Source organism: Liquorilactobacillus nagelii DSM 13675 (genome assembly GCF_019444005.1).
GTDB lineage: Bacteria > Bacillota > Bacilli > Lactobacillales > Lactobacillaceae > Liquorilactobacillus > Liquorilactobacillus nagelii.
Map to the genome: position 1 here is coordinate 1672475 of NZ_CP049304.1, position 57006 is coordinate 1729480.

Here is a 57006-nt window from a genome sequence, read left to right on the forward strand (position 1 = left end):
TCTTATGAGCAAAAGAAAGAGATATTCTGTCGAATTCAAGAAAATGATCGTTCAGCTGTATGAAAGCGGGACATCAGTCACTGATCTTACCAGCGAATATGGGATTGCCAGTGCCACCATTTATAAATGGAATGATTTGTACAAGAAAGATAATGACACCGGGGTCTCCAAGGCCGACTTGTTAGAAATGCAGGCAAGAATTGCCAGGCTGGAAAGTGAAAACGATATCCTAAAAAAAGCATTAACCATATTCGCAAAAAAGTAAGTATCAAAGATTGGCAGTCAGCTATTAAAGTAACGGCATCAGCGCATAGCGTTAAAGAAGTCTGTCAGACGTTGCACTTATGTCGATCAACCTACTATCAGTACCAGTACCAGTACCAGTACCAGCACCAGACTAAGCCCGAACAGTTTAAGCGGCGCCAAGTTTTATACCAGCAAATCCGACGCATCTACTTTGATCATCGGCGGGTTTATGGCGCTCCTAAAGTTCACGAGGAACTTTTACGTGAGGGCTATCATGCCAGTTTGAAACTGGTTCAAAAGCTGATGCGACACCTAGGCCTCCGGTCAATTGTCGTCAAAAAGTGGCGCTATGAGCACAACAACTATATTGACCAAATGACCTACCCTAATTTGTTAAAACAAGACTTTAAAGCTGTCAAACCTAATCAAAAATGGGCTGCTGATATTACCTATATTCCGACCAAAACTGATGGGTGGTGCTATCTGGCAACCATCATGGACTTGTATTCTCGCAAAATTATCGCTCATAAATTAAGCCGACACATGACAACCGAGTTGGTTGTCAACGTACTTAATCAAGCTTGTGAAACTAGAACTGTCAAGGCTGGTTTGATTCTGCATACTGATTTGGGCAGCCAGTATCGAAGTACTGCCCTTGAAACAGCATTGAAGCAACACGCTATCCGGCACTCTTACAGTAAACGTGGCTATCCGTATGACAATTCTGTGGTGGAGTCATTTCATGCCAGCTTCAAGAAGGAGGAGGTTTACCAACGGACTTACAAAGACTATCATGAAGCCAATTTGGCTCAGTTTAGTTACATTGAAGGATTTTATAATTCTCGGCGGATCATTAGTGCCGATGGCTATTTAACTCCAGATGAAAAAGAACAATTAGTCAGTTAGAAATTCTACGTAATCGTGTCTAAAAACTTGACTCAGATCCATACTTTTCCCTCAGAGGATGACTTGATCTTTCCAATAAAATTATTGGTTTTATACAATAAGACCAAATACCTTGAACCATCCTCATTAATCCAATCCTTAATCCCACATAACTGCAACTCAGCTACTGTCAAACCAGTTTCCTCAAAAACCTCACGAATAGCCGCAACACTCATTGACTCCCCAGCTTCAACATGACCACCGGGAAATGTAATTCCTGGCCAATTAGGGTTTTTGCGATCTTCAACCAAAACATGACCGGTATCATCATAAATTAAGCACAGATTAGTTAACGTTGTTTTAACACTGCGATCCATTAAATTTCCTCTTATTCATTATTAATTCTGCAACTGCCTTGTGGTTCAAATCATAACTATTTTTTAGCTATCAAGACTTTTGTAAAAAGCCCAGCGTACATGCCATTTATTCCAGTATTAGAAATGTTAATTTCTTTTGCACCTAATTGCTGCAAAAATTGCTGATATTCACCCACATGTTCAATATCAATTATAACCATTCGGCCACCTTTTTTTAAAACCCGAAAAGCTTCCTGAATAGCTGCTTGCCGCTTGTAAGCAGGTTTAAGATTATGGATTGATAAACTAGCGACAACATAATTAAAATTATTTCCTTTAAAAGGCAGTTTGACCATATCGGCTGTCAACAGCTCGCTAACATCAGCCAACTGTTGCTCAACAATGAGTTTTTTTGTGTTTTCAAAGGAATTATTGGCTTGATCTTGCTTATTCCAAATATCGATTCCGATAATTTTCCCGGGATGCTGCAAATGCCGAGCAATTTCAATTAAAAAAGCTCCATGACCAGTTCCTAAATCTAAAATTTGAGCATTTTTTTCGATATTTAATCCCGCAACTACTTTTTTTATTATCCGATACTTGCCAATTAATGAAGTATGCAAATAGACTGCCGCTAAAAGTAAGAATAACATTGGGAAAATAAAGTTTGTCCATTCACCTACTTTTATAGCAGATACTAAGCCTAATAAACCGAAAAGGATAAAGGCCAATGGAACTAATGGAGCATCAACTGATTTTTTCATTTTTCTCCTCAACAATTTGAAATATATACGAAAACATTCCTGTAGCTAAGTATAGCATTTAGTAATTTTTATAAAAATAACATTTTACAAAAAAATTCTTACTGCAATTAATCTGCAGTAAGAACCTTTAATTTAGAATAGCATCTTAAAAAAATTTAAAGACTGTCTTGAATAGTATCAGCTAAATAATCATATAGCATCGCATGCTTTAATTGTTTAGTATCCACTCCCAAGGCCTCAGCAATTGCATAGGCAAAAGCCCAAGCTGTTGCGGGTCCACGGCTAGTTAGAACTTTGTGTTTCGTATCAGTAACAGTAATATTTTCTTTGAAATTACCAGTTGGAGCATCCTTTTTTGTTTCTGAATCTAAACCAGGAAAAACGGTATAGTCGGCATCGGCTAAAACTCCATAACGAGCTAGTGCACGTGGTGCTGCACACATCGCAGCATCCCAATGGTCGTTTTCATGGCGTTTAACCATTAAATCCCGCAACTTCTGATTGTCCCGCAAGTTAGCTGAACCGGTCATCCCGCCTGGAAAAGCTACTAGATCATAATCCAACAAACTATCATCAACAACCTTGTCACAAGTCAACTTTATCTGATGATCACCCATAACTTCTTTGCTGGTTAAGCCTACCATGTCTGTTGAAACATTTAAGCGACGCAATACATCAACAATACTTAATCCCTCAACTTCTTCACAACCATCCGCAAAAACAACTGCCACTTTTGCCATTTAAAAACTTCCTTTCCAAATAAATCGCATTATTCAATCGTTAAACGGGCCGATTTACGCAAAACTGCTTTTCTTCTGTTATTCTAGCACATCTAGAAATTTTGGTTGATGATTACCCATCATAATTAATTCTTTATTTTGATAAAGATTGTTCTACCAAAAGGTTCATAATCCACACTAGTCCAACTGTCTAGAAGCCCAATGGTATCAATTGTTTTGCTGGGGTAATTTAAATTGATCATAAATAAAGCGAATAGCTCTGGTGGCTCTACCTGTAATGATTTCATAATCTACTGAATTTGTAGTTGTTAACCCATCAACTAACAAGTTTGCTAACCCTAAGGAAAATGTTTGAGTAAAGTTTTCTTTTTCTTTTGAATTAGCCATAGTCTGACACAGTTGATTAATTAATACTTTAAAATGATTAGCAATGACAACCGGAACATTGACCTCGTTTTGACTTTTAATGCATTTTAAATAGAATCTTTTATGGTAGTAAATATCAAAAAAAGTCAACTTGATGATATCTTCCCACAACAAATAATTTAAGTTATTATCAATTAATTCGGTTAAACTATCGTTAACAAACCAATTTAGTAAAAAGTATTTATCCTCAAAGTAATCGTAAAAAGTCTGTCTGCGAACATTAGCTACAACCATAATCTCAGTCACTGAAACATTGGATCTGAGTCAAGTTTTTAGACACGATTACGTAGAATTTCTAACTGACTAATTGTTCTTTTTCATCTGGAGTTAAATAGCCATCGGCACTAATGATCCGCCGAGAATTATAAAATCCTTCAATGTAACTAAACTGAGCCAAATTGGCTTCATGATAGTCTTTGTAAGTCCGTTGGTAAACCTCCTCCTTCTTGAAGCTGGCATGAAATGACTCCACCACAGAATTGTCATACGGATAGCCACGTTTACTGTAAGAGTGCCGGATAGCGTGTTGCTTCAATGCTGTTTCAAGGGCAGTACTTCGATACTGGCTGCCCAAATCAGTATGCAGAATCAAACCAGCCTTGACAGTTCTAGTTTCACAAGCTTGATTAAGTACGTTGACAACCAACTCGGTTGTCATGTGTCGGCTTAATTTATGAGCGATAATTTTGCGAGAATACAAGTCCATGATGGTTGCCAGATAGCACCACCCATCAGTTTTGGTCGGAATATAGGTAATATCAGCAGCCCATTTTTGATTAGGTTTGACAGCTTTAAAGTCTTGTTTTAACAAATTAGGGTAGGTCATTTGGTCAATATAGTTGTTGTGCTCATAGCGCCACTTTTTGACGACAATTGACCGGAGGCCTAGGTGTCGCATCAGCTTTTGAACCAGTTTCAAACTGGCATGATAGCCCTCACGTAAAAGTTCCTCGTGAACTTTAGGAGCGCCATAAACCCGCCGATGATCAAAGTAGATGCGTCGGATTTGCTGGTATAAAACTTGGCGCCGCTTAAACTGTTCGGGCTTAGTCTGGTGCTGGTACTGGTACTGGTACTGGTACTGGTACTGATAGTAGGTTGATCGACATAAGTGCAACGTCTGACAGACTTCTTTAACGCTATGCGCTGATGCCGTTACTTTAATAGCTGACTGCCAATCTTTGATACTTACTTTTTTGCGAATATGGTTAATGCTTTTTTTAGGATATCGTTTTCACTTTCCAGCCTGGCAATTCTTGCCTGCATTTCTAACAAGTCGGCCTTGGAGACCCCGGTGTCATTATCTTTCTTGTACAAATCATTCCATTTATAAATGGTGGCACTGGCAATCCCATATTCGCTGGTAAGATCAGTGACTGATGTCCCGCTTTCATACAGCTGAACGATCATTTTCTTGAATTCGACAGAATATCTCTTTCTTTTGCTCATAAGACACGATCCTCTCTAGTAGAAATTCTACCAAATCGTGTCTATACTTTCATCCTAAGTCCACATGCTGAAAATCTTTTTTTTCAACTAAAGACTGAAAAGCTTTGGCAATTTTTTTCTTTACAGTGTAGGATATTATAATCACCTCAAATAAACAATCTCACTGCAATTATAGCATTTGTTAATGTTTAAAATTTCATTTTCAAAAACAAAAATCGAACTAAACAAGTAATTTAATAACTTGTTTAATTCGGCTTTTAATCTTATTCTATAATTTTTAACTCTTTAAAGCCTTATTAACAAAAATTGGCTTAATCTCATGACTATCAGCATAACTATGTGCAAGATATGATGCGCTCTTCATAGCATTGATAACCATTTCTGGTGTTACTTTAAATGGCATATTAGACATTGTTTCAGAAGGATCCGTAGCTTTTTTGCCAATTTTATATAGTTCCTCTGCTGTTAATTCATCTAGATTTGTATCTTCAAGTGTAATTGGAAGGCCCAAAGTTAAATAGAACTTAATGTATTTATTCAGCTTTTCATGTGATGCGCCCTCTAAAACCAATTCAACCATTGTTCCGAAGGCTACCTTTTCACCATGAGTTAATTTGTGAATGTCTCCTTTAACAGCTGTAAAACCATCTTGAACTGCATGAGCTGCTGCAAGGCCGCCGTTTTCAAAACCTAATCCAGATAACAACGTATTAGCTTCAACTACATTCTCCAGAGCAGGAGTAACTAAATTCTGTTTGCTTGCTTCAACAGCTTCATAAGCATGTTTCCATAAAGTATCTTCACAAGCCGCTGCAATTGCTCTGCCTGCCAATGTAGGAACACCACCACGCCCGTTATAAGTAACACCATAACTTTGAGCCGTGACTTTTGCTTCAATATTGGTAGCCATTGCATCTGCAATACCAGAAACAAGTGTTCTAACAGGCGCATTAGCAACGATTTTAGTATCCATTAAAACTAAGTTGCTATGATGTGTGTAAAATGCATAATGAGAAAAAGTTCCATCGTCATCATAAATTACTGAAAGCCCTGCTGTCGGAGCATCAGCAGATGCGGCTGTGGGAATAATTACTAATTTGGCTTGAGCTTTATCCGCAACACCTTTACTGGTATCAATTGTTTTTCCTCCACCAAGACCAATTACAACTTCTGCATCTTTATCTTTAGCAATTTGAGTAATTCGTTCAACTTCATCAGCAGAAGATTCTCCTTGAAAAACAACTTTAGTTACTTGGAAACTTTGTTTTTCTAAATAATTTGAAAATTCATCACCGGCAATTCCCCAAATGATTTTATCTGCTATTAAAACAATCTTTCGTCCAAAAGGTTGGATATATTTTGCAGATCTTTCTAATAAACCAGCACCTTGAATATATTTATCAGGACTAACAAAAATCTTATCACCGTCACGCATGTTAGGTACCACCTTTCTTTTAGTAAGTATTTTCATCAACAATTTCATTGTAAGCGGTTACTAAGGAGCTGTTAAGTGGACAATTTCAAGAATGTGTCCGTATACACTGAAAGCGGATTCAAATAAAATAGAAGTGAAAACATTTAGAGAAAGGCAAGTGGCTAATAATGAAAAAGATCATCAACGATCCACAAGATGTTGTTGCAGAAATGATTGATGGAATGGTGCGAGCTTACCCACAATTTGTTAAAAAAATACCTGAAACTTTTGCTATGATTCGCAGCGATCAAGCTTCAATGAAAGATAAGGTTGGTATTGTTAGTGGTGGTGGCAGTGGTCACGAACCAACTCACGCTGGTTTTGTTGGCAAGGGAATGCTCAGTGCGGCCGTTGCTGGTCAAGTTTTCACTTCACCAACACCTGATCAGATTTATGCGGCAATCAAGGCTGTTAACACTGGCAAAGGTGTTTTTTTAGTTGTTAAGAATTACTCTGGCGATGTGATGAACTTTGATATGGCTAAAGATATGGCCGAAATGGATGATATCCCAGTCAAATCAATTGTGGTTGATGATGATATTGCTGTTGAAAACAGTCTTTATACGCAAGGAAAGCGCGGAGTTGCTGGAACTATCTTAATGCATAAAGTCTTGGGTGCAGCAGCTGATCAAGGTGCATCTTTGGATGATTTGGAACAATTAGCCCAACAGGTTCTGCCACACATTAATACGATTGCGGTTGCTTTAAGTGCCGCTACCGTACCAGAAGTGGGCAAACCAGGATTTGAGTTAGCTGAAGATGAGATTGAATATGGAGTCGGAATTCACAGTGAACCCGGTTATCGTCGTGAAAAAATCAAGCCATCAAAGGAATTAGTGGCCGAATTGGTTGCTAAGCTAGATAATAGTTTACAACTTGCAAAAGATAAAAAGTACGCTATTTTAGTTAACGGTATGGGAGCAACCCCATTAATGGAACAATACATCTTTGCCCATGATGTTTTGAACAAATTGGCTGAGAAATCAATTGAGCCGGCTTTTGTCAAAGTTGGCAACTATATGACGTCATTAGACATGGCAGGAATTTCATTAACTGTTTTTGAATTAGCTGATAACAAATGGTTAAATTATTTGAATTATCCCGTTGAAACAATGGCTTGGTAACAAAAAGTTGAGGAGGAGAAACTCGTGGAATTAACTTTAGAAAAATATTTAGTGTGGATGAAAGAATTTGCGCAAAAAATTAGTGAGCAAAAGGACTATTTAAGTGATTTAGATTCAAAAATTGGTGATGGTGATCACGGGAACAATATGGCTCGTGGTTTAACAGCGGTAAATGAAGGATTAAAAGCTAAACAACCAGCTGATTTAACAACAGCTTTGAAAGTTACTGCTATGGCTTTAATCAGTAAAGTTGGTGGAACGGCTGGCCCGCTATACGGAACCGCATTTTTGGAAATGGCCAAACTCAGTCCTAAAACAACCAATTTAGGACAGTTGTTGAAAGCAGCGACGGCAGGTTTAAAAAAACGCGGTGGAGCTCAAATGGGAGATAAAACAATGGTTGATGTTTGGTTACCAATCACAGCTGCTGTAAAAGACAAACAATTAAGCGCTGAAAAAATTAAACAAGCTGTTGAAAGTACTAAACCTATGGAAGCTAAAAAAGGACGGGCTTCTTATTTAGGTGAACGTTCAATTGGTCATTTGGATCCTGGGGCCGTTTCAAGCGGTTATTTATTTGAGGCACTATTACAGGCAGGAGTGATCAAATGAGTTATGGAATTTTGATAGTTTCACATGTTCCAGAAATTGCGGCTGGAGTGCCCAAACTGTTAAAGCAAGTAGCAAAAGATGTTTCGATAACTGCAGCTGGTGGAACTGATGAAAACGAAATCGGAACTAGTTTAGAAAAAATCACTCAAGCAATGGAAGAAAATCAAGCTGATGAAGTTTTAGCATTTTATGATTTAGGCAGTGCTAAAATGAATTTAGAGATGGCAGCTGAAATGACAACAAAGAAAGTTCATCTATACGATACTGCTTTAGTTGAAAGCTCATACGTAGCTGCATCGTTGTTACAAGCAGGTGTTGACTTGGCAGCAGTTGAAAAGCAATTAGCTCCCTTGAAAATTAAAGGAGATAATTAAAAGTCTGAAGCACCATTGTCAATTTGAAGCTTTTTAAATCCGACTGTTATCTCAACTTTTGAGATTCAGTCGGATTTTAATTTTAAAGCTTGGCATAATAAAAAAACCTTTCAATTGGCGCAGGTATTAATAATTTTGAACTTGAATGCCAATACTATTGAGCTCATCCCTGACCTATAGTTTTTGAATTCAAGATTATGTATTAAACAGCCAAAAGGAATACAATTAATTTTGACTGTAAGTTAGACAAAACAGGAAATTTCGTCATCTAGAGGTTGATGCAACCCCAATAAAAATTGCTAAGATTCAAAAAAGCTCAGACAAGTTCTAACTAATTACCAAAAGCAACAATCTCCAATGGATACTTCAATTACAACTACAACCCTGAAAAAAAATTTAAAATATGTTTCAAACAGCTGTGAATTATCGTTTTCTAATGGTCCAGGATTATGTCCGCCCCCTTCTATGTATAAAGTTCTTGCAAAATACATTAAATTAGTTATTACAGAATTATTTAGCATCCACTATATGGAGTTCACGTTCAAAGATGGTGAAGTGATTAAAGTTAATACGTAAATATTCAGGATGTGCGGCACTCAGCTATTTTTGGCTGAGTGCTATTTTTTATCAAAGTTATCTTTGCTATAGACCCTGAAACCGCAGGCCGAGCACTCAAATGTATACTCGTTAATACTATCAAATTCCTTCACACCATGGTTTGGCATTACAGATAACCTTCTATCTTTATTCCAACATTTTGGACAATACTTTGTTTCATCGTTTTTTCTTCTAAGAAAACCGTTGTCATCCATATACACATTCTTATTACTAAGAACGTCTGATCTTATTTCAGCTATTTCTTCCCTTAGCTTAATATTTTCATTGCTAAGCAAACTTAGCTTTTGTTGAAGCAATATTATCTCATCATTCAATTCCTTATCCTTATATTTTTTAGCAATTGACTGCACTTTTTCAGCAACGGTTATGGAATCCGAGATTAAAGACATTTAATCATTCCCTTCTAAATTAATCCTCGTCCAAATAAAAGCTCTTCAATCGATAAGTAGTTACTGGCTCCACATAATAGTTATACTTGGCTACTAGATCACAAATCTGATCACCATTAATCAATGTGATAATTCGGGTTCCTTGCCGCGCTGTCTTAACAGCATCTCTTGTGAAGTCCGAATTGGTAATGAAAATCCCAAACTCAGCATTAAATTTGTCCATCGCACCACGAAACTTGTCGATCTCTGGTGATGAAACCCTTCCCTGCCAACGTTTTGCTTGCAACGCTACTCTTGTAGTCCGATAGTCATCAGAACGAACATAACCAAAGCCATCTAATCCACCATCAGCGACATATTGAACCCCAATCTCATCATCGATGTCAATCCCCATTTTTGTCAGCAAACCGCGACAAAAGAGCTCAAATTTTTTAGGACTCATCTTGATTAACGCATCTAGCAGTTGTTGACGCCAAGGTTCTTCTAGGTCTTCCGAATCGCCTTGATTAGAGTTGGTGCTATCGGAAACTGAATTAACCTTAACTCGAGTTGTCTTCCGGTGGGGCATTTTATTTTCAGAAATTGACCTAACGTCCCTATCAGCGTCAAAACCATCAATATCAACAGTGCGTCCCTTTTTGGAAAGCTCTAAGTCGTGTCCATTGTCAGTATCAATAAACCCAGCAAGAATTAGATGCTTTACTGCAAAATTAAACTTCCAATGGAAAGGGTGATATTCTTTACCACTCTTTTTGGATGTTCGAACCTCATCAATTTCTTTCTCGCTGAATACTTTTGAATTATCATGAAGTTCCTGCAGCACTTGTTTTCTAGTAACCTGTCCACCAAGGTTATGCATAGCAATTAAGATTTCTTTCATTGCTTTATTTTCAATCTCAATTTGACGATTTGCCATTTTATGATTTTCCACCCTTATAACTATCTTTTCTTAAATTATAGTTGAGTGTACTATTCTGTTCAATCATGGTGACTAAATTAAACAAAATCTGACACCGTGACAGTGTCCTAATCCACTCGGCTTGAGCACCCCAAAATCGGAATTTTGGCACCTCGCATTATCCCTGTCATACCAACCATTACAGCTTCTTCCATAATCTTAATCAACTCAACTCTCTAAAACGGGCACTTGCATACTCAACCCCAAATGCCAGCATGCTGTCCACTCAACACTCTAGTTCAATAAGCAAAAAGTGTACTAATTCCAATCACCAAAATAGGAATTAGTACACTTTTCATCTATCAAGAATGCCTGCACACCGGCGTCTTTCGCTTATTTTTCTGTCCGTTCTAGCACCGTAACGCTCTCAGCGGTTCGCTATTAGCCAATCAAACTTCGCTCCGCTCGTTTTCTTGGATAGCTATCGCATGGAGTATCACTAGCATCCTCTTCGTCGCTTTCAGCTCCTCGACAATACTGTGATACTCTCAACATGATTCGTCTGCGGAAATTGATCAAACGGTTGGATTGGTCCAGTTACTTGATAGCCATTTTCAGTTAAAAACTTTAAATCACGGACTAAAGTTGCTGGATTACAACTAACATACACAATCTTTTGTGGCATTAATTGCAAGGTACTCTCCAAAACTTTAGTTTCCAGTCCTTTACGTGGTGGATCAAAAACTACTATATCTGGCTTCAAGCCAGCTTTAGCCCATTTGGCAAATTGTTCTTCAGCCGCCGCGACTTTAAATTCGGCATTGGTAATTCCATTTAAAGCTGCATTTCGCTTGGCATCTTCAATTGCGTCAGCAACAATTTCGACACCGTAGACTTGCTTGGCTTGCTTAGCTAAACTCAAAGAAATTGTGCCAATTCCACAATAAGCATCAATTAACGTTTCTTCACCACTTAACTTAGCAGTTTGAGCTACATATTGATAAATTTTTTCAGTTTGCAAAGAGTTAACCTGGAAAAATGATCGTGGTGAGATAGCGAATTTAATTCCATTTAATTGATCTTCGATTTGGGCTTTGCCAGCTAATAACTTTTCATCACGGCCCATAATAACATTAGTTTTTGCGGAATTAATATTTTGATAAACACTGACAACATCTGAACAGTGCTCCATGATTTGTTGGGCAATTTGTTTACCAGCAGGTAATTTGCGCGAACGGGTTACCAAAGTTACCATTACTTGACCACTGTAATGTCCACGGCGAATTACAATATGACGAATAACTCCATTGTGCTGACGCTCATTGTAAGCCGGAACTTCAAATTCACGCAAAACAGTTTGGATAACTTCTAATACCTGATCAATTCGAGGGTCTTGAATCAAGAAATCATGCATTGGTACAAATTGATGACTTCGTTGACGGAAAAATCCAGTTTCTAATTGATCATTTACCATACGAACAGGAATTTGTGCTTTATTGCGATAATGCAATGGTTCTGCCATGCCTTGTGTTGGAGCAACCGTAATCTGGTCTAAATGCGCTTTATGCAATAATTCCTTAATTTGTCCTTGTTTAAAACGCAATTGTGCGTCATATTTTAAATGCTGCAACGGAGCAATTCCCGTCTGCAAATAGGCTGATTCAGTATTTAGTTGCCGATCTGGGCTATCATTATATCGTTTAACAACTTTTGCAAAACCATAGTTGCGACTAGCTTTCATCACATGTGCTAAAATTTTTTCACCCGGCAAAGCATCATCAATAAATAATGGATAATGATCCACCTTGGCAACTCCTCGACCCTGATAACTGAGATCTTCAACCGTGACCTCAAATTCCTGATTTTTTTCTACTGGTATCTCTTTCATTTTTTTCCTACTTTCTGTTTCTTGCTAAGAAAGGCTGTGACAAAGGTTTTATTTGTCACAGCCCTTCAGACTTTATTTTCTACTTTTGCGGAATTAAATTTATACTAGTCGCAATCAGTCTTGCGACTTATTATTACCTAATTTTCCATCTTGATTAAGATCTTGACCAGTCAAGTCTTCAACTTCTTCAACAAAGTGCTGACTAGCCGTCTGCTCAGCTGGAGTTTGTTCCGAGCTAATCGCCCCATCCGGTAGCTGATCAGTATTGGCAAACATTTCAATATGTTGTTTCAAATCATGAAAGACCATTGGCGCATCCCCACCATATTCACCATCAATATTAATCATCATTTTTTCATCAACTGGTCTGGCAATTAATTTAGAAGTTTTAACATATAGGATTCGGGAATCCTTAATATGTTTCCCACCATTAAGCACCATCGTAATCAATTGTAAAATTTCCATCAAGTTACTCGTCTTAACCACGATTAACGTAAATTTACCATCATCCAAGGCAGCATCAGGAACCAACTGTTCAAAACCACCAACCGAATTAGTCAATGCTAAAAAGAACATCGATGCCCGACCATTAAACGCTCCACCGTCATACTCCAAATGCATCTTGATTGGTTTAATCTGCGGTAACAATTCGGCTCCCTTGAAAAGGTAAGCTAAATAACCAAATAATGATTTAAATTCCGACGGCACACCATAAGTTAGTTGGGTTAATAGTCCACCACCTGCAATGTTAACAAAATAATTATCGTTGGCTTGACCGATATCCATCTTAATTGTTTTGCCCTTAGCAATAACTTTGGCAGCCGCAATTGGATCTTCGCGTGGAATTTTCAACGCGCGGGCATAATCATTTGTTGTCCCAGCAGGGATAATCCCCATCTTTGGTCGGTGTTTTAATGGTGCAATCCCATTAACAACTTCATTAATTGTCCCGTCACCGCCAGCCGCAATAACCAGACTGAATCCAGCTCGTCCAACTCGTAACGCTTCATTTTTAGCTGAGTTTGGCTCAGGCGTTGTTTGAAAGGCGCTCGTTTCATAGCCCGCTCGTTCAAGAATATTCAAAATATCAACTAAATCATTTTTCATCGCTTCCCGACCAGAAGTTGGATTGTAAATAATTCGGCAACGCTTTTGCATCTGTTTTCTCCTTCAACCGCTTGAACTTAAAATGTTATCTTGCCTTTAAACTAGCAATCAATAACTTATTAACCACTTTAGGATTTGCTTTGCCATGAGTTTGTTTCATGATTTGACCAACTAAGAACCCAATTGCTCTGTCTTTACCATTTTTAAAGTCATCAACTGATTTTTGATTATCATCCAAGACTTGGTCAATAATTGGTTGCAAAACTTTTGAATCTGACAACTGAACCAAGCCTTTGCTTTCAACCCAAGCTTTCGGTTCACTACCCTTGGTAATAATTTCTTTAAAGACTTTCTTCGCAATTTTTGAAGAAATGGTTTCATCTTCAATCAATTTAATCATTGTCGCCAAATTGGTTGGTGTTAATGCCGTTTCAGGTAAATCAATCTGTTTGGCATTCAAATAGGCATTAACTTCACCCATTAACCAATTAGCTGCTAATTTAGGATCAGCCCCCTGTGCCACCGTTGCTTCAAAGAAGTCAGACATTTCCTTCGTCTGAGTTAAGACACCTGCATCATATTCTGGCAAGCCCCAATCATTGACATAACGTGCACGACGATTTTCCGGCATTTCTGGAATTGACTTTTGAACTTCTTCTAACCAGGCATCAGAAATATGCACTGGTGGTAAATCTGGTTCAGGGAAGTAACGGTAATCACTAGCGCCTTCCTTAACTCGCATCAAAATTGTTTCACCACTTGCTTCATCAAATCGACGAGTTTCTTGTTGAACCTTGCCACCAGCCATTAAAATTCGCTGCTGCCGTTTAGACTCATAATGTGAACCTTTACGAACATGCTCAAATGAGTTCAAATTCTTCATTTCTGTCTTAGTTCCTAATTTGTCAGAACCAATTGGTCGAACGGAGACGTTAACATCAGCCCGCATCGAGCCTTCTTCCATCTTAACATCTGAAATACCCGTAAACTGAATTGTCTGCCGTAATTTAACCAAATAGGCATAAGCTTCTTCAGCTGAAGCAATTTCTGGTTTAGAAACAATTTCAATCAGCGGTGTCCCCTGACGATTCAAGTCAACGTAAGAATAACCATCTGGATTATGCGTGTTTTTACCCGCATCTTCTTCGACGTGCATTTCCTCAATTCCAATTTTCTTCTTTTTGCCATCAACTTCGATCTCTAACCAACCATGACGACCAATAGGAGTGTCTGATTGCGTAATCTGATAGGCTTTTGGATTATCTGGATAAAAATAATTTTTTCGGTTAAAAATCATGTCACGAGTTACCGTACAATGCAATGCCAAAGCAGCTCGCATCCCGAATTCAATAATTCCCTTATTAACCGTTGGCAAAGCTCCTGGATAACCCCAATCAACAACATTGGTATTGGTATTTGGTGCAGAACCGTATTTTACTGGGGCTGGTGAAAATGCCTTCGAATTTGTCTTCATTTCAACATGAACTTCAAGTCCAATCGTTGTTTCAAAATTCATTATTTCTGACCTCCAATCGCTGGAATTTCTTTATGAAAATCAGTTGCCTGTTCAAAAGCATAACCGGCACGATACATTGTATTTTCAGCAAATTGATTAGCAATCAACTGCAATCCAATTGGTAACCCATCAGCAAAACCAGCTGGCAACGACATTCCTGGCAAACCAGCTAGGTTAACTGGGATTGTCAAAATGTCATTCATATACATCGTAATCGGATCATCAATATCTTCACCAATTCCAAAAGCAGTTGTTGGAGCAGTTGGTCCAAGAATTAAATCATAGTCACCAAATACTTTAGCAAAATCTTGGCAAATCAGTGTCCGTACCTGCGCAGCTTTCTTAAAGAAAGCATCATATGTTCCTGCTGATAATGAGAAGGTTCCCAGCATAATCCGCCGCTTAACTTCATCACCAAATCCTTCTGAGCGTGATTTGACATATACATCTTCCAAATTTTTAACATCTTGTGCGCGATAGCCGTAACGAATGCCATCAAAACGCTGCAAGTTTGAACTAGCTTCAGAAGAAGCAATAATATAATAAACCGGTACACCGTATTTACTATGCGGTAAACTAACTTCATCAACCGTAGCCCCTAATTTTTCAAAAGTGCTAATCGCTTGTTTGATGGCTGTCTTGACTGATTCAGCAATTCCCTTACCTAAATATTCTTTTGGAACAGCAATCTTCATACCTTTGATATCGCCATTTAATCCAGCAGCAAAATCTGGCACCGGTTGACTTGAACTAGTTGAATCATGAGGATCAAGTCCACTAATTGCATTCAATAGCAAAGCGTTGTCTTTAACATTGCGGGTAAACGTTCCAATTTGATCTAAACTGGAAGCAAAAGCAATCAGACCATAGCGTGAAACTCGACCGTATGTCGGTTTAACACCAACAATCCCATTAAACGCTGCCGGTTGCCGAATTGATCCACCTGTATCTGAACCTAATGCTGCCATAACTTCACCACTAGCAACCGCTGCTGCTGAGCCACCGGATGATCCACCAGGAACTTTAGTCTGATCCCAAGCATTTTTAGTCGTCTTAAAAGCTGAGTTTTCAGTTGATCCACCCATTGCAAACTCATCTAAGTTGGTTTTTCCAATCGTAATCGCCTGTTGAGCGGCTAATTTCTCCATTACGGTTGCGTCATAAATTGGTTGAAAATTTTCTAAAATTTTGCTAGCAGCTGTTGTTCGCAAGTCTTTCGTAACAATGTTGTCTTTAATTGCTAATGGAATACCAGCCAAAATATTAGCTGGGTCGATTCCCTGTTGATCAAGTTGAGCAGCCTGATCTAAAGCAGCTTTTTCATTCAATGTTAAAAAAGCCGCTAATTTTTGATCACGTTCTTTGATTGTCGTCAAAGTTTCTTTGACCAAATCAGTTACGCTGACTTCTTTTTTGACCAGCAAATCATGCAAACTTGCTAAATCATGCTTAAAGTAATCCATTGCTTATGCTTCCCCGCTTTCATCAATAATCGCTGGAACTTTAATGTAACCATCTTGACTGTCAGGCACATTTTTCATTAATAAATCACGGTCAACACCCGATTGCGCTTTATCAGGTCGTAAAACATTTTCCGCATCGGTAACATGAGTTGTAACCGGAACATCGGTTGTGTCAACTTCACTTAACTGTTGCACCATCTTAATGATCTCATCCATTTGTCCAGTGAATTTCTGGAGCTCGGTTTCAGAAAAAGCGAGTTTTGCTAATCCCGCAACGTGTTTGACTTCATCTGCATTAATTGCCATTTCTACTCCTTCTTTCCCTACAATAATTTCATTCTAGCATAAGTCTTTCACTTACTGACTATTAACTCGAAAAGTCTTTGTTTTTTTTATTAGTAGCTGCTGAAAACATGAGTATAGTAAGTACTTTGTTTAGCCGTTTTGGCTAAAAAGCTTTGAATATCACCATCGCTACCCTTTACTGTAATATCAATTGGAATTCCACTTGGTAAATAATTGCGAGCAGCTGTCGCTAAGTACTGTGTGAAAGCTGTAATTTCTGTCTCACTGTAAAATTGAGTCGTGATATTGACATGCATTCCTTGGAGCTCTTTATTATTATATTCTGCTTGTGCTGTTACTCCGGCTAAATTCGGAAAGAAATTCTGCACTTGTTTTTTAAAGCTTTCAAATGAAGTTTCATCATTATCATTTGGCAATGATGTGTTAGCTGTCGTTGGTAAAATATAACTCTTAGTATTCAGACTCTGCCAAGAATTGATTGTACTACCGCTCTTTACATACGTATATGAGTAAAATGAACCGCCAACCAAACTATCATTGCTAGCCTGCTGGAACATGGCAATCATAATTGGGACATTATTGGCAACTTTGCCGCTAGAACGTAATCTTTGTAAAACTTTAACTGCTGCCTGACGTCCCTCAGCAATCATTTTTGCTTCCGAAATATCAGTAGTGTAAGTAGCACCATACTGCTCTTTTTGGTAATAATCTTTTCGATTCATCCCGATTCCAATTGTAATTCCTGACAAGACCAATTTTCCATTTTCTTGTTTCATATAGTCCTGTTCTTCTAACTGCTGAACATAGATTGGGTTCCGTTTGTTTGGATCAGTTTGACCGTTGCTTTCTGGATTAAGTCCTAAACTATTTGATTTAGACTGACGACTCAACCATTTTTCGACTGTTGTTGATGATAACAGTTGTCCTTCACGAAATATATAATTATTAGGTGAATATTTTGTCTTGGACAATTGCGTTAACCCATTTTCAAAACTCTTTAAATTCAGTAAATTATCTGAGTTTTGTGAAATTCCAACACCACGAGCTTTACTAGTCAAATAGCTACCATTAGTAATTACATTTTGATACTGGTCACTGCTAGAATTACCTGTAATCTGATAACCATTTGAACTACTTTTACTGCTATTATTGCTATTTGACGACTTATTGCTGCAACCAGCCAATAAAATCGCTAATATCGCTCCGATAAGAATTCCGGTTTTTTTCACTTTCTATGCCTCCATTAATTCAATAAATCTGGCTTCATTAATTACCTGCACTGCTAAAGATTCAGCTTTAGCAAGTTTACTACCTGCATCTTCACCCGCAATTAACAAATCGGTTTTGCCTGAGACACTACCAGTAACTTGCGCCCCATGGTCTTCAAGCCATTTTTTAGCATCTGAACGAGTTAATCGTTGTAATTTGCCGGTTAAAACTACTCGTTTACCAGTAAAAAAGCTAGTTTGAATGACTGTTCGTTGGCTGGACAGATAATTCAGATTAACACCAACATTTTGCAATTCTTCAATTAGCTGATGAACTTCTTGATTAGCAAAATAAGTTACTACACTTTGAGCAATTACTGGGCCAATTGAATCAATTGCAGCAATTTCTGTTTCGTTAGCCACCATCAACTGGCTAATGCTGCCAAAATGCGCTAATAATAATTTAGCCGCCTTACTACCAACATGACGAATTCCTAAACCAAATAATAACCTCTCGGCTGAGTTTTGGCGACTAGTTTCAATCGCTGCTAATAGATTTTGTGTTGATTTTTCCTTAAACTTATCCAACTTTAACAATTCTTCAGCTGTTAACCGATATAAATCTGCTACATCAGCTACTAAGTGATTTTGGTATAACTGTTCAACTATTCTTGGCCCCAAGCCAGCGATCTCCATAGCATTGCGCGAAGCAAAATGAACAATGCTCTCTTTAATCAAGGCCGGACACTTAGGATTAATACAACGCAATGCAACTTCTTCGTCTAAATGAACTAACTTTGCCCGACAAATCGGACAATGCTGTAAAATGACAGTGGGTTGTGAATCAGCGACACGTTTACCAAGCACAACTTCGGAAATTTCAGGAATAATGTCGCCAGCTTTATGCAATTTAACTGTATCACCAACCCGGATATCCTTTTCCAATAAGTAATCAGGATTATGCAATGACGCTCGACTGACCGTAGTCCCCGCTAAGCGAACCGGATCCATCACTGCAGTGGGAGTTACAACCCCTGTCCTTCCAACCGTCCATTCAATTTTTCGAACAATCGTTTCTTGTTCATCTGGTGGAAATTTATAGGCAATTGCCCAGCGTGGAACTTTAACCGTGTTACCAACTTGTTGATGAACTGCCAAAGAATTAGCTTTTAAAACAATTCCATCGATATCATAAGGCAAGTTTGGCCGTTTCGCTTGATATTCTTGTAAGTATTCACTGATTTGTTCATGGGTTTTGGCAACCCTTGATTCTGGATTAACCTTGAACCCCCAATCAGCTAACTGTTTAATTACCGCATCTTGTGTTTTTAAACCATAATTTTCCGGTTGCATTAGATAATAGATAAATGTGCTCAAATGGCGACTGGCCGTTATTCGCGAATCTAACTGTCGCAAACTACCCGCAGCTGCATTGCGCGGATTAGCAAAAACTGGCTGGCCCGCCGCTTCTCGCTGTTGGTTCAAACTAACAAAAGCTTTTTTGGGCATATAACATTCACCGCGTACCTCAAGCGATACTGGCTCACTTAGCTTTAGTGGAATTGCCTTAATCGTCTTAAGATTATTCGTGATATCTTCACCAATAATTCCATTGCCTCGAGTTGAACCTTCAACAAAATTACCTTCCTGATAAATCAGCGAAATTGCCAAGCCGTCAATTTTTAATTCGCAATTGTATTCCAAATCCTGCTCTGTTTGCTGTCGCAAACGCTGATCAAACTCAAACAACTCTGATTTAGAAAAAACATCACCTAAAGATAACATCGGAATTTCATGGGTTTTCTTTTGGAAATTAGTCAAAATCTGACCACCAACTCGCTGGGTCGGTGAGTCAGGAGTTATCAGCTCTGGAAAACTTTTTTCTAGCTGCTGCAGTTGGCGATAACTTTGATCATAAACTTGATCAGCAACACTAGGATCGTCTTCAACATAATATTGTTGACTCCAAAGATTCAACTGCTCTGTTAATTGAGCAATTTTTTTTGCTGCTATCGCTTCGTCCATCTGTTTTCCTCCTAACTTTTCAGTCTTGTTTTTTAGTGATTGGCGCAAAGGCTGCTAACAATCGCTTAATTCCTTTACCAGCAAAAGCAATATCCAACTCCAAATCTTCTCCAGTACCATTAACTTTAACAATTGTTCCGGTACCCCAAGCCTTATGCCAAACCTTTTCCCCGATTTTCCAGCTACTTTTTTCCGCACCAGTTCCTTGAGTTACTGGTTGAGCAGCTACACGAGGAGTACCAGCTTTCTGACGGTTGGCAAAGGCTGTTTTTTCAGCCGGTCGCCGTTGCGTCCACGAAGTAATTGTCGTTGCTGTTGCCTGTTGATTTTCACTAACCAGCAGCTCAGGTTCAATTTCTTTAATAAAACGTGAAACTGGATTTGTCTGTTGTCGACCATATAGCATTCTTGAAAGAGCATTTGTCAAAAATAATTCTTTTTTGGCCCTTGTAATCCCCACATAGGCTAAACGCCGCTCTTCTTCCAATTCATTTTCATTGAATGAAGCTCTCCCTAATGGGAAAACGCCCTCCTCTAGACCTACTAAAAAGACTACTGGAAATTCCAACCCCTTAGCAGCATGTAATGTTAATAAAGCCACTTCATCACTTGCTTCAGCTAACGAATCTTGATCGGACATTAATGCCAAATCTGCTAAGAAATCGACAAAACGCTCACTGGTTTCAGTTTCTGGCTGCCAATGCTGATCAAATTGCTGGGTAACTGATAAAAACTCATCTATGTTTTCTAAACGGCTCTGATTTTCTAAACTACGAGTATTTTTTAATGCAGCTTTATATCCGCTACGATCTAAAATTGCTTCAGTTAACTGGGTAACATCTACTGTTTGTTGTAATTGGTGCAATTGATCAATCATTGTCGCAAATTTTACTAATTCTCGCGCAGCTTTACCGGAAATGTTAGCCAATGTTGGGTTCTGAGCTGCTTCTAGCAATGAAATCTGCTGTTGGGCAGCTAAATCTGCTAATTTATCTAAACTAGCATTTCCAATTCCTCGCTTGGGTTCATTGACAACGCGATTAAAACTCAGTGAATCTGCTGGATTGGTTACTAGTTGCAAATAAGCTAAAACATCAAGAATTTCCTTGCGATCATAGAATTTATGCGCGCCAACAATCCGATAAGGAATATTTGATTTAATGAAAGCTTCTTCAATCGTTCTAGATTGAGCATTAGTGCGATATAAAACCGCAAAATCCTGGTAATGACAGTTTTTTTGTTGCTTAAGCTGCTGAATCTGCCGAATAACAAAATAAGCTTCATCATTTGCTGTTTGTGCTCGATAATAATGAATTCGGTCTCCTTCAGTATTTTCCGTCCACAATTTTTTTGCTTTGCGGTTAACATTATTCTTAATAACATCATTAGCTGCCTGTAAAATCACCTTGGTTGAACGATAATTCTGTTCAAGCTTAACTACCTTGGCATCCGGATAATCTTGCTCAAAATCCAATATATTGCGCATGTCAGCTCCACGCCAACCATAAATACTTTGGTCTGCATCACCAACTACACATAAATTACGCGAACCTGCAGCAAGCTTTGTAACTAATTCATACTGTGCTTGATTAGTATCTTGATACTCATCAACATGCAAATATAAAAACTTTCGTTGATAATATTGTAAAATTTCTGGCTCCTGAGCAAATAATCGCAAAGTCAGCATAATTAAATCATCAAAATCAACTGCCTGATTTTGTTCTAACCCTTGTTGATATAGTTGATACGCCTGAGCAGCTGTTTTGTCAAAAACAGATGTTGCCTGTTTTGCAAATTCTTTAGGTGTTAGCAATTGATTTTTGGCTTGTGAGACAACACCCAGCAATGCTCGTGGATCAAATTTTTTTGAATCAAGATTCAAATCTGCCAGCACTTGTTTCATTAAGGTTCGCTGTTCGCTAGTTCCAACAATTGTAAATGTCCGCTGATAACCTAATTTTTCAATATCGCGCCGTAAAATTCGAACACATAAAGCGTGAAAAGTGGATACCCAAACATCTTGAGCAGCTTCACCTAACAATTGACCAACTCGCTCACGCATCTCACGGGCAGCTTTATTGGTAAAGGTAATTGCTAAAACATTCCAAGGATTAACACCGATAGCTTCAATCAAGTAGGCTACCCGATGAGTCAAAACACGGGTTTTCCCACTACCAGCACCTGCAATCACTAACAAAGGCCCTTGCGTTTGGCGCACTGCTTCTTGTTGTTTATCATTTAATCCGGTCAATAGTTCTGTGGCTTCCAAAATCTTCAATCCTCTCTTGAATCCAATCAATCTTCATTATAACAAAATTAAAAGCAAGCTTCTTTAAAAAAACATGAAGCTTGCTGATAAATATTAGTTGTTTTTATCTGATTCTTCCGCTTGCCAAATTCCAGTCGCGTCTATCTGCTGCTGTAAATCCGATAAGTTACTACCGGAAACCAATAAATAACCAACCGTTTGTGATTGAACCATTTTAGGGTAGCGATAAAAATGATAGTGCCAGTTAGTCTTCAACACCCACTGTGTTCTTAAAGCTTCTAGATCTGCTGACTGAAGCTTAACCATAATTGTTGGCTGTAAAAGCTCAACTGGCCCTAATGGCATTTTGACCAAAGACTTGATATGCTGTTCGAACATCGAAACGTTTGCTCCTCGATCAAACACATACCCAGTAGCATGGAGAGCAGGAACAATTTTCTTAACATAAACTGCCCCACTTTCAGTAATAAAGAATGCAATTTCTAGCACCCCAACATAATGAAGATTCTGCGCAATTTCGCCAGCTAATTTATTTATTTCAGCTTCAACTGCCGCATCAAGCTCACCTCCGACTGTTGTTTCAAATAAACGTCGCTGCCGGTAATGATTTTCAACCAATGGGAATGGCTGTACATTGCCTGCTCCGTCCTTAACAACCAACGCCGAAATCTCATGTTTAAATGGAATCCAAGCTTCCAAAACAAAAGTTCCCCGATCAATAAAATCGGCACACCGAGCTACATCGCTTTGTTTCGTAATTAATTGCTGATATCTATGGCCAAATTCTTTTTGGATTGGTTTGATAATACAAGGATAACCAATTGAACTAACCGCTTGATAAACATCATCTAAGCTAACAATCGTGGCATAAGGAGCAATATTGATATTCAATTGCTCCAAAAAAGCTCGTTCTAATAACCGATCTTGCGCGATTTCCAAAGCTTCCTTACCCTGAGGAAGGTTAGTGAAACGTTGTAAAAAGCCAACAACATCAGCTGGAATTCGATCCGAGACGTAAGTTACAACCGCACACCTTTCTGCAAAATCTTGCAGCTTAACACGATCTTGGTAGGATCCAATAATTCCTAAGTCAGCTTCTTGAACAGTTGGCGATGCTTCATTTGAGCTATAGGCTATGACCTTAAAGCCCATTTTTTTTGCTGTTTCAGCTAACATAATTCCATTCGGACTTTCACCAATTATTCCAAGTGTATCTCCTGGAAATAATATTTCATCAGCCATAATTTCACTACTTTCTATTATCTAAAATCTATCATATCAATCAGTGCTCTTTTCAAAATCATTTTAACATAAGATTCCAAATTGATAATTTAATATTTCTCAAAAATTAGAAAATTTCTTTTCTGATTCAGAAAAAAAGAGCTTTGTCTTCACCCAAGCTCTTTTAAAAATTCTTTAAATTCAAATTAATTTAATTGTCACTTTTCAGCTAAGCCAGCTTTTCCTTTTAAAATAATATTCAGCAAGACTGAAGACAAACTAGCAACAACGATTCCATTTCCTAAAAAGAGCTGAATAGTCCGTGGCAAAGCTTCAAATAAAGTTGGATAAACAGAAACACCTAGTCCTAATCCTAAAGAAACCGCTACAATCAGCATATTTCGTTGATCATTAAAATCAACTTGAAAAAGCATTCGAATTCCTTGGACACTAATCATTGAAAACATTACGAGCATCGCTCCACCCAAAACTGGTGTTGGAATAATCGTGGCAAATGCTCCAATTTTGGGGATCAATCCCATTAACATTAGTAATCCAGCTGACCAATAAATTGGACGTTTAGTTTTAATTCCCGACAACTGTAGTAAACCGACATTTTGTGAAAAAGTTGTGTATGGAAAAGTGTTAAAAATCCCGCCTAAAATTTGAGCCAACCCCTCGGCACGGTAACCACGTTTCAAATCTTGAGCAGTAATATTCTGATTTAAAATACCACCTAGCGCAAAGAAAACACCCGTTGATTCGACCATCGAAACTAACGCGATAATAATCATTGTAATTGAAGAAGACCATTCAAACTGGGGCATTCCAAAATAAAATGGTTGTGGGAAATGAAACCAACGAGCCTCAGTGATTGGGGCTAAGGAAACTATTCCCATTGCTAAAGCAATTAATGTTCCAGCAGCTAATCCAATCAAGACAGCAATTGAACTTAAAAAGCCTCGTCCCCAACGTTGAACCACCAAAATTATAACTACCGTCAAAAAGCTGAGAACTAAGCTGCCTAAACTGCCAAAGCTCTTGGCAGTTGCATCACCGCCACCCATGTTTTGGACTGCAATTGGAATTAGTGTTAACCCAATTACCGTAATTAGAGTGCCTGTAACAACTGGTGGAAAAAGTTTCTTAATCCGTGAAAATTGTCCCGCTATCAAGAAAACAAAGCAACCCGCAATAATAATTGCTCCATACATCGTTCCAATTGTAAATTGCTTGCCAATCATCTTTAAAGGTTCAACCGCTTGAATCGCACAGCCTAGAACCACTGGCAGGCCAATTCCAAAATAACGATTACGTAATAATTGCACTAATGTAGCCAAACCACACATAAAAATATCAATTGAAACTAAATATGTCATTTGTTCGCTGTTAAATTGAAGTGCTGTTCCAATCAATAGTGGAACAGCCACCGCTCCAGAATACATTGCTAGTAAATGTTGCAAACCTAATACTGCAGATTTACTTTGCGAAACTTGTCGTTTTATTTCTTCTGCCACTAGACTTCTTCCCCCACAAAGTGAACCTGGTCATCAGCAAATGAAGCAATTTTAGCTAGTGATTCTAAATGAACTCCTTGGTCTGTGATTCGTTTAGCTCCAGCTTGAAAAGATTTTTCAATTGCTATTCCCACTCCAACTACTTCAGCTTCCGCTTGCCGGCAAATTTCTAACAAGCCATTAACCGCTTCACCATTTGCCAAAAAATCATCAACAATCAAAACATGGTCATCAACTAGTAAAAACTTACTTTCAACTGCAATCGTATTTTCGGTTTTTTTAGTATATGAGTAGACCTGAGCGCTATATAGTTGGCCTGGCATCGTACTACTTTTCTGTTTGCGGGCAAATAGCACTGGAACATGTAGTAACAGCCCTGTCATAATTGCTGGAGCAATTCCAGAAGACTCAACCGTTAAAATCTTGGTAATTTTCTGACTACCAAAAAGCGTTACAAATTCCTTACCGATGTCCAACATTAAATCTGGATCAATTTGATGATTGAGAAACTGATTAACTTTTAATACATTTCCAGGTAATACAAGTCCTTCTTGCCTAATCCTGTCTTCCAATACTTTCACAATGATTCCGCTCCTTTAAAAAAATAGTGGCTCCTTTTACTATAAGTAATAGAAGCCACTGCTCTAAAGCCCGTGCCCTTTACTTATAGTCCAAAATTTACGGTTTTGGGTAGGAAACTTGCCATCCATATCATGACGATTATATAAGCAACAACACTGAGATTAACATACATTCATTAGAAACTCAATATCTAATATTCGGTTTTTATTATTGATCATACTTATTTAACTGATACTCTTGAATAAGTTCAATTAACTTTTGGGCGTAGCTCGGATCAGTAGCATAGCCATGCTGTTGCAGTGCTTGAGCAGCTTGCTGATAATTTTTTGCCGCTAACACTGCTTGATAGTGTTGCCGATCCCAATCCGTACCATTTGTAAATAATTTGCTATGGGCAGCGATTGATTCATTCCAGTTTTGATAAACGGCAAAGCGAGCTGTAACTGTGATCCACTGACCGTTTACATATTCACCGGTGGTTAACAATTTAGCACTTGATTGAGCGTTTTTTATTCCAAAAAGATTATGATATTTGCTTGCTAATTCACTTTGACCCCAATCTGATTCTAAGGCTGCTTGAGCCAAGGTAATACTCGTTAAAATATGGTTTTCTCGCTGTTGCTGCTGAGCTGCTGGTAAAATTTTTTCAATAAATTGCCGTTTTTGTTGATCACTAATTTGCGAAACAGTTGGTGTATTAACTGCCCATCTGCCAATTAAGCCTAAGCTCAATAAAAAAATTAATCCACCTAATAACAAAAAAAACAATAGACTGCTAAAACGCAGGTGTCCATGTTCAAACCAAAAATTTGTTTTAGTTGAACGACGCTTTATTTTACGTTTTGGTTGGCGTTTTTTTCTCACAGTCATTTTTTCATCTCGCAATCAAGATTTTCGGTGAAAACGTAATAATAATGGGGCACTAATCATCGGTGCAATAATTGCAGCTGCTATTGCTTCAGGAATTCCGTTTGTTCCAATAACCGCTAGTAAATACGGTAGCAAAGCTTTAGTGTTAATTTGATATAACATTTGTGATTTCGATTGGTAGAACAAGAAAATTTGGCCTAACACTAGCAGCGTATTGGTCAAAGAGCCTAAAATTGCTGCCGGAATCATAGCTGCCATCGTATGGCGAACTTTAGGTTGCAGCAGCTTAAAAATACTTCCAGCAACTAAGCCGATCATTACTCGTGGTAAAATTGCGATTAACGGGTTAACAAAAACAATCGTTGCTAACGGACTTGTTGGCCAGACAAAAGCCCGAATAAAAGTTATCGTTCCCCAAACACCACCGACGAGAGCACCATCAACGGGGCCTAACACAAAGGCCGCCACAATCACTGTAATATGAATTAAAGTCAAATTAAGTGGGCCTAATGGTATATAGCCTACTAAGGGTACAAAATTCTGAACTAAGATAATTGCGGTAAAAAAAGCTAGGATCACTAACCGTTTAGTCTGCTTAGAACGCACGAATTGTCCACTCCTATCTGTGAAAACTTGCTGGCGTTATTATAACATATCCCCCAGTCTAAGCAACGGCTTTTACTAACAACAAAAAAACCGACGACGGATAATAAACCCGCAAATCGGTTTTAGTCAAATCTTGATTAGAATTCAGTTTAAAGTTCGTCTAAACCTTCTTCAGAAACAATGTCAGTTGTCTGACGCAGTACTCGTTTGAAAATTGCCAAATCCTTTGGCGCAATTTCATCTTCCAAACGATTTTCCAAACGCTGCCAAAATTCTTCGTTTGTTTCTAACATTTGACGATATTTGTCAGTTACTAATAAATGTGTAACACGACGGTCAACATCATCAAGCCGTTTTTCAATCAAGCCCATTTTCATCAACTTTTTAATGTGATAGTTGGTATTAGGGGTTGACTGATCTAACAATCTGGAAATCATCCCGATTGTTGGTTCCTTAAGCTGATAGATTGCTTCCAAATAATAAACATCAATTGCACCAAGGCGCTCAAAATCAGGATCATTTTGTCGATGTTCATATAGGCGTAAAATTTGGGTTAGGTTGGTTAAAGATTTTTGAAGTGTGATCATTTTCTGCCTCCGAACATTTAAAATAATTTATATATAGCATAGACTACCATAATATACTAAAATAAATTGTAGTTGTCAAGCTTTAAAGCCATAATATAGTTTTTTATTATAGCTTTTATACGTATATTTTACACTAATTAATCAAAAATATCTAAAAAAAGTCTTTAAGAATTAAAAAGATGATTATTTTACGCTAAATAACTGATTTGGTTTTTTTTTATAAAATTCGATTATCGTCAAATCAAATTACTTATTCAAACTAATTTAAACCCTTCTAGTCAAAAACTAAACAAAATCTTCATCGGTTTATTAATTAAATTTTAGTTCAAGATAAACCAAGCCTTATTCATAATAAGAGCTGATTGGCAATCTTTTCCAAATGAGCAACAAATATTATTCTTTTTTTTATTCTGTATATCTAGTATATATAAAAAATTAGGTTGAAGCAAAAAAAATGTCTCACTTCAACCTAATTTTTTATATATCTTATCATTTGCAAGTATTCTTTATTTTCTTATTTCAACTTTCTAGTCAACCAAGGTCTCTTAAATTCTCCACTAAAAAGCTAATCAATAATTTTTTCTACTTGATAATGTGTCTCAGCTAAAGTTGCATTCAATTCTGCCAAACTAGCTTTTCCAACAAATGATGCTTGCTTATCGGCTAAACTAACCTGCACATCGCTAACTCCAGCCAGTTGTTCAAATGCGTTCTTGACCTTATCAGCACAGCCGCTACACTTCATCCCTGAAATTGCTACCTTTTCCTGTTCCATTATAATTTCCTCCTTGATTATTAGTCTAACTTGACATGCCGTAAACGCAATGCGTTCAAAACAACAGAAACTGAACTAAAGCTCATTGCTGCTCCCGCTAAAGCTGGATTAAGCAATGGACCACCTAACAGATACCAACCACCCAAAGCAATTGGAATCCCTAAGATGTTATATGCAAAAGCCCAAAATAAATTTTCTTTAACATTCTTAAGTGTTTTTCGGCTTAACAATACTGCTTGTAATAATTCCTGCAAATTAGAGTGCATTAAAACGACATCTGCTGAATCAACTGCTACATTCGTGCCATTACCGATTGCTATTCCAACATCAGCGATCGCTAAAGCTGGAGCATCATTAATCCCATCACCAACCATTGCAACTCTTTGTTTTTCTTGTTGTAATTGCTGAATAGCGGTTGCTTTTTGGGCCGGTAAAACTTCACTGATTACTTGATTAATTTGCAATTGATTGGCAATCTTTATCGCGGTTGATTGCTTATCACCGGTTAGTAAAACTGTTTGCAACCCTAATTGATGCAACTTTTTAATTACCATTTTAGCTTCTGGACGCAACTGATCTGCAATCTCTATGCAACCGATTGGTTCTCGCTGATTGGCGACAAAAACAACCGTCTGCTCTTTTGCTGGATAGTCTTTTAAAATTCCATTAAAAACTCCTTGTTGCTCCATCAACTTTTGGTTTCCTAAATAATACTTTTCACCGTCGATTTCACCACTAACACCTAATCCCGGCCACGTCTTAAAATTACTAACTGTAAGAAGTTCTTGGCCGATTGCTTTTTTTAAAATTGCTGCTGCCAATGGATGATTGGTATTTTGTTCTAAACTAGCTGCTAATTTCAGCAATTGATTTGGCTCAAATCTTGTACTTGTTTTCAAATTAACTACTTCTGGGTTACCCTGTGTTAAAGTCCCCGTCTTATCAAATACAATCGTATTTAATCGAGCCATTTGTTCTAATGCTGGACTATTTTTAAAAAGGATTCCCTTTTCAGCGCCCTTTCCGCTACCAACCATTAATGCTGTTGGTGTTGCTAAACCTAAAGCACACGGACAGGCAATCACCAAGACCGCCACAAAAACTTGTAAAGCAAATTCCAAAGTCTGTCCTGCCAGCAACCAGCCAAGTAAGCCAAACATAGCAATTCCTAAAATTGCGGGAACAAAATAACCAGCAATTTGATCAGCTAATCGAGCAATTGGAGCTTTAGTTGCTTGCGCATCACTAACTAATTTGACAATTTGCGCTAGAACAGTTTTTTCTCCAATCTCTGTTGCCTGCATCGTAATTTTACCCAACTGATTTTGAGTTCCACCGATAACTTTTGAACCGGCTGTTTTGGTTACTGGCAAGCTTTCACCTGTCAGCATTGACTCGTCAATCGTTGTTCTCCCAGTAATCACAGTGCCATCGGTGGGAATTCGTTGTCCAGATCTAACCAGTAATTGAGTACCGGTTTTTACTTCAGCTACAGGAACCGTTCGAGTGCTTCCATCTGCTTGAATCACTTCTGCTTGCGGCGGTACTAAGCGTAAGAGTGAACTAAGTGAAGCAGTTGCTCGTCGCTTTGCCATGAATTCTAAATACTTGCCTAACATAATCAATGTTAAAATTAAGGCCGCTGTCTCATAATACAAATATTGTGTTTGCCCAGTCAACGCTAATTGAATCGTATTTGCGAAACTAGCTAACAAAGAAGTCCAAGTTCCTAGAGCAACTAAAGAATCCATATTCGGATGTTTACGCCATAATGAACGGAAACCACCTAGCCAGTGATCACGACCAAACCAAAAAACCGGCAACGTTAATAATAATTCCATTAAGGCCAATGTCAAAGGAAAATCACTTAAGTTAAAAGGCAAGGGTAACTTAATCATTGGTGCCATCGCTAAATATAACACGCTTAAAGCAAATAAAAATGCACCAATTAAGTTCTTTTTCATTACCGCTTGCTGTTGTTCTTTTTGCTGTTGATTTTTCTTAACAGTATCCGATAGTTGAAGTTGCGCTTGATAACCGGCTTGTTCAACGGCCGCAACAATTTGTCGTGGCTTAATTTGAGCTTGGTCATATGCTACTTGCATTTTCTCAGTTGCCAAATTAACACTAGCTTCCGTAATTCCTGGCAAACAATTAACCGCCTTTTCAACTGTTTGGGCACAGCTAGCACACACCATCCCGCCAATCTGGTATTGTTCTTGTTTCATCTAGTCACCTCTTCTCGCCTTTAATTATAGTCTCTGCGTTTACTAATGTAAACATAAATTAGCAGTTTTCCATCGATTCATTTTCCGAACAACACGCTTGGTGCATTCCCGTCAAACAATCACACGGCAATTCTTCAGGAGCATTAGGATATTTTTGCTTTAGCGCCTGCTGTAACTTTTCAATATCACCTTTAGCCAGTGGAAGCTCTTGAACAACATTTAACAAGGTTGTTCCAACATGATGTTGACAAATTTTTTGAAAAACTCCTCTTACCATCAAGTTAATTGCTTCTTGTTCATTAATAACTGGATGATAGATAAAACTGCGACCTTGAGTAGTTGTTCGTAAGACTTCTTTTTGAACTAATCGTCGTAGCAAAGTTTTTACAGTTGCTTCCTTCCAACTCTTTTTTTGTTTTAAATTATCAATAATTTTACGACTAGTGGCAGTTTGCAATGTCCAGACCATTCGCATAATCTCCCATTCAGCATCGCTGATTTCAACAGTTTTTTTATTCTTCATATTCTTTCCTTTCTTAAAACATTTATTCTCCTTGATCAAATAAATGTAAGCCTGCAATTCGGCTAACTGCCTCAACTAATTTAGCCGGTGATACTAATAAACCAATTCGAACATACCGATCACCCAGAGCCCCAAAGCCTTTACCAGGTGCTACTGCTACATTGGCTTTCTCTAATAACAAATCTGCAAAAGTTTCACTAGTATATCCTTCGGGGATCGGCATCCAAACGTAAAAAGTTCCCCGAGGTACAAAGGCACGCCAGCCAATTTTTAAAGCTGCTTCAATAAAAGCATCCCGCCGTTTTTGGTATAAACCTACTAATTGCTGAATTTCTTCTGTACCTTGTGATGAAGTTAACGCAGTAATTCCTGCTTCTTGAATAGCTGGAAAAACACTCACAAATAAATGATCTTGGATTAAATTCAGAGCTGAAATTATCGTTGGGTTACCAATTGCAAATGCTAACCGCCAACCAGCCATATTGAAAGTTTTTGAAAAAGTATAAATTTCAATTCCGACATCTTTTGCACCTGCTGCTTGTAAAAAGCTCGGATTCTGATAACCATCAAAGCCTAAAGCACCATAAGCAAAATCACTAACGATCCCTAATTGATGTTTTCTAGCAAAATCAACTGTTTTTTGATAGAAATCTGGTGTAGCCGCTGCACCGGTTGGATTGTTAGGATAATTCAGATACATAAATTTTGCTTGATCAGCTTTCTGAATATCAAAGGAGTCATAATCTGGTAAAAAATTATTTTCTTCTAATAATGGAAAAGTTTCATAATTAACCTTACCTAAAGCTGCACCTGAAAGATAATCTGGATAACCCGGATCAGGCAACAGCATTGTTTCGCCTGGATTCATCAGCGCCCATGGTAGCTCTACTAACCCTGTTTTTGAGCCACCTAAAATAGCCACTTCAGTTTCTGGGTTAACCTCAACATTATAATGCTCCTGATAAAAATCAGCTGCCGCTTGCTTTAAAGAGGCTAATCCGGAAAAAGGCGAGTATTTATGATTAATTGGTTTAGCTGTAGCTTGTTGCATTGCTTTAACAATATATTCAAAAGTTGGTTGATCTGGGTTTCCTTGTCCTAAATTGATAACGTCATTACCTGCCGCTATTTTTTGGTTAACTTTTTTTACTAGATTAGCAAAAAATTGATTAGGCAAAGTATTTAATAACTGGGATTGTTCAAAAATCATTACTGATCGCTTCCTTATCATTTTAGACATTATTATAACCCATTGATTCACTAATTTAATGATTAAATACTGACTTCTCAAAATTTAGGCAAACAAAAACCACCTGTTGCTAAAACAACAGATGGTCTGCTTTCCAAAATTAACGTTTTGAAAATTGTGGTGCTTTACGGGCTTTCTTAAGACCTGGTTTCTTACGTTCTTTCATCCGTGAATCACGTGTTAATAATCCAGCACGTTTCAAAACGCCACGGAAATCAGGATCTACTTCAAGCAAGGCACGAGCAATTCCATGACGAATTGCGCCTGCTTGCCCTGAGAAGCCGCCGCCAAAAACATTTACTAATACATCATAAGAGTCTTTGGTTTCAGTCACTTCAAATGGCTGTACCATAACTTCACGTAAATTTGCAAAGGGAATATATTCTTCTGCAGGATGGTCATTAATCGTAATCTTGCCATTCCCCGGTACCAAACGAACGCGGGCAACAGAATTCTTACGACGGCCAGTTCCTCTGTATTGTACTTGAGCCAAATTCAGTCTCCTCCTAAATCAATTTTGTAATATCGAGTACTTCAGGCTGCTGAGCAGTATGCTGATGGTTTTCGCCACGATAAACACGTAACTTCTTCATCTGTGCACGACCCAAACTGCCTTTAGGCATCATACCTTTGATTGACAAAGTCAATAATTTTTCAGGATCTTTCTGACGATAATCTCCTGCTGTTCTGCTCTTCAAACCACCTGGATGATCTGTATGATGGTAATATATTTTCCGTTCTGCTTTGCGACCGGTTAAAGCCACTTTATCTGCATTGATAATAATTACAAAATCACCAGTATCAACATTTGGTGTAAAAGTCGGTTTATTCTTGCCACGCAAAACTGACGCAACGACTGCTGACAAACGTCCCAAAGGAACATCTGTTGCATCAACTAGATACCATTTACGTTCTACTTCGCCTGGCTTCGCAATATAAGTTGTACGCACGATTTCTTCCTCCATTTTTATATGCTTGTTTGACGCATAATAAGTTTCCGGGGCCTACTGTGGGGCAAACAATACCAAACTTAATAATACGGTTTTTCCCCACCAAAGTCAATGATTATTCATTTATTTATCTGGCTGATAAACAACTTCTTTGAGATACAGACCACTAGCGGGAGCTGTTCCGCGACATTCATTACGATCCTTAACTTGATAAAGTCGCAAAAAATCGTGGACCGGCCGCCGTTTACTACCGATTTCCAATAGTGCAGCAACCATAATCCGTACCTGATTATATAAAAATCCGTTACCATAAAATTCAAAAACTAATTCTTTTTCTTGCGGTAACTCTTTAACAGTTGCAGTATAGATAGTCCTGATATGTGATTTAGTTTGGCTTCCCGAAGCAACAAAACTGGAAAAATCGTGCGTCCCAACTACATCCTTTAAAGCTGTCTTAATCAGATTTACCTCCAACGGGTATTTATAGTGCCCGGTGTAAAATCTTTTAAAGGGATTAACGGCCTTAGTTTGACTAACCCGATAAACATAACGTTTTCCATGAGCTGTAAATTGAGCATGAAAATCTGCTGTTACGTGCTCAGCCATTTTTATTTCAATATCCAAAGGCAGCAAGCTATTTAAACCGTTAATAATTCCTTGATCAGGAATATCATTAACTAAATCAAAGTGAATTACCTGGCCAACTGCGTGTACTCCTGCATCAGTACGACCTGATCCAAAAACATGAACATAGTCGGATGATTTATTTAAACGATTAACAGCTCTCTCCAAAACTCCTTGGACGGTTCGTTGGTGCGGTTGAACTTGAAATCCTGCAAAAGCCGTTCCATCGTAAGCCAAGGTTACTTTATATCTAATTGCCAAAGATTTTTCTCACTTTCCTTTATGATCTTTACCAAGTACGCAACAAAATCATTACAATCGTTACCAGTAAAAAGAATACTACACTTACCGTATCACGTAAGTGCCATTGATTGATCCGATATTTAGTACGACCCTCACCGCCATGATACCCTCGTGCTTCCATTGCTGTCGCTAAATCTTCAGCTCGATTAAAAGCACTCACAAATAACGGTATCAGCAACGGTACTACCGCATTTAATCGCTGACGCAAACTGCCAGAATCAAAATTCACTCCGCGAGAGCGTTGCGCATTCATAATTTTAGCAGCTTCATCAATTAAAGTTGGCACAAACCTTAAAGCAATTGAGAGCATCAACGACACTTCATAAACTGGAAAATGAATTTTCTTTAGCGGTTTTAATAATGATTCCAAGGCTCCAGCAATTTCTAATGGTGGTGTTGTTAAGGTCAACAGGGTTGACATAAAGATAATCAAGACAAAACGAAAGAAAACATAAATCCCACTGACTATCCCTGTTTGAGTTAAAGAAAACGGTCCCCACTGCCAAAAAATTGTACCACCACGACTGAATAGGATTTGCAGTAATACTGTAAATAGAATCAACCAAATTAAAGGTTGTACACCCTTCCAGAAAAAACCTAGTTTTATTTGTGCCAATAAAATACAACCCGCTACCACAAACAGCATAAATAAATAAGTCGACCAATTATTAGCCAAAAAAATCACAATAATAAAATAGAAACTTAAAACCAATTTTGACCGTGGATCTAGACGATGAATAAATGAAGATCCCGGCAAGTATCTTCCTAAAAGAACTTTATTCAATTATTTTTCCCCCTCCTTTGGCAAATATTTAGCTAGCTCGTCAGCTAATTCATCCTCTGTCAAAGGCAATTGTTCAAATTTCAAATTGGCCTGTTTTTCAAGGTCAAACGCAAATTTTGCTGCATGCGGCAAATCTAAATGATGCTGTCTTAGCCATTTAGGGCGATTAAATAATTCTCGGGGAGTTTGTTGGGCTATGACTTTACCTTCTTCTAAAACAATAACTTGATCAGCATAAAGTGCTACATCATCCATTTGATGACTTACCAAAATTACCGTTAAGTTTTGTTCTCGTTTCAATTGAGCAAATAAATCCATAATTTCCTGATGCCCCCGTGGATCTAGTCCCGCAGTCGGTTCATCTAACACTAAAATTTGTGGTTGCATTGCCAAGATTCCAGCGATTGCAACTCGTCTCATCTGCCCACCAGACAATTCAAACGGCGACTTTTTCAACACCGTTTGGGGTAATTGAACCATTGCGGCCGCCTTGCGAGCAATTTTTTCAGCTTGATCTGCTGCCATTCCAAAATTTCTAGGTGCAAATGCGATATCTTTTAAAACTGTTTCTTCGAACAACTGTGCTTCAGGAAATTGAAAGACTACTCCGACTTTTCTTCTCAAGTTTATTAAAGCCTTATTACTAGTATTAGCAGTAATTGTTTGCTGATTAACCACTACTTCTCCACTAGTTGGTCGTAATAAACCATTTAAATGTTGAATCAAAGTTGACTTACCACTACCTGTATGTCCAATTATTGCAGTGTAACTATGTTCTTGAATTGTAAAAGAAACACCTTGCAGTGCCTGATGAGCAAAAGGACTTTCTGGTTGATAGGTATGAGTTACTTGTTTGAAATTGATTGACAAATCCAATCGACCATCCTTTGTTCAGTATAGTATTGCACAGGAACTGTAATTCGACGTTTTACTAAAGCAGCCTTGACTTTCTCTGAGAAAGGAACAGCTAAACCTAAATGACTCAGTTCTTTTCCATGTAAAAAAACTTGTGCAGGAGGAGCAGATTCAATTATTTTACCATCATCTAAAACTATCACTCGGTCTGCTAAAGCTGCTTCGTCAATGTCATGCGTGATCGAAATAATAGTAAAATTATGCTGAACTTTCAAGTCATGAATTAATTGGATGACATCACGTCTGCCTTCAGGATCCAGCATACTAGTCGCTTCATCTAAAATAATAATTTCAGGTTGCAACGCAATTACTCCAGCTAATGCAACTCTTTGCTTTTGTCCTCCGGATAGATTAACTGGCTCTTGTTCAGCAAAACGCCACATGTTAACTCGCTGCAGCGCAGTTTTCACCCGCTGATGCATTAACTTATAAGGGACCGCTTGATTTTCCAATCCAAATGCTACGTCCTCTGCTACATTAGCTCCAACAAACTGATTTTCTGGGTTTTGAAAAACCATTCCAATTTTTTTTCTGATTTTCCAAACATTTTCTGCCGACATCGTTTGCTGATCAACCATAATTGAACCACTTTGCGGCTGCAAAAGTCCATCAATTAAACGTGCTAAAGTACTTTTTCCGCTGCCATTATGTCCAATTACAGCTACCCATTCATGACGTTCAATTTTAAAATTGAAATCTTTAAATAACCAATCTCCCTGTTGCGAGTATTTAAAGTTTAGATTATTAACATTAATTATATCATTTGACATCTACTCACCTCCATCAAGTTTTCTCCTATAGCACATATCATAACATACTGTTTTCACTCAAAACGTTTTAAAATTGCAAAACCTGTTTTTATGTACAACAAATGGCAAAGACAATTACATGATTATCTTTGCCATTTGTTATTATCAAATTAGTACGTAATAAAACATTTTTTCAAATAATTAAATACAAAAAAATCACTTTTTATAACAAAGGTTTCACCATTCGGCTACTTAGGACTAGACTTGGTATGATCCATCATCATAGCGCCCAGTTATTGTTATAAAAGTGACAAAAAAATTATTAATCGACTAACTCAAGTACAACCATTTTAGCAGCATCTCCACGACGTTCACTCATTTTTAAGATTCGAGTGTAGCCACCATTGCGTTCTTTAAAACGTGGTGCCACTTCAGCAAACAATTTTTGCAATGCTGTTTGAACAACCACCTTATCGTCTTCTTCTTTAACATCAGCTACAACATCCATCATAAATGCAGCTGCACGACGACGGGAAGCAAGATCGCCTTTTTTGCCCAGAGTAATCATTTTCTCAGTCGTTTTGCGAACCTCTTTAGCACGTGCTTCAGTCGTCACAATCTTACCTTCAACAATTAAATCTGTTGTTAAATTACGGAGCATAGCACGACGATGTCCACTCGTACGACCTAATTTACGGTAACTCATTAAATTTCCCTCCCTTGTAAATTAATCTTCATGGCGTAATGAAAGACCCAAATCTACTAATTTATTCTTAACTTCTTCAAGCGACTTACGACCAAGGTTACGAACCTTCATCATATCAGCTTCCGACTTATTAGTCAGTTCCTGAACAGTATTAATCCCTGCTCGCTTCAAGCAATTATAAGAACGAACAGATAAATCTAATTCTTCAATTGTCATTTCAAGCATTTTTTCTTTATGTGTTTCTTCTTTTTCAACCATGATTTCAGCATTCTTAGCTTCATCAGTTAAATCAACAAATAAGGTCAAATGCTCGGTTAAAATTTTTGCCGATAAACTGATAGCTTCGCTCGGACTAATTGAACCATTCGTCCAAACATCTAATGTCAATTTATCATAATCATTTTTTTGACCAACACGTGTTTTCTCGACTTGATAATTGACACGTTCGATCGGGGTATAAATTGAGTCGATTGGTAAAACACCAATCGGCATATCATCAGCTTTTGTTTTATTCTCATCAGCTGAAACATAACCGCGGCCCTTATTAGCATTCATTCTAACATGGAGTGAAGCACCTTCGGCTACAGAACAAAGATATAAGTCTTTATTCAAAACTTCAACCTCACTACTTCCTTGAATATCACTAGCAGTGACATCAAGCGGCCCTGTTACATCTATCTCTAATGCTTGATCTTCTTCAGAATCAATTTTCAACGCAACTTTTTTTAAATTCAAAATAATCTGCGTAACATCTTCACGAACACCCTTGATTGTAGAGAATTCATGTAAAACACCATCAATCTGAATATTAGTAATCGCAGCACCAGGCAATGAGGAAAGCAAAATCCGACGAAGCGAATTACCCAAAGTTGTGCCATAGCCACGTTCTAATGGCTCGACAATAAATTTACCAAAATTAGGACTTTCTTCTATTTTGTGAATTTTTGGTTTTTCAAATTCGATCATTCTTATCTTTACCCCTTTCAAAACGCAACGTGCAATTTGGCGAAAACATTATGAAGATTTACCTCAAAATGAATGCTAACCATTATTAAACACGACGGCGCTTTGGAGGACGACATCCATTATGGGGAACTGGTGTGACATCGCGAATTGAAGTAACTTCCAATCCTGTAGTCTGTAAAGCACGGATTGCTGCTTCACGGCCAGAACCAGGTCCTTTAACAGCAACTTCAACAGATTTCATGCCATGTTCCATTGAACCTTTAGCAGCAGCTTCAGCAGCCATTTGGGCAGCAAATGGAGTTGATTTTCGGCTTCCTTTGAATCCGAGTGAACCAGCTGAAGACCAAGCAACCGCATTCCCATGAACATCCGTAATCATAACCAATGTATTATTGAATGTTGAATGAATGTGTGCTACTCCGCTTTCAATATTCTTCTTTACACGACGCTTACGCGAAGTTTTTCTAACAGCCATTAACTATAACCCTCCTTTATTAATTATTTCTTTTTACCGGCAATTGTTGTAACTGGGCCTTTGCGAGTCCGCGCATTGTTCTTGGTATTTTGACCACGAACTGGTAAATGACGACGGTGACGCAAGCCTCGGTATGAGCCAATTTCTGAAAGGCGTTTGATATTCAAACTAACCTCACGACGCAAATCACCTTCAACTTTAAAATGATCAACGGCTGCACGAATCTTGTCTTCTTGTTCTGGAGCTAAGTCGCGAACTCGAACGTCTTCAGAAACTGCTGCTTCTGCTAAAATCTTTTTAGCTGTTGAATTACCGATTCCATAAATGTAAGTCAATCCAATCACGATTCGTTTGTCGCGTGGTAGATCGACACCTGCAATACGAGCCATAACAATTACACCTCCTAATTTTTTTATCCCTGACGCTGTTTATGCTTCGGGTTTGAACAAATAATCATAACACGGCCTTTACGTTTGATCACTTTGCAGTGCTCACACATTGGCTTTACTGATGGTCTTACCTTCATGAATTATACCTCCCGATAAAATTTGAAGTACAATCTATTTAAAGCGATAGGTAATGCGTCCCTTAGTTAAATCGTACGGAGACATTTCGACCGTTACTCGGTCCCCCGGCAAAATCCTGATATAATGCATCCGAATTTTACCAGAAACATGAGCCAAAATCTCGTGTCCATTTTCGAGTTCAACTTTGAACATTGCATTGGGTAAGGTTTCAATAACCTTCCCCTCAATTTCAATCACATCATCTTTCGCCACGTAAAAGTACCTCCTTAAATGGTCCTTTGGCTTCTCGTATACAATCAGCTAACTACTTTTTATAATTGAGTTAACTGAAGCCCTAAAAAAGACAGACTAACCCTGCTGAAAAGATAAACCTGAAACAGTATACCACTGTATCAGGTTAGTTGCAACTCAGTTAATTCGTTTTTACAATTTATTCAACACTTGCTGAACATCTGCAAAAACTTTTTCAATTGGTTGGTTCCCATTAATTTCATGCAGTAAATTTTGTTGCTGATAAAAATCAATCAGAGGTGTATTCATTTTAAGATTAACATCTAATCGATTTTTTACTGTTGCTGGTTTGTCATCTTCACGTTGATAGAATTCGTGTCCCCCACATCGATCACAAGTTCCAGCTTCTTTTGTTGGATTAAACAATTTGTGATAGGTTGCACCACAACTACGACATATATAGCGTCCAGTTAATCGTTCAAGCAATGAATCTGGATCAACATGAATGTTAATCACAGCTGTTAAAGAACGATCTAACTCTTTTCCCATTAGCTCAAGTGCTTTGGCTTGAGCTAAGTTTCTTGGAAAACCATCTAATAGAAAACCAACTGCGGTATCAGCTTCAGTCAAACGATCACGAACAATCCCATTAGTAACTTCATCTGGGACTAATTCTCCTCGATCAATAAAACTTTTAGCCTTAACACCCATCTCAGTTTGATTTTTAATTGCTGCTCGAAAAATATCGCCAGTCGAAATATGGGGAACATGATATTGATCAACAATTCTTTCAGCTTGTGTTCCTTTACCTGCACCTGGTAAACCCATCAACATTAAATTTAATGCTGTCATCTACTTCAACCCCCAAAAAATATAAGCTTATAAAGCCCAGTTTTTAATAGTTGTTTATTTACGAATAAATCCAATATATTCACGCTTCATCATCATACCCTTTAATTGACGGATCGATTCAAGAGAAACACCTACTACAATTAATAGGCTTGTTCCTCCCAAACCAATTGATTCATCGAGCCCCCAAATGCTAGAAGCGATTAAGGGAATTAAAGAAACTAATCCTAAAAACAATGAACCAACTGAACTTAAACGCATCAGTAAACGTGAAACGTATTTTTCAGTTTCTTTTCCTGGCCAAACACTTGGAATATAACTTCCTTGTTTTTGTAAATTCTCCGCCAACTTTTCTGGGTTCACCTGTACAAAGGCATAGAAAAAGGTAAACAAAATTATCAAAATCGTATACAAAATCATTCCACCAGTTGCTTGCATGTTAAACAAATTACTTAAAATTTGATACCATGTATCTTCAGAGTGATTTTGTGTAAACAACATTAAAATAGTTTGCGGAGTAGCAATAAATGAACTAGCGAAAATAACTGGAATAACCCCTGCGACATTAATTTTCAACGGCAAATAAGAACTATCAGTTGCTCCTGCTAAACGACGAGTGTACTGAATCGGAATTTTGTAATTGGCTTGCTGAACATACGTTACAAAAGCTACAATTAGCAAAACTGCAATTAACAGAATCAATGCATACAAGATTCCACTCCATAGATGACTAGATCCTGCATCAACAAATTGTTCAACATAAATCTGATGAACGCCTGTTGGAATACGCGCTAAAATTCCAGCCATAATAATCATTGAAATTCCATTGCCAAAACCACGCTCAGTAATCATATCACCTAACCAAGTAGTAAATAAGGAACCACCTGTCAAGATAATCCCAATGCTCAGATATGTTTTTAGACTCGGATCAGTAACCAAATTCAAACTACTTAAAGCGTTGAATCCGGCTGTGATTCCGATTGATTGTACAAACGCTAGCACAATTGTTAAATACCTCGAAGTTTGATTTAACTTGCGCCGTCCAACTTCACCTTGTTTACTCCACTCAACAAATCGAGGAACAATATCCATCTGCAACAATTGAACAACAATTTGTGCAGTAATGTATGGTGAAACCCCCATTGCTAGAATTGAGTAGTTAGTTAAGCCGCCACCGCTGAAGGTATTTAGAATACTAACTAACCCTGAAGACGCAACGTTAGTTAGAGCTTTAGCGTTGATCCCAGGGACTGTAATATATGTGCCTAAACGAAATACAATCAAGACGCCTAATGTAAACATAATTCTTTTACGAATATCTTTAACAGCAAAGGCATTCTTCATTGTTTTCAGCATTAAATCACCTCAGCTTGACCACCAGCAGTTTCAATTGCTTCTTTTGCTGCTGTTGAGAATTTATTAGCTTTAACTGTCAATTTTTTAGTCAGTTTACCATTACCAAGAACTTTAATTCCATCTTTTTCGTCCTTAATAACCTTTTTCTCAACTAGCAAAGTTGGGGTAACTTCTGTACCATTGTCAAATTTCTCAAGTGTTTCCAAGTTAACAATCGCATATTCTTTGCGATTAATATTTTGAAAACCACGTTTTGGCATCCGACGGAACAATGGCATTTGGCCACCTTCAAAACCTAAGCGGACTTTGCTACGAGCCTTTTGGCCTTTTTGTCCACGGCCAGCTGTCTTGCCATTACCGGACGAAGTTCCACGACCAACACGATTACGTAATTTACGTGAACCTTCGCTTGCTTTTAATTCATGCAATTTCACCAGAAAGGCACCTCCTTTAATTTAATCTTATCCTAAAAATTATTCAGCAGCCTCAACAGCAACTAAATGATTAACTTTTGTAACTGCACCACGAGTTGCGGCATTATCAGGTAGAACAACAGAACTATTTACTCGACCTAAGCCTAAAGCCTTCACAATATCGCGTTGGTTTTGAGGCCGGCCAATGACACTGCGGATTAATGTAACTTTAAGATTTGCCATTTTATAATCGGCCTCCTTACTCTGCTAAATGCTGAGTCGAAACACCACGTAAAGTAGCTACTTCGGCAGCATTTTTTAATTTGAGCAAACCACTAATAGTTGCACGAACAACATTAATTGGTGTATTCGATCCCAATGATTTACTTGTAACATCAGCGACACCTGCTAATTCCATAACGGCACGAACAGCACCACCAGCAGCGACACCTGAACCAGCAATAGCCGGTTTAAGTAAAATGCGGCTACCACTATGTTCGCCGATTACTTCATGAGGTAAAGTTTCACCAACCATTGGAACCTTAATCAGATTCTTGCGAGCTGCATCAACTGCTTTACGAATAGCTTCTGGCACTTCTTGAGCTTTACCTGTACCAAAGCCAACATGTCCATTATGATCGCCAACAATCACCAAGGCAGCGAAACGCAGACGACGACCACCTTTAACAACTTTTGTAATACGGTTAATCGCAACTACGCGATCTTCTAAATCGAGTTGTGCTGGATCAATAAAAGTCATAAACTACTTTCCCTCCCTTGATTAAAAGTCTAAACCATTTTGACGAGCAGCTTCAGCTAAAGCTTGAATCCGACCATGATACAAATAGCCACCACGATCAAAAACAACTTCTTTAATATTCTTAGCAACTGCACGTTTAGCAACAACTTCACCGACTGAAGTTGCTTGTTCAATTTTACTGTTTCCACTGACTTCTTCGTCCAGTGTAGAGGCACTAACAAGCGTCACACCCGCTACGTCATCAATTACTTGAGCGTAGATGTTTTTGTTTGAACGATAAACATTTAAGCGTGGGCACTTAGCTGTACCAGAGATTTTACCACGAACACGAGTATGACGCTTTTGCCGTGTCTTATTTTTATCTGGTTTGGTAATCAAAATTTTCACCTCTTGAATTTATTATGCAACTTGTAAGCTATTACTTACCAGTCTTACCTTCCTTACGACGAACATATTCTCCGACATAACGGATACCTTTACCTTTATAAGGTTCTGGTGCACGAGTCAAACGAATTTGAGCAGCAAAATCGCCAACTTCTTGTTTAGAAACGCCGGAAACAATAATTGATGTTGCCGAAGGTGTTTCTAACTTCAAATCAGCTGGGGTTTCAAATTCAACTGGGTTAGAGTAACCAACATTCAAAACTAATGTCTTACCCTTCATCTGAGCACGATACCCAACACCTCGTAGTTCTAATTCTTTTTTAAAACCATCGCTAACACCTACAACCATATTATGGAAGTTGGCACGTGTAGTACCATGCAATGCCTTTGTTTTGCTGTCATCAGCAGAACGATCGAATTTAACAATATTACCTTCGATATTCATTGAAATCTTATCAGAAAATTCACGTGTTAATTCACCCTTTGGCCCTTTAACAGTGACTTCATATCCGTTGCGCTTAACTTCAACACCTGCCGGTAAAACTACTTCTTTATAACCAATACGACTCAACGGTTACACCTCCTTGCTGTTAAAATTTTTACCAAACGTAAGCAATAACTTCGCCGCCGATTTTCTCAGCGCGAGCATCCTTGTCTGTCATAACTCCTTCAGAAGTTGAAAGAATTGCGATTCCAAGTCCGTTCAAAACCTTAGGAACGGAATCAGCTTTTACATAAGATCTTAATCCTGGCTTCGAAATTCTTTTAATACCGGAAATAACCCGGGTACTATTTTGTCCATATTTCAAAAAGACGCGAATAACGCCTTGCTTGTCATCATCAATGTATTCAACATCGCGAATGAATCCTTCATTTTTGAGGATTTCCGCAATATCGTGCTTGATTTTTGATGCTGGAGCTTCAACTGATTCGTGTTTTGCTAAATTAGCATTACGAATCCGAGTTAAAAAGTCAGCAATCGGATCTGTCATGGCCATGATTTGCCCTCCTTTTATGTGTTTATATTACCAGCTAGCCTTTTTCATACCAGGAATCTGACCTTTATGTGCCAGGTCACGCAGGCAAACACGGCATAACTTAAATTTGCGATAAACTGAATGAGGACGTCCACAACGCGCACAACGTGTATATTCCTGTGTTGTATACTTAGCTGGACGTTTGTTCTTAGCAATTTGTGACTTCTTAGCCAATGTAAAACCTCCCTTTACTTAGCAAATGGCATTCCTAGCTGTTTTAATAATTCTTTTGATTCTTCATCAGTTTGGGCAGTAGTTACTAAAACAATATCCATGCCACGAACTTTGTTAACATTATCAAAATCAATTTCTGGGAAAATCAATTGTTCCTTGATACCCAAAGTATAATTTCCGCGTCCATCAAAAGCGCGTTTACTTACGCCATGAAAATCACGAACACGTGGCAGCGAAACAGAAACTAATTTATCAAGGAAGTCATACATTCTTGTTCCTCGTAAAGTAACTTTTGTTCCGATTGCCATTCCTTCACGCAAACGGAAACCAGCGATTGATTTCTTTGCTTTTGTAATTACTGGTTTTTGACCAGCAATCAATGTCAACTCTTCAACTGCTTCATCAAGATTTTTAGAATTATTAACTGCATCACCAACACCCATGTTAATAACAATTTTTTCAACCTTTGGCACTTGCATAATTGAAGTATAATTAAATTTTTCCATTAAAGATGGTACGATTTCTTTATCATACTTAGCTTTTAAACGGTTTACCATGGAGACCTGGTCCTCCCTTCTTTAATTACTTATCTAGCACTTCGCCAGATTTTTTTGCAACACGAACCTTTTTCCCATCAACAACTTTGTATCCAACACGAGTTGGTTGATTGTTTGAAGGGTCAAGTAACATTACATTTGAAGCATCAATTGCAGCCTCAACTTCAACGATTCCACCATTTGGATTCGCATTACTTGGTTTTTGATGTTTTTTGATTAAGTTAACGCCTTTAACAATTACTCGATGCTGTTTTGGCAAAACTTTTTCAATTGTTCCTTCTTTGCCTTTATCTTTACCAGCAATTACTTTAACTTTATCATTTTTTTTAACAAACATTTTTCGCACCTCCTTGACCTAGTAGTTTGATTACAATACTTCAGGTGCTAAGGAAACAATCTTCATAAAGTTCCCTTCACGCAACTCACGCGCCACCGGTCCGAAGATACGAGTTCCCTTTGGCGACTTATCATCAGCAATAATTACAGCTGCATTTTCATCAAACTTAATGTAAGAACCATCTGCACGATGAGTACCATATTTAGTCCGAACAACTACTGCTTTAACAACATCACCTTTTTTGACAACGCCACCTGGTGTTGCTTGTTTAACCGTAGCAACTATAATGTCACCGACACTAGCAGTCTTGACCCTAGAACCACCAAGAATTTTAATAACTAAAATCTCACGTGCTCCTGAATTATCTGCAACTTTTAAACGACTTTCCTGTTGGATCACTGGATGTGACCTCCTTTCGCGAACAAATCAGAATACGAATTAAAGTGTAATCGTTAATTATTAATAAGCACTAAATAATAACTGCTTTCTCAACGACGTCAACTAAACGAAAACGTTTGGTTGCGGATAATGGACGTGTCTCCATAATTTTGACGATATCGCCAATCTTAGCTTCATTTTTTCCATCATGTGCTTTGAATTTTTTAGAGTACTTAACACGTTTGCCGTATACCTTATGATTTTTGTAAGTTTCTACGACAACTGTAATCGTCTTATCCATTTTGTCAGAAACAACCCGACCTTGATAAACTTTACGTTGATTGCGAGTTTCAGCCATGCTTTATTTACCTCCTTTTCGTATTCTATTTTTTAAGCTCATGCTGCCGCAAAACTGTTTTAATGCGAGCAATCGATTTACGAACTTCCTTTAAACGCGCAGTGTTTTCCAACTGACCTGTTGCTAACTGGAAGCGTAAGTTAAAAAGTTCTTCTTTGAACTCTTTTTCTTTTTTGAGCATTTCATCAGTGGTTAATTCATTAATTTCTTTAATTTTCATTTGATTCGCCACCTACTTCCTCACGTTTTACAAACTTGGTTCTAATCGGAAGTTTATAAGAAGCAAGTCTTAATGCTTCACGTGCTACTTCTTCAGAAACGCCGCCGATTTCAAATAAAATCTTACCGCGTTTAACAGGTGCTACCCAACCTTCTGGTGCACCTTTACCAGAACCCATACGAACACCAATTGCTTTAGCTGTATAAGACTTGTGAGGGAAAATCTTAATCCAAACTCTCCCACCACGTTTCATGTAACGTGTCATTGCGACACGAGATGCTTCAATTTGGCGGTTTGTGATCCAATGTGAATCAACTGCTTGCAAACCATATTCACCAAAAGCAACCGTTTTGCCGCCCTTAGCTTCGCCACGCATCTTACCACGAAATTCGCGACGATGCTTTGTCCGCTTTGGTACTAACATGATTATTTCCCTCCTTCGCGGTTAACCTTTTTAGCAGGTAAAACTTCTCCACGATAAATCCAGACTTTAACGCCTAATTTACCGTAAGTTGTTGCTGCTTCTGTCCAAGCATAATCAACATCTGCTCGCAAAGTATGCAAAGGTACTGTTCCTTCAGAAAAATGCTCAACACGTGACATATCCGCCCCGTTAAGACGTCCAGCAACCTGAACTTTAATACCTTTAGCACCAGCACGCATTGTCCGTTGAATACCTTGCTTCATTGCCCGGCGAAATGCAACACGATTTTCTAATTGTGCAGCAATTGCTTCACCGACTAATTCAGCATCTAAATCAGGTTTTTTAATTTCAATAATGTTAATATGAACTCGTTTGCCTGTTAATTGGTTCAATTCTTTACGTAATTTTTCAACTTCGAAACCACCTTTACCAATGACCATTCCAGGTTTAGCAGTGTGAATTGAAACATTAACTCGTTTGGCTGCACGCTCTATTTCAACCGTTGAAATAGATGCATCAGCTAACTTTGTTTGAATGTATTTTCGAATATGCAAGTCTTCATGCAAATTATCTGCATAATCCTTTTCAGCGTACCACTTTGCTTCCCAGTCGCGGATAATTCCGACACGCAATCCTGTTGGATTTACTTTTTGACCCACGCATTATCCCTCCTTATTTAGTAGCTACAACTACTGTAATATGACTTGTTCTTTTATTAATTGGTGAAGCAGAACCTTTTGCACGAGGACGGAAACGTTTTAAAGTTGGTCCCTCATTTACAAATGCTTCACTTACAACTAAATCTTCAGCATCCAAATCAAAATTATTTTCTGCATTGGCAATTGCCGATTTTAAAACTTTTTCAATGATAACTGCTCCAGCTCTCGGGGTAAATTTCAGAATACCCAAAGCTTCAGCCACACTCTTGCCACGAATAAGATCGATCACTAAACGTGCTTTACGAGCAGGGATTCGAACTGTTTTGGCAGTTGCTCTTGCTGATGTAACTTGTTCAGCCATTTGTTAAACCCTCCCTTACTTAACAGCTGTTTTTTTGTCAGTTGTACCATGGCCATGGAAAGTTCTCGTTGGTACGAACTCACCTAACTTATGTCCAACCATATCTTCTTGGATATAAACCGGCACATGTTTGCGTCCATCATAGACGGCAATTGTATATCCAATAAAACTTGGAAAAATTGTTGAACGGCGTGACCATGTTTTAATAACGGTCTTTTTTTCTTTGTCTGCTTGCGCTTCAATTTTCTTCATCAAATGAGCGTCAGCAAATGGTCCTTTTTTTAAACTACGACTCAAGGTAAATCCTCCCTTCGAACTGTAAATGTTCAAGCAATTTTATTATTACTTGCTGTTACGTTTACGTACGATAAATTTATCCGACTTAGCTCTCTTAGAACGTGTCTTGTAACCAGTTGTCTTCTTGCCCCATGGTGACATTGGACTTGGACGACCAACAGGTGCTTTACCTTCACCACCACCATGTGGATGATCGTTAGGGTTCATTACAGAACCACGAACCTTTGGACGACGACCTGCCCAACGAGTTCTACCGGCTTTACCAACTTTAATTAATTCATGTTGTTCATTACCAACTTCACCGATAGTTGCACGACAAGTTGCTAAAATCATGCGTACTTCACCAGAAGCTAAACGAACTAAAACATATTTACCTTCTTTACCTAAAACCTGTGCAGAAGTTCCAGCTGAACGAACTAATTGTCCACCTTTTCCAGGTTTCAATTCAATGTTATGAATAACGGTTCCAACTGGAATATCAGCCAATGTTTTAGTGTTTCCAGGCTTAATATCTGCTTCTTTTCCAGATTGAACTATTTGACCAACCTGTAAGTTTTTAGGTGCCAAAATATAAGATTTTGTACCATCCGCATAAACCAGCAATGCAATGTTAGCTGAGCGGTTTGGATCATATTCGATTGCTTTAACAGTTGCAGGTACATCATCCTTTAAACGTTTGAAATCGATTAAACGATACTGACGTTTATGACCACCACCGCGATGACGAACCGTAATACGGCCGTAACTGTTACGTCCGGCTGTTTTACTTGTTGATTCAAGTAAAGATTTTTCTGGTGTTGTTTTAGTGATTTCAGAAAAATCCGAGCCCGTCATGTTACGACGTCCGTTTGAGGTCGGTTTAAATTTCTTGATCCCCACGTGAATTCCCTCCTATTACAAATTATTCTTCAAAAATCTTAATTGCTTTAGAATCGGCACTTAAAGTAACAATTGCTTTTCGACGTTTTTTAGTATAGCCGTTGTAACGACCCATACGTTTTGGCTTTCCTTTAACGTTGATAACATTCAATTTAACAACTTTAACATCAAAAACTTCTTCAATTGCTTTTTTAATTTGCGGTTTGGTTGCACGAGTATCAACATCAAAAGTATAGCGTTTATTATCTAACTCTGCTGTCGATGCCTCTGTAATGACCGGCTTTAAAATAATTTTATGTGATTCCATTATGCAAGAACCTCCTCTACTTGAGAAAGAGCTCCTTGAGTCATGACTAACTTATCATTGTTAATAACGTCTAAGACGTTAACACTTTTAGCATTAATTACCGTAACATTCTTCAAATTACGAGCTGATAATGCAGCTAAGTCGTTGCCATCTTCAAGAACTACTAATACCTTTGTAGTAACATTTAATTTGTCTAGAATTTCTACAAAAGTTTTTGTTTTAGGTGCATCAAAACTCAATTGATCAACAACTACCAAGCTATCATCAAGAACTTTTTGTGACAATACTGACTTAATTGCTAATCGACGAACTTTTCTTGGAAGTTTGTAGCTATATGAACGAGGCGTTGGGCCAAAAACTGTTCCACCGCCAACCCACTGTGGTGAACGGATTGAACCTTGGCGAGCACGACCTGTTCCTTTTTGGCGCCATGGCTTTTTACCACCACCGGATACAGCACTACGGTTTTTAACAGCATGTGTTCCTTGACGAAGTGAAGCACGCTGCATAAGAACTGCATCAAAAATAACATTATCATTTGGTTCGATTCCAAAAATACTATCGTTTAAGGAAACATCACCATTTTTGCTACCATCTTGTTTATATAATGCAACTGTTGGCATCTAAAAATCCTCCCTTCTCGTTTTATTTTTCTTTAACGTTGCCCATAATTGTCACAAGTGATTTGTTAGCACCTGGGACATTACCTCTAATCAGTAGGACTCCATTTTCAACGTCAGCTTTAACAATCTGTAGGTTCTTAATGGTTACCCGTTTACCGCCCATGCGTCCAGGTAATAATTTACCTTTGAAAACACGGTTAATAATAACACCCATTGAACCAGGACGACGATGATAGCGAGAGCCATGAGCCATTGGACCACGAGATTGTCCCCAACGTTTAATGTTTCCTTGGAAGCCATGGCCTTTCGATGTGCCAGTCACATTTACAATATCGCCTGGCTCAAAAATATCTGCTTTAACTTCGTCTCCTACGTTGTATTCCCCTAAAGCAGCATCTTTGATTTCTCGAACGAAGCGCTTAGGAGCAGTTTTTGCTTTTGCTGCATGACCTTTAGCAGGTTTGTTGGCCAAAACTTCACGTAAATCATCAAAACCTAATTGAACAGCTTCATAGCCGTCGTTTTCAACAGTCTTGACTTGCAAGACAACATTAGCTCCAACTTCAACAACTGTAACTGGAACTAATTCACCATTGTCTGTAAAGACTTGGGTCATTCCTACTTTTTTTCCTAAGATTCCTTTTGTGGTCATGTCTACACCTCCAAATATTTATTTTTTAAAAATTAAAATTTCTAGCTTATAGTTTGATTTCTATATCTACGCCACTTGGCAAGTCGAGTTTCATTAATGAATCAACTGTTTTTGGTGTTGGATTAACGATATCAATCAAGCGTTTGTGTGTCCGCATCTCGAACTGTTCGCGTGAATCTTTATACTTATGTGGTGAACGAATCACCGTATATAAAGTCCGCTCTGTTGGCAATGGAATTGGGCCTGAAATTGCAGCACCCGTTCTCTTTGCTGTTTCAACGATCTTGTCTGCAGACTGATCAAGGATTCGATGTTCATATGCCTTTAAACGAATCCGTATCTTTTGTTTTGCCATTTTATTCCCTCCTTCGTCTATTTTAAAAATAAGACTCGCTCCGCGAAAATTACCGTCGCACCCCATGGCAAAGCTTCCGGGTGTGTCGCAACCTTCCGCATCACAGCTCATACAGTGCATAATACGCGCACTCATCCCTTTGACAAGTACCTATCTATCATATCTTTTTTTTAATAACAAATCAAGTACTTTTTTTGTTTTTCTAATTGCTTTAAAGATTATTTTTGTCTAGACTTAAAACAAAAGGAGCTGTTCACAAATGAAGCAAGCTTTACTAATTATTGATTATACAAATGACTTTGTCGCTGAAGATGGAGCACTTACTTGTGGTATCGAAGGTCAAAAAATTGCTGGAGAAATTTTAAAACTTGCTAATAATTTTCTTCAACGAGAACAATGGGTCATTTTGCCTACCGATTTGCATAAGAAAAACGATCCGTACCATCCTGAAACAAAATTGTTTCCACCACATAATCTTAAAAATAGTTGGGGCCGAAATTTATACGGACCGCTAGAAGAATGGTATCAAAAAAATCAAGATAATGACCAAGTTTATTTTTTTGATAAGAACCGTTACTCAGCTTTTGCTAATTCTGATTTAGAAAATTACTTGCGCTCCAGAAAAATTGAGGAACTATGGCTGACAGGCGTCTGTACGGATATTTGTGTTCTACATACAGCCATCGATGCTTTCAACAAGAACTTTAATCTTGTCATTCCTAAATCAGCTGTTGCAAGTTTTGATTCTCAGGGACATTATTGGGCTTTACAACATTTCAAAAATTGTTTAGGGGCTAAAATCATCTAAAAAAAAGAAGTTTGCTTAAATTCGCAAACTTCTTTTTTAATTTACCAATTACCCAGCGTTGCCACCGTTTTTCTTGATAATTTCTTCTTGAATTGATTTTGGCACTGGTTCGTAATGATCCATTGTCATCGTGAATGTACCACGTCCTTGAGTTGCTGAACGCAAAGTTGTTGCATAACCAAACATTTCAGCTAAAGGAACGAAAGCTTTCACCATTTGAGCATTACCACGGTTTTCCATGCCTTCAACTCGACCACGACGTGCAGTAACATGTCCCATAACATCACCTAAGTAATCTTCTGGAGCAACAATTTCAACCCGCATGATCGGTTCTAGAATAACTGCACCAGCAACTTTAGCACCATTCTTTAAAGCAAGCGATGCTGCAATCTTGAAAGCTGCCTCACTAGAATCGACATCATGGTAACTACCATCATAGAGCTTAGCTTTAACATCAATCAAAGGATAGCCAGCTAAAACACCATTTGCCATTGATTCCTTCAAGCCCTGTTCAACAGCTGGAATATACTCACGTGGAACAACCCCACCAACAATTGCATTTTCAAATTCAAAGCCTTTGCCTTCATCATTTGGTGTAAATTCAATCCAAACATCACCATACTGACCTTTACCACCAGACTGATGAACAAATTTTCCTTGGACAGAAACTTGTTTCGTAAAGGTTTCACGATAAGCAACTTGAGGTTCCCCAACTTTAGCATCTACTTTGAATTCACGTCTCATTCGATCGACGATGATATCCAAATGTAATTCACCCATACCAGCAATTAAAGTCTCACCAGTTTCAGGGTTAGTTTCAGCTTTAAAGGTTGGATCCTCTTCTGCAAGTTTTTGCAAAGCAACATCCATCTTATCTTGATCTGCTTTTGTCTTAGGCTCAATCGAAACTTGAATAACTGGATCAGGGAATTCCATTGATTCAAGAATCAGCGGATGGTTAACATCCGTTAATGAATCACCCGTTGTTGTAGCTTTCAAACCAATAGCTGCAGCTATGTCTCCTGCGAATACTTCAGGGATTTCTTTACGGTGATTCGAATGCATCTGCAATAAACGTCCAACACGTTCACGTTTATCCTTAGTTGCATTTAAGACATAGGATCCAGCTTCAAGTGTACCAGAGTATACCCGGAAGAAAGTTAAACGTCCAACGAAGGGATCAGTTGCAATTTTGAAAGCCAAACCAGCAAATGGTTTGTCATCGCCTGCTACCAGCTCAACTTCTTCGCCATCTGGATCAGTTGCTTTATATGGTTTAACATCTAAAGGTGACGGCAAGTAGTCATTAACAGCATCCAACATCATCTGAACACCTTTATTTTTGAAGGCCGAACCAGCTAAAACAGGATAAAGCTCTAAGTTCAGAGTTGCTTTACGAATAGCTGATTTGATCTCAGCGATACTGATTTCTTCACCACCAAGATATTTTTCCATCAAATTATCGTCAACATCAGCCAATTTTTCAATCATTTCTTCACGGCGTTTTTGAGCATCTGCTTTATATTCTTCTGGAATATCAACAGTGTCCCATTTTGAACCTAATTCATCTTCATCGTAAATATCAGCTTTCATCTCAACTAAATCGATAACACCCTCAAATTCATCTTCCGCCCCAATTGGCATTTGAATTGCAACTGCATTTGCTTGTAGGCGATCATGAATTGTGCTAACAGAGTAATCAAAGTTAGCACCAATTTTATCCATTTTGTTGACAAAAACAATTCTAGGAACTGAGTAAGTTGTTGCCTGACGCCAAACATTTTCTGTTTGTGGTTCTACACCCGACTGGGCATCTAAAACAACTACAGCTCCATCAAGTACACGTAATGAGCGTTCTACTTCAACAGTAAAATCAACGTGTCCTGGGGTATCAATAATATTGATTCGATGATCTTTCCATTGAGCTGTCGTAGCAGCAGATGTGATAGTAATCCCACGTTCTTTTTCTTGATCCATCCAATCCATTTGTGAATCACCATCATGTGTTTCACCAATTTTATGAATTTTTCCAGTGTAATAAAGAATTCGTTCAGTCGTTGTTGTTTTCCCAGCATCGATATGCGCGACAATTCCGATGTTACGTGTTTTTTCAAGTGGGAATTCACGTTTATTAGCCATTTTGAGAATTTCTCTCCTTCCAAAACCATGAATAATTTCTTAATTCACAATTTAATAACCTTATCCTTTAAAAAAATGACTACTATAAGGATTTACCCAAAAACCATATAATAGCCATTTCCATAATTTACCAGCGATAATGTGCAAACGCACGGTTGGCATCTGCCATTTTATGTGTGTCTTCACGTTTTTTAACTGATGCACCAGTATTATTAGCAGCATCAATGATTTCTTTAGCTAAACGTTCTGGCATTGTATGCTCACCGCGTAAGCGAGAATAGTTAACAATCCAACGTAAACCTAAAGTTGATCTTCTATCTGGTCGAACTTCAATCGGCACTTGATAGTTAGATCCACCAACACGACGTGCACGAACTTCCAACACTGGCATAACATTTTTCATTGCTTCTTCAAAGACTTCCAAAGGTTCATTGCCTGTCTCGTCCTTGATTAAGTCAAATGCTTGATACAAAATTTTTGAAGCTGTCCCACGTTTTCCGTCAATCATTAAACGGTTAATTAAGCGTGTTACCAATTTAGATTTGTAAATTGGATCTGGGAGTACTTCACGCTTTGAAACTGCACCTTTTCTTGGCATTTAAATTACCTCCTAATATTCCTATTTCCGATTATTTCTTTGGCTTTTTAGTACCATACTTCGAACGACTCTGTTTACGGTCAGTAACACCAGCTGTATCCAAAGCACCACGAACGATATGATAACGGACACCAGGAAGGTCTTTTACACGTCCTCCACGAATCAAGACAACACTATGTTCCTGCAAGTTATGACCGATTCCTGGAATATAAGCTGTAACTTCAATCAAATTAGACAAACGAACACGAGCATATTTACGTAAAGCTGAGTTAGGCTTTTTCGGTGTCATTGTTCCCACACGAGTAGCTACCCCACGCTTTTGCGGTGCAGGATTATTGGTTTGTGCTTTGTTGTAACTATTGTATCCAAAATTCAAGGCAGGCGAGTTTGATTTAGAACTCTTCGATTTACGGCCTTTGCGAATCAATTGATTAATTGTTGGCATCTATTGCTTCTCCTCCTAAAAAATTTTCTTCTAAGTACACACATCCAGGCGGTTCATTTTATTGAAAAAAATAAAAAAGCCCGAACTCATAATGCTAACGATGCACAGTCAGCATGTCCTATCTAATACAGGAAAACTGTTCATATAAAGCACCTTGACTAGGTTACCACGCAAAATAGACTTTTGTCAATCAAAAAAATATAAATAATGACAATCTAAGTTTCAAGTTTTGCGTAATTAATTTATGAATTGGAGGTTCATTATAAATTGAAACTATTTTTATTTTTTACTTTAGGAAGTTGTTGGGGATCTTTCATTTACTGTTCTTATTGGCGAGAAAAAAATCAAATATCATTAACAATCAAACGATCATTTTGTGATAACTGTCATAAAAGTTTGAAAATTGTTAGTTTGATATTAATTATTAGTTTTCTGATTCAAAAGGGACGATGTTGTTACTGTAAAAATTCAATCAGTTGGGTTAGCACTTGTTGTGAATTAATAATGGGTTGTTGTTTCAGTTGCTTAACTCATTCTGATTATAATCTAGGAATTTGCCTTTTTGTAATCTGTTGGACAAGTTGGTTAACTATTGAAGATTTACAAAATTTGGCCGTTTCACAAAATTTACTATTCGGAGGCAGTCTGATAATCTTAGCTTTTTTAAAACTAAACCATCAATTTCAAATTAATTTTTTGGCTAGTGCAGGAATTTTGTTTGTCCTGTTAAGTTGTTTTGTTATTCTTCGGTGGCTAGGAAGTGCAGATTTGATTCTATTAATTATTACCTACTTTTTATTTGGCTTTTGGAAACTTTTGCTTTTGCTATTATTAGTTTCAACTAGTGGAATAATTGTCTGCCTAATTTTAAAAACTTCAAGATTGCCACTTATTCCCTTTATTACTTTAGGAATCTTCATTCTGTTCCTAATCTAATAATTATTGATAATTATTAGCAAAAAGCTAGTTATCTCAAAACTATAAAACTAACTTTTGGATAAAAAAAAGGTACCCATAACCTAAGGAGGATATGGGTACCTTTGTGTTAATAATTCAAATTAGTGGTTCTATAATTATTTGTCTGATGAAGGAGCGATTGTCTGATTATCAGCTTCCTGATCCTTCATCTTTTTTTCCAAATCAGAAATTGAATAGACACTTTGTGAAACCCCACCAATTTCTTTTGGCTTGATTTGACGATAAACGGACATTCCCGTTCCAGCAGGAATCAACTTCCCGATGATAACATTTTCCTTCAAACCAATTAAAGGATCGTTCTTCCCACGAATTGCAGCATCCGTCAGGACACGTGTTGTTTCTTGGAAGGAAGCAGCTGATAAGAAACTATTTGTTTCCAATGAGGCTTTAGTAATCCCTAACAAGACTGGTCGAGCAGTTGCTGGGATACTTCCCTTGATTAGGGTCTTATAGTTTTGTTCCTTGAAATCATTAATATCCATTAAGGTTCCTGGAAGCAAGTCAGTATCTCCTGGATCCATTACTCGAATCTTACGCAACATTTGTCGTGCCATTACTTCAATATGCTTATCAGAAATTTCCACACCCTGCATGCGGTAAACCTTTTGAACTTCACGCAAAATGTAATTTTCAGTAGATAAAACATCACGAACTTTAATCAGTTCCTTGGGATCAACTGACCCAACTGTTAATGCTTCACCACGATGAATCTTATCGCCTTCAGCTACTTTTAAAACAGAAGTAAATGGTAAACTATAGGTTCTAGTGTCAGTTTCACCCTTAACTGTCACGGTCTTAGTCCGTTCAGCTGGGTTTTCTTCGACTGAATCAATCTCACCGGTAACTTCAGAAATTTTTGCCAAACCTTTAGGATTACGAGCCTCAAAAATTTCTTGAACACGAGGCAAACCTTGGGTAATATCATCTCCGGCAACACCACCAGTATGGAAAGTTCGCATTGTTAACTGAGTACCTGGTTCACCGATTGACTGAGCCGCTACAGTTCCAACAGCTTCACCAACCTCAACTTCGTCACCAGTTGCCATGTTGCGACCATAACAATGTTCACAAACTCCATGAACCGTATTGCAAGTAAACGCTGAGCGAATTGTAACCTTTTTAATTCCAGCAGC

73 protein-coding genes and 1 riboswitch (1 of these 74 running past the window's edge) are annotated in these 57006 nt (G+C 38.0%); of the genes, 7 read left to right on the forward strand and 66 right to left on the reverse strand.

The genetic code is table 11. The annotated features are described in order from the left end of the window. Positions 1-4: 4 nt before the first annotated feature. Positions 5-265, forward strand: coding sequence for a transposase (locus tag G6O73_RS08495; protein ID WP_057885727.1), 261 nt, complete (start codon positions 5-7; stop codon positions 263-265). A gap of 2 nt (positions 266-267) precedes the next feature. Continuing rightward, positions 268-1152 carry an IS3 family transposase gene (locus G6O73_RS08500; RefSeq protein ID WP_336512545.1) on the forward strand — a complete coding sequence of 295 codons (885 nt, stop codon included), beginning with the start codon at positions 268-270 and terminating at the stop codon, positions 1150-1152. 32 nt (positions 1153-1184) lie between these two features. On the opposite strand, the gene G6O73_RS08505 is transcribed toward G6O73_RS08500, so the two are convergent. From G6O73_RS08505 to G6O73_RS08535, 7 genes are all read right to left on the reverse strand, one after another. Next, the gene (locus G6O73_RS08505) at positions 1185-1508 is read right to left on the reverse strand and encodes an 8-oxo-dGTP diphosphatase (protein WP_057885723.1); all 324 of its coding nucleotides are present in this window, start codon (positions 1506-1508) and stop codon (positions 1185-1187) included. Between the two features lie 56 nt (positions 1509-1564). After that, positions 1565-2251, reverse strand: coding sequence for a class I SAM-dependent methyltransferase (locus G6O73_RS08510; protein ID WP_057885724.1), 687 nt, complete (start codon positions 2249-2251; stop codon positions 1565-1567). 155 nt (positions 2252-2406) lie between these two features. Further along, positions 2407-2991, reverse strand: a complete 585-nt coding sequence (locus tag G6O73_RS08515; RefSeq protein ID WP_057885725.1) for a DJ-1 family glyoxalase III — start codon at positions 2989-2991, stop codon at positions 2407-2409. 207 nt (positions 2992-3198) lie between these two features. Next, positions 3199-3663: a dihydroxyacetone kinase transcriptional activator DhaS gene (locus G6O73_RS08520; RefSeq protein WP_157056677.1), complete on the reverse strand. Its 465-nt coding sequence runs from the start codon at positions 3661-3663 to the stop codon at positions 3199-3201. Positions 3664-3712: 49 nt separating this feature from the next. Then, the gene (locus tag G6O73_RS08525; protein WP_219935234.1) at positions 3713-4630 is read right to left on the reverse strand and encodes an IS3 family transposase; all 918 of its coding nucleotides are present in this window, start codon (positions 4628-4630) and stop codon (positions 3713-3715) included. Next, positions 4606-4866, reverse strand: a complete 261-nt coding sequence (locus tag G6O73_RS08530; protein ID WP_057885727.1) for a transposase — start codon at positions 4864-4866, stop codon at positions 4606-4608. Before G6O73_RS08530 ends, G6O73_RS08525 begins: the two co-directional genes overlap by 25 nt. 277 nt (positions 4867-5143) lie before the next feature. Further along, positions 5144-6301, reverse strand: coding sequence for a glycerol dehydrogenase (locus tag G6O73_RS08535; RefSeq protein ID WP_057886519.1), 1158 nt, complete (start codon positions 6299-6301; stop codon positions 5144-5146). A 167-nt stretch (positions 6302-6468) separates the two neighbouring features. Here G6O73_RS08535 and dhaK point away from each other — a divergent pair, with 167 nt between their 5' ends. The 3 genes from dhaK to dhaM are packed head-to-tail and all read left to right on the forward strand — an operon-like array spanning position 6469 to position 8450. Next, positions 6469-7464, forward strand: a complete 996-nt coding sequence (gene dhaK / locus G6O73_RS08540) for a dihydroxyacetone kinase subunit DhaK (protein WP_057886518.1) — start codon at positions 6469-6471, stop codon at positions 7462-7464. 24 nt (positions 7465-7488) lie between these two features. Beyond that, positions 7489-8076: a dihydroxyacetone kinase subunit DhaL gene (gene dhaL / locus G6O73_RS08545; RefSeq protein ID WP_057886517.1), complete on the forward strand. Its 588-nt coding sequence runs from the start codon at positions 7489-7491 to the stop codon at positions 8074-8076. Continuing rightward, positions 8073-8450: a dihydroxyacetone kinase phosphoryl donor subunit DhaM gene (dhaM, locus tag G6O73_RS08550; RefSeq protein ID WP_057886516.1), complete on the forward strand. Its 378-nt coding sequence runs from the start codon at positions 8073-8075 to the stop codon at positions 8448-8450. The genes dhaL and dhaM overlap by 4 nt, the downstream gene beginning before the upstream one ends. A gap of 617 nt (positions 8451-9067) precedes the next feature. Here the strand turns inward: dhaM and G6O73_RS08555 are convergent. From G6O73_RS08555 to rpsJ, 55 genes are all read right to left on the reverse strand, one after another. Next, positions 9068-9457, reverse strand: a complete 390-nt coding sequence (locus G6O73_RS08555; RefSeq protein WP_057886515.1) for a hypothetical protein — start codon at positions 9455-9457, stop codon at positions 9068-9070. Positions 9458-9476: 19 nt separating this feature from the next. Beyond that, complete coding sequence (locus G6O73_RS08560) at positions 9477-10373, reverse strand: restriction endonuclease (RefSeq protein WP_057886514.1); 897 nt, start codon at positions 10371-10373, stop codon at positions 9477-9479. Positions 10374-10875: 502 nt separating this feature from the next. Then, on the reverse strand, positions 10876-12243 hold the full coding sequence (rlmD, locus tag G6O73_RS08565) for a 23S rRNA (uracil(1939)-C(5))-methyltransferase RlmD (RefSeq protein WP_057886513.1): 1368 nt from the start codon (positions 12241-12243) through the stop codon (positions 10876-10878). Positions 12244-12357: 114 nt separating this feature from the next. Continuing rightward, the gene (locus G6O73_RS08570; protein WP_057886512.1) at positions 12358-13401 is read right to left on the reverse strand and encodes a diacylglycerol kinase; all 1044 of its coding nucleotides are present in this window, start codon (positions 13399-13401) and stop codon (positions 12358-12360) included. 34 nt (positions 13402-13435) lie between these two features. Next, positions 13436-14866, reverse strand: a complete 1431-nt coding sequence (gene gatB, locus G6O73_RS08575) for an Asp-tRNA(Asn)/Glu-tRNA(Gln) amidotransferase subunit GatB (protein WP_057886511.1) — start codon at positions 14864-14866, stop codon at positions 13436-13438. Then, positions 14866-16329, reverse strand: coding sequence for an Asp-tRNA(Asn)/Glu-tRNA(Gln) amidotransferase subunit GatA (gene gatA / locus G6O73_RS08580; RefSeq protein ID WP_057886510.1), 1464 nt, complete (start codon positions 16327-16329; stop codon positions 14866-14868). Before gatA ends, gatB begins: the two co-directional genes overlap by 1 nt. Positions 16330-16332: 3 nt before the next feature. Then, entirely contained in the window at positions 16333-16635 is a 303-nt protein-coding gene (gatC, locus tag G6O73_RS08585) for an Asp-tRNA(Asn)/Glu-tRNA(Gln) amidotransferase subunit GatC (RefSeq protein WP_057886509.1), read from the reverse strand. 89 nt (positions 16636-16724) lie between these two features. Then, positions 16725-17864 carry a CamS family sex pheromone protein gene (locus tag G6O73_RS08590; protein WP_057886508.1) on the reverse strand — a complete coding sequence of 380 codons (1140 nt, stop codon included), beginning with the start codon at positions 17862-17864 and terminating at the stop codon, positions 16725-16727. Between the two features lie 3 nt (positions 17865-17867). Beyond that, positions 17868-19868, reverse strand: a complete 2001-nt coding sequence (gene ligA / locus G6O73_RS08595) for an NAD-dependent DNA ligase LigA (RefSeq protein WP_057886507.1) — start codon at positions 19866-19868, stop codon at positions 17868-17870. 19 nt (positions 19869-19887) lie between these two features. Then, a complete protein-coding gene (pcrA, locus tag G6O73_RS08600) occupies positions 19888-22137 on the reverse strand; it encodes a DNA helicase PcrA (RefSeq protein ID WP_057886506.1) in 2250 nt (749 codons plus the stop codon). 93 nt (positions 22138-22230) lie between these two features. Next, a complete protein-coding gene (locus tag G6O73_RS08605; RefSeq protein ID WP_057886505.1) occupies positions 22231-23379 on the reverse strand; it encodes an ATP-grasp domain-containing protein in 1149 nt (382 codons plus the stop codon). 197 nt (positions 23380-23576) lie between these two features. Continuing rightward, positions 23577-24863: a nucleobase:cation symporter-2 family protein gene (locus G6O73_RS08610; protein ID WP_057886521.1), complete on the reverse strand. Its 1287-nt coding sequence runs from the start codon at positions 24861-24863 to the stop codon at positions 23577-23579. Between the two features lie 11 nt (positions 24864-24874). Beyond that, entirely contained in the window at positions 24875-25456 is a 582-nt protein-coding gene (locus G6O73_RS08615; RefSeq protein ID WP_057886504.1) for a xanthine phosphoribosyltransferase, read from the reverse strand. A gap of 66 nt (positions 25457-25522) precedes the next feature. Further along, positions 25523-25623: riboswitch (purine riboswitch) on the reverse strand. Between the two features lie 41 nt (positions 25624-25664). Then, positions 25665-26327, reverse strand: coding sequence for a glycoside hydrolase family 73 protein (locus G6O73_RS08620; RefSeq protein WP_083478547.1), 663 nt, complete (start codon positions 26325-26327; stop codon positions 25665-25667). A gap of 15 nt (positions 26328-26342) precedes the next feature. Then, a complete protein-coding gene (locus G6O73_RS08625) occupies positions 26343-26933 on the reverse strand; it encodes an ECF transporter S component (RefSeq protein ID WP_057886503.1) in 591 nt (196 codons plus the stop codon). 149 nt (positions 26934-27082) lie between these two features. Beyond that, complete coding sequence (locus G6O73_RS08630) at positions 27083-27520, reverse strand: MarR family winged helix-turn-helix transcriptional regulator (RefSeq protein WP_057886502.1); 438 nt, start codon at positions 27518-27520, stop codon at positions 27083-27085. A 565-nt stretch (positions 27521-28085) separates the two neighbouring features. Then, entirely contained in the window at positions 28086-28295 is a 210-nt protein-coding gene (locus tag G6O73_RS08635; protein ID WP_057886501.1) for a heavy-metal-associated domain-containing protein, read from the reverse strand. Between the two features lie 20 nt (positions 28296-28315). Next, positions 28316-30523 carry a heavy metal translocating P-type ATPase gene (locus tag G6O73_RS08640; protein WP_057886500.1) on the reverse strand — a complete coding sequence of 736 codons (2208 nt, stop codon included), beginning with the start codon at positions 30521-30523 and terminating at the stop codon, positions 28316-28318. Positions 30524-30581: 58 nt separating this feature from the next. After that, entirely contained in the window at positions 30582-31046 is a 465-nt protein-coding gene (locus G6O73_RS08645; protein ID WP_057886499.1) for a CopY/TcrY family copper transport repressor, read from the reverse strand. Positions 31047-31068: 22 nt separating this feature from the next. Then, complete coding sequence (locus tag G6O73_RS08650) at positions 31069-32256, reverse strand: pyridoxal phosphate-dependent aminotransferase (protein WP_057886498.1); 1188 nt, start codon at positions 32254-32256, stop codon at positions 31069-31071. A 139-nt stretch (positions 32257-32395) separates the two neighbouring features. Further along, positions 32396-32788: a 30S ribosomal protein S9 gene (gene rpsI, locus G6O73_RS08655; protein WP_057886497.1), complete on the reverse strand. Its 393-nt coding sequence runs from the start codon at positions 32786-32788 to the stop codon at positions 32396-32398. A gap of 13 nt (positions 32789-32801) precedes the next feature. Continuing rightward, positions 32802-33245, reverse strand: coding sequence for a 50S ribosomal protein L13 (gene rplM, locus G6O73_RS08660; RefSeq protein ID WP_057886496.1), 444 nt, complete (start codon positions 33243-33245; stop codon positions 32802-32804). Positions 33246-33368: 123 nt separating this feature from the next. Continuing rightward, positions 33369-34130: a tRNA pseudouridine(38-40) synthase TruA gene (gene truA, locus G6O73_RS08665; protein WP_057886495.1), complete on the reverse strand. Its 762-nt coding sequence runs from the start codon at positions 34128-34130 to the stop codon at positions 33369-33371. Positions 34131-34158: 28 nt separating this feature from the next. Continuing rightward, positions 34159-34956, reverse strand: a complete 798-nt coding sequence (locus tag G6O73_RS08670) for an energy-coupling factor transporter transmembrane component T family protein (protein WP_057886494.1) — start codon at positions 34954-34956, stop codon at positions 34159-34161. Next, complete coding sequence (locus tag G6O73_RS08675) at positions 34957-35826, reverse strand: energy-coupling factor ABC transporter ATP-binding protein (protein ID WP_157056707.1); 870 nt, start codon at positions 35824-35826, stop codon at positions 34957-34959. Then, positions 35802-36641, reverse strand: coding sequence for an energy-coupling factor ABC transporter ATP-binding protein (locus G6O73_RS08680; protein WP_057886492.1), 840 nt, complete (start codon positions 36639-36641; stop codon positions 35802-35804). Before G6O73_RS08680 ends, G6O73_RS08675 begins: the two co-directional genes overlap by 25 nt. A 301-nt stretch (positions 36642-36942) precedes the next feature. Then, a complete protein-coding gene (gene rplQ / locus G6O73_RS08685) occupies positions 36943-37326 on the reverse strand; it encodes a 50S ribosomal protein L17 (RefSeq protein WP_057886491.1) in 384 nt (127 codons plus the stop codon). Between the two features lie 21 nt (positions 37327-37347). After that, complete coding sequence (locus tag G6O73_RS08690; protein ID WP_057886490.1) at positions 37348-38292, reverse strand: DNA-directed RNA polymerase subunit alpha; 945 nt, start codon at positions 38290-38292, stop codon at positions 37348-37350. 85 nt (positions 38293-38377) lie between these two features. Further along, positions 38378-38767: a 30S ribosomal protein S11 gene (gene rpsK / locus G6O73_RS08695; RefSeq protein WP_057872437.1), complete on the reverse strand. Its 390-nt coding sequence runs from the start codon at positions 38765-38767 to the stop codon at positions 38378-38380. 23 nt (positions 38768-38790) lie between these two features. After that, positions 38791-39156 carry a 30S ribosomal protein S13 gene (gene rpsM / locus G6O73_RS08700; RefSeq protein WP_057886489.1) on the reverse strand — a complete coding sequence of 122 codons (366 nt, stop codon included), beginning with the start codon at positions 39154-39156 and terminating at the stop codon, positions 38791-38793. Positions 39157-39179: 23 nt separating this feature from the next. After that, positions 39180-39293 carry a 50S ribosomal protein L36 gene (gene rpmJ, locus G6O73_RS08705; protein WP_010496734.1) on the reverse strand — a complete coding sequence of 38 codons (114 nt, stop codon included), beginning with the start codon at positions 39291-39293 and terminating at the stop codon, positions 39180-39182. A 34-nt stretch (positions 39294-39327) separates the two neighbouring features. Then, positions 39328-39546 carry a translation initiation factor IF-1 gene (gene infA / locus G6O73_RS08710; RefSeq protein ID WP_057886488.1) on the reverse strand — a complete coding sequence of 73 codons (219 nt, stop codon included), beginning with the start codon at positions 39544-39546 and terminating at the stop codon, positions 39328-39330. A 171-nt stretch (positions 39547-39717) separates the two neighbouring features. Continuing rightward, positions 39718-40377 carry an adenylate kinase gene (locus G6O73_RS08715; RefSeq protein WP_057886487.1) on the reverse strand — a complete coding sequence of 220 codons (660 nt, stop codon included), beginning with the start codon at positions 40375-40377 and terminating at the stop codon, positions 39718-39720. Positions 40378-40431: 54 nt separating this feature from the next. Beyond that, on the reverse strand, positions 40432-41730 hold the full coding sequence (gene secY / locus G6O73_RS08720; protein WP_057886486.1) for a preprotein translocase subunit SecY: 1299 nt from the start codon (positions 41728-41730) through the stop codon (positions 40432-40434). Further along, on the reverse strand, positions 41730-42164 hold the full coding sequence (rplO, locus tag G6O73_RS08725; RefSeq protein ID WP_057886485.1) for a 50S ribosomal protein L15: 435 nt from the start codon (positions 42162-42164) through the stop codon (positions 41730-41732). Before rplO ends, secY begins: the two co-directional genes overlap by 1 nt. A gap of 39 nt (positions 42165-42203) precedes the next feature. Further along, positions 42204-42386, reverse strand: a complete 183-nt coding sequence (rpmD, locus tag G6O73_RS08730; RefSeq protein ID WP_057886484.1) for a 50S ribosomal protein L30 — start codon at positions 42384-42386, stop codon at positions 42204-42206. Positions 42387-42402: 16 nt separating this feature from the next. Then, positions 42403-42903, reverse strand: a complete 501-nt coding sequence (gene rpsE / locus G6O73_RS08735; protein WP_057886483.1) for a 30S ribosomal protein S5 — start codon at positions 42901-42903, stop codon at positions 42403-42405. Positions 42904-42924: 21 nt separating this feature from the next. Beyond that, positions 42925-43281: a 50S ribosomal protein L18 gene (gene rplR / locus G6O73_RS08740; protein ID WP_083478546.1), complete on the reverse strand. Its 357-nt coding sequence runs from the start codon at positions 43279-43281 to the stop codon at positions 42925-42927. Positions 43282-43321: 40 nt separating this feature from the next. Next, on the reverse strand, positions 43322-43858 hold the full coding sequence (gene rplF / locus G6O73_RS08745; protein WP_057886481.1) for a 50S ribosomal protein L6: 537 nt from the start codon (positions 43856-43858) through the stop codon (positions 43322-43324). 28 nt (positions 43859-43886) lie between these two features. Continuing rightward, on the reverse strand, positions 43887-44285 hold the full coding sequence (gene rpsH / locus G6O73_RS08750; RefSeq protein WP_057886480.1) for a 30S ribosomal protein S8: 399 nt from the start codon (positions 44283-44285) through the stop codon (positions 43887-43889). A gap of 27 nt (positions 44286-44312) precedes the next feature. Further along, the gene (locus G6O73_RS08755) at positions 44313-44498 is read right to left on the reverse strand and encodes a type Z 30S ribosomal protein S14 (protein WP_057886479.1); all 186 of its coding nucleotides are present in this window, start codon (positions 44496-44498) and stop codon (positions 44313-44315) included. Positions 44499-44512: 14 nt separating this feature from the next. Beyond that, the gene (gene rplE / locus G6O73_RS08760) at positions 44513-45055 is read right to left on the reverse strand and encodes a 50S ribosomal protein L5 (protein WP_057886478.1); all 543 of its coding nucleotides are present in this window, start codon (positions 45053-45055) and stop codon (positions 44513-44515) included. A 25-nt stretch (positions 45056-45080) separates the two neighbouring features. After that, positions 45081-45392, reverse strand: coding sequence for a 50S ribosomal protein L24 (gene rplX, locus G6O73_RS08765; protein WP_057886477.1), 312 nt, complete (start codon positions 45390-45392; stop codon positions 45081-45083). A gap of 30 nt (positions 45393-45422) precedes the next feature. Continuing rightward, positions 45423-45791, reverse strand: coding sequence for a 50S ribosomal protein L14 (rplN, locus tag G6O73_RS08770; protein WP_057886476.1), 369 nt, complete (start codon positions 45789-45791; stop codon positions 45423-45425). A gap of 70 nt (positions 45792-45861) precedes the next feature. After that, a complete protein-coding gene (gene rpsQ, locus G6O73_RS08775; protein WP_057886475.1) occupies positions 45862-46128 on the reverse strand; it encodes a 30S ribosomal protein S17 in 267 nt (88 codons plus the stop codon). A 25-nt stretch (positions 46129-46153) separates the two neighbouring features. Further along, complete coding sequence (gene rpmC, locus G6O73_RS08780; protein ID WP_057872453.1) at positions 46154-46348, reverse strand: 50S ribosomal protein L29; 195 nt, start codon at positions 46346-46348, stop codon at positions 46154-46156. Continuing rightward, positions 46338-46772: a 50S ribosomal protein L16 gene (gene rplP / locus G6O73_RS08785; protein ID WP_057886474.1), complete on the reverse strand. Its 435-nt coding sequence runs from the start codon at positions 46770-46772 to the stop codon at positions 46338-46340. The genes rpmC and rplP overlap by 11 nt, the downstream gene beginning before the upstream one ends. Positions 46773-46774: 2 nt before the next feature. Next, the gene (gene rpsC, locus G6O73_RS08790) at positions 46775-47431 is read right to left on the reverse strand and encodes a 30S ribosomal protein S3 (protein WP_057886473.1); all 657 of its coding nucleotides are present in this window, start codon (positions 47429-47431) and stop codon (positions 46775-46777) included. A 13-nt stretch (positions 47432-47444) separates the two neighbouring features. Next, complete coding sequence (gene rplV / locus G6O73_RS08795) at positions 47445-47792, reverse strand: 50S ribosomal protein L22 (protein ID WP_057872456.1); 348 nt, start codon at positions 47790-47792, stop codon at positions 47445-47447. Positions 47793-47807: 15 nt separating this feature from the next. After that, complete coding sequence (gene rpsS, locus G6O73_RS08800) at positions 47808-48089, reverse strand: 30S ribosomal protein S19 (protein ID WP_057886472.1); 282 nt, start codon at positions 48087-48089, stop codon at positions 47808-47810. 45 nt (positions 48090-48134) lie between these two features. Beyond that, complete coding sequence (gene rplB / locus G6O73_RS08805; protein ID WP_057886471.1) at positions 48135-48968, reverse strand: 50S ribosomal protein L2; 834 nt, start codon at positions 48966-48968, stop codon at positions 48135-48137. A 22-nt stretch (positions 48969-48990) separates the two neighbouring features. Next, positions 48991-49275: a 50S ribosomal protein L23 gene (gene rplW / locus G6O73_RS08810; RefSeq protein WP_057886470.1), complete on the reverse strand. Its 285-nt coding sequence runs from the start codon at positions 49273-49275 to the stop codon at positions 48991-48993. After that, entirely contained in the window at positions 49275-49898 is a 624-nt protein-coding gene (gene rplD / locus G6O73_RS08815) for a 50S ribosomal protein L4 (RefSeq protein WP_057886469.1), read from the reverse strand. The genes rplW and rplD overlap by 1 nt, the downstream gene beginning before the upstream one ends. Positions 49899-49920: 22 nt before the next feature. Continuing rightward, positions 49921-50550 carry a 50S ribosomal protein L3 gene (gene rplC, locus G6O73_RS08820; protein ID WP_057886468.1) on the reverse strand — a complete coding sequence of 210 codons (630 nt, stop codon included), beginning with the start codon at positions 50548-50550 and terminating at the stop codon, positions 49921-49923. A gap of 46 nt (positions 50551-50596) precedes the next feature. Beyond that, complete coding sequence (rpsJ, locus tag G6O73_RS08825) at positions 50597-50905, reverse strand: 30S ribosomal protein S10 (protein ID WP_057872462.1); 309 nt, start codon at positions 50903-50905, stop codon at positions 50597-50599. Positions 50906-51164: 259 nt separating this feature from the next. Here rpsJ and G6O73_RS08830 point away from each other — a divergent pair, with 259 nt between their 5' ends. Further along, complete coding sequence (locus G6O73_RS08830; RefSeq protein ID WP_057886467.1) at positions 51165-51713, forward strand: cysteine hydrolase family protein; 549 nt, start codon at positions 51165-51167, stop codon at positions 51711-51713. Positions 51714-51761: 48 nt separating this feature from the next. Here G6O73_RS08830 and fusA read toward each other — a convergent pair whose 3' ends face one another. The 3 genes from fusA to rpsL form a co-directional block, all read right to left on the reverse strand. Then, positions 51762-53852: an elongation factor G gene (fusA, locus tag G6O73_RS08835; RefSeq protein ID WP_057886466.1), complete on the reverse strand. Its 2091-nt coding sequence runs from the start codon at positions 53850-53852 to the stop codon at positions 51762-51764. Between the two features lie 127 nt (positions 53853-53979). Next, positions 53980-54450 carry a 30S ribosomal protein S7 gene (gene rpsG / locus G6O73_RS08840; protein WP_057886465.1) on the reverse strand — a complete coding sequence of 157 codons (471 nt, stop codon included), beginning with the start codon at positions 54448-54450 and terminating at the stop codon, positions 53980-53982. Between the two features lie 31 nt (positions 54451-54481). Then, a complete protein-coding gene (gene rpsL / locus G6O73_RS08845) occupies positions 54482-54895 on the reverse strand; it encodes a 30S ribosomal protein S12 (protein WP_057886464.1) in 414 nt (137 codons plus the stop codon). A 267-nt stretch (positions 54896-55162) separates the two neighbouring features. Between rpsL and G6O73_RS13060 the strand changes: the two genes are divergently transcribed. Then, on the forward strand, positions 55163-55831 hold the full coding sequence (locus G6O73_RS13060) for a prepilin peptidase (RefSeq protein WP_057886463.1): 669 nt from the start codon (positions 55163-55165) through the stop codon (positions 55829-55831). A gap of 137 nt (positions 55832-55968) precedes the next feature. Here G6O73_RS13060 and rpoC read toward each other — a convergent pair whose 3' ends face one another. Beyond that, positions 55969-57006, reverse strand: the 3' end of a protein-coding gene (gene rpoC / locus G6O73_RS08855; RefSeq protein ID WP_057886462.1) for a DNA-directed RNA polymerase subunit beta'. The gene runs 2637 nt beyond the window's last position; only the last 1038 of its 3675 coding nucleotides appear in the window; the start codon falls outside the window, past its right edge; the stop codon is at positions 55969-55971.

Bases quoted from the DNA above. Each gene is read 5' to 3' on its own strand.
- G6O73_RS08650 (WP_057886498.1), bottom strand. From the start codon at position 32,256: ATGATTTTTGAACAATCCCAGTTATTAAATACTTTGCCTAATCAATTT.
- G6O73_RS08555 (WP_057886515.1), bottom strand. From the start codon at position 9,457: ATGTCTTTAATCTCGGATTCCATAACCGTTGCTGAAAAAGTGCAGTCA.
- secY (WP_057886486.1), bottom strand. From the start codon at position 41,730: ATGCTGAAAACAATGAAGAATGCCTTTGCTGTTAAAGATATTCGTAAA.
- rpsG (WP_057886465.1), bottom strand. From the start codon at position 54,450: ATGCCAAGAAAAGGTGCAGTTTCAAAGCGTGAAGTACTCCCAGATCCA.
- rpsJ (WP_057872462.1), bottom strand. From the start codon at position 50,905: ATGGCAAAACAAAAGATACGGATTCGTTTAAAGGCATATGAACATCGA.
- rpsQ (WP_057886475.1), bottom strand. From the start codon at position 46,128: ATGGCTGAAACTCGCAATCAACGTAAAGTTTATCAAGGTCGGGTTGTT.
- G6O73_RS08535 (WP_057886519.1), bottom strand. From the start codon at position 6,301: ATGCGTGACGGTGATAAGATTTTTGTTAGTCCTGATAAATATATTCAA.
- rplE (WP_057886478.1), bottom strand. From the start codon at position 45,055: ATGGTAAACCGTTTAAAAGCTAAGTATGATAAAGAAATCGTACCATCT.
- G6O73_RS08570 (WP_057886512.1), bottom strand. From the start codon at position 13,401: ATGCAAAAGCGTTGCCGAATTATTTACAATCCAACTTCTGGTCGGGAA.
- rpsM (WP_057886489.1), bottom strand. From the start codon at position 39,156: ATGGCTCGTATTGCAGGTGTCGATCTACCACGCGACAAACGAATCGTG.
- rplP (WP_057886474.1), bottom strand. From the start codon at position 46,772: ATGTTAGTACCAAAGCGGACAAAGCATCGTCGCGAATTTCGTGGTAAG.
- G6O73_RS08715 (WP_057886487.1), bottom strand. From the start codon at position 40,377: ATGACAGCATTAAATTTAATGTTGATGGGTTTACCAGGTGCAGGTAAA.
- G6O73_RS08505 (WP_057885723.1), bottom strand. From the start codon at position 1,508: ATGGATCGCAGTGTTAAAACAACGTTAACTAATCTGTGCTTAATTTAT.
- ligA (WP_057886507.1), bottom strand. From the start codon at position 19,868: ATGGACGAAGCGATAGCAGCAAAAAAAATTGCTCAATTAACAGAGCAG.
- rpsL (WP_057886464.1), bottom strand. From the start codon at position 54,895: ATGCCAACAATTAATCAATTGATTCGCAAAGGCCGTAAATCGAAGAGT.
- G6O73_RS08620 (WP_083478547.1), bottom strand. From the start codon at position 26,327: ATGACTGTGAGAAAAAAACGCCAACCAAAACGTAAAATAAAGCGTCGT.
- rpsK (WP_057872437.1), bottom strand. From the start codon at position 38,767: ATGGCTGTTAGAAAAACTTCGCGTAAGCGTCGTGTAAAGAAGAATATT.
- dhaK (WP_057886518.1), top strand. From the start codon at position 6,469: ATGAAAAAGATCATCAACGATCCACAAGATGTTGTTGCAGAAATGATT.
- G6O73_RS08635 (WP_057886501.1), bottom strand. From the start codon at position 28,295: ATGGAACAGGAAAAGGTAGCAATTTCAGGGATGAAGTGTAGCGGCTGT.
- G6O73_RS08605 (WP_057886505.1), bottom strand. From the start codon at position 23,379: ATGGCTGATGAAATATTATTTCCAGGAGATACACTTGGAATAATTGGT.
- rplV (WP_057872456.1), bottom strand. From the start codon at position 47,792: ATGGCTGAACAAGTTACATCAGCAAGAGCAACTGCCAAAACAGTTCGA.
- G6O73_RS08630 (WP_057886502.1), bottom strand. From the start codon at position 27,520: ATGATCACACTTCAAAAATCTTTAACCAACCTAACCCAAATTTTACGC.
- rplD (WP_057886469.1), bottom strand. From the start codon at position 49,898: ATGCCAACAGTTGCATTATATAAACAAGATGGTAGCAAAAATGGTGAT.
- gatA (WP_057886510.1), bottom strand. From the start codon at position 16,329: ATGGATTACTTTAAGCATGATTTAGCAAGTTTGCATGATTTGCTGGTC.
- dhaM (WP_057886516.1), top strand. From the start codon at position 8,073: ATGAGTTATGGAATTTTGATAGTTTCACATGTTCCAGAAATTGCGGCT.
- G6O73_RS08680 (WP_057886492.1), bottom strand. From the start codon at position 36,641: ATGTCAAATGATATAATTAATGTTAATAATCTAAACTTTAAATACTCG.
- rplQ (WP_057886491.1), bottom strand. From the start codon at position 37,326: ATGAGTTACCGTAAATTAGGTCGTACGAGTGGACATCGTCGTGCTATG.
- rplX (WP_057886477.1), bottom strand. From the start codon at position 45,392: ATGTTTGTTAAAAAAAATGATAAAGTTAAAGTAATTGCTGGTAAAGAT.
- rplW (WP_057886470.1), bottom strand. From the start codon at position 49,275: ATGGAATCACATAAAATTATTTTAAAGCCGGTCATTACAGAGGCATCG.
- rpmC (WP_057872453.1), bottom strand. From the start codon at position 46,348: ATGAAAATTAAAGAAATTAATGAATTAACCACTGATGAAATGCTCAAA.
- rpsH (WP_057886480.1), bottom strand. From the start codon at position 44,285: ATGGCCATGACAGATCCGATTGCTGACTTTTTAACTCGGATTCGTAAT.
- rpmJ (WP_010496734.1), bottom strand. From the start codon at position 39,293: ATGAAGGTAAGACCATCAGTAAAGCCAATGTGTGAGCACTGCAAAGTG.
- G6O73_RS08515 (WP_057885725.1), bottom strand. From the start codon at position 2,991: ATGGCAAAAGTGGCAGTTGTTTTTGCGGATGGTTGTGAAGAAGTTGAG.
- G6O73_RS08510 (WP_057885724.1), bottom strand. From the start codon at position 2,251: ATGAAAAAATCAGTTGATGCTCCATTAGTTCCATTGGCCTTTATCCTT.
- G6O73_RS08690 (WP_057886490.1), bottom strand. From the start codon at position 38,292: ATGATCGAATTTGAAAAACCAAAAATTCACAAAATAGAAGAAAGTCCT.
- G6O73_RS08645 (WP_057886499.1), bottom strand. From the start codon at position 31,046: ATGAAGAATAAAAAAACTGTTGAAATCAGCGATGCTGAATGGGAGATT.
- G6O73_RS08495 (WP_057885727.1), top strand. From the start codon at position 5: ATGAGCAAAAGAAAGAGATATTCTGTCGAATTCAAGAAAATGATCGTT.
- fusA (WP_057886466.1), bottom strand. From the start codon at position 53,852: ATGGCTAATAAACGTGAATTCCCACTTGAAAAAACACGTAACATCGGA.
- rlmD (WP_057886513.1), bottom strand. From the start codon at position 12,243: ATGAAAGAGATACCAGTAGAAAAAAATCAGGAATTTGAGGTCACGGTT.
- rplC (WP_057886468.1), bottom strand. From the start codon at position 50,550: ATGACCACAAAAGGAATCTTAGGAAAAAAAGTAGGAATGACCCAAGTC.
- G6O73_RS08560 (WP_057886514.1), bottom strand. From the start codon at position 10,373: ATGGCAAATCGTCAAATTGAGATTGAAAATAAAGCAATGAAAGAAATC.
- G6O73_RS08530 (WP_057885727.1), bottom strand. From the start codon at position 4,866: ATGAGCAAAAGAAAGAGATATTCTGTCGAATTCAAGAAAATGATCGTT.
- G6O73_RS08640 (WP_057886500.1), bottom strand. From the start codon at position 30,523: ATGAAACAAGAACAATACCAGATTGGCGGGATGGTGTGTGCTAGCTGT.
- gatC (WP_057886509.1), bottom strand. From the start codon at position 16,635: ATGGCAATTAATGCAGATGAAGTCAAACACGTTGCGGGATTAGCAAAA.
- rpsE (WP_057886483.1), bottom strand. From the start codon at position 42,903: ATGACTTTTATTGATCCAGCACAACTCGATTTAGAAGATCGCGTAGTT.
- gatB (WP_057886511.1), bottom strand. From the start codon at position 14,866: ATGAATTTTGAAACAACGATTGGACTTGAAGTTCATGTTGAAATGAAG.
- rpmD (WP_057886484.1), bottom strand. From the start codon at position 42,386: ATGGCAAATCTTAAAGTTACATTAATCCGCAGTGTCATTGGCCGGCCT.
- G6O73_RS08830 (WP_057886467.1), top strand. From the start codon at position 51,165: ATGAAGCAAGCTTTACTAATTATTGATTATACAAATGACTTTGTCGCT.